52 protein-coding genes, 1 pseudogene and 1 riboswitch (2 of these 54 cut by a window edge) are annotated in these 56,788 nt (G+C 65.2%); of the genes and pseudogenes, 23 read left to right on the plus strand and 30 right to left on the minus strand.

The genetic code is table 11. From position 1 onward, the window contains the following. From AB4Y73_RS02800 to AB4Y73_RS02815, 4 genes are all read left to right on the plus strand, one after another. On the plus strand, window positions 1-1,972 hold the 3' portion of the coding sequence (locus AB4Y73_RS02800; RefSeq protein WP_441868143.1) for an HAD-IA family hydrolase. 1,193 nt of this gene lie to the left of the window's left edge; only the last 1,972 of its 3,165 coding nucleotides appear in the window; its start codon lies beyond the left edge, outside the window; it ends in the stop codon at window positions 1,970-1,972. Between the two features lie 16 nt (window positions 1,973-1,988). Then, window positions 1,989-4,583, plus strand: coding sequence for a cation-translocating P-type ATPase (locus tag AB4Y73_RS02805; RefSeq protein WP_441868145.1), 2,595 nt, complete (start codon window positions 1,989-1,991; stop codon window positions 4,581-4,583). Between the two features lie 76 nt (window positions 4,584-4,659). After that, window positions 4,660-7,062: a phosphoenolpyruvate synthase gene (ppsA, locus tag AB4Y73_RS02810; RefSeq protein WP_441868147.1), complete on the plus strand. Its 2,403-nt coding sequence runs from the start codon at window positions 4,660-4,662 to the stop codon at window positions 7,060-7,062. Continuing rightward, window positions 7,059-8,084 (plus strand): 6-phosphofructokinase, encoded by a 1,026-nt coding sequence (locus tag AB4Y73_RS02815; protein ID WP_441868149.1) that lies wholly within the window; start codon window positions 7,059-7,061, stop codon window positions 8,082-8,084. Before ppsA ends, AB4Y73_RS02815 begins: the two co-directional genes overlap by 4 nt. Before the next feature lie 25 nt (window positions 8,085-8,109). Here AB4Y73_RS02815 and AB4Y73_RS02820 read toward each other — a convergent pair whose 3' ends face one another. Beyond that, entirely contained in the window at window positions 8,110-8,532 is a 423-nt protein-coding gene (locus AB4Y73_RS02820; RefSeq protein ID WP_441868151.1) for an Hsp20/alpha crystallin family protein, read from the minus strand. Window positions 8,533-8,712: 180 nt separating this feature from the next. Between AB4Y73_RS02820 and AB4Y73_RS02825 the strand changes: the two genes are divergently transcribed. Beyond that, the gene (locus AB4Y73_RS02825; protein ID WP_441868153.1) at window positions 8,713-9,177 is read left to right on the plus strand and encodes a pyridoxamine 5'-phosphate oxidase family protein; all 465 of its coding nucleotides are present in this window, start codon (window positions 8,713-8,715) and stop codon (window positions 9,175-9,177) included. Window positions 9,178-9,238: 61 nt separating this feature from the next. On the opposite strand, the gene AB4Y73_RS02830 is transcribed toward AB4Y73_RS02825, so the two are convergent. From AB4Y73_RS02830 to AB4Y73_RS02865, 8 genes are all read right to left on the minus strand, one after another. After that, window positions 9,239-11,725 carry an HAD-IC family P-type ATPase gene (locus AB4Y73_RS02830; RefSeq protein WP_441868155.1) on the minus strand — a complete coding sequence of 829 codons (2,487 nt, stop codon included), beginning with the start codon at window positions 11,723-11,725 and terminating at the stop codon, window positions 9,239-9,241. Between the two features lie 8 nt (window positions 11,726-11,733). Next, window positions 11,734-12,186, minus strand: coding sequence for a flavodoxin family protein (locus AB4Y73_RS02835; protein WP_441868157.1), 453 nt, complete (start codon window positions 12,184-12,186; stop codon window positions 11,734-11,736). Beyond that, window positions 12,183-13,238: a zinc-dependent alcohol dehydrogenase family protein gene (locus AB4Y73_RS02840; protein WP_441868159.1), complete on the minus strand. Its 1,056-nt coding sequence runs from the start codon at window positions 13,236-13,238 to the stop codon at window positions 12,183-12,185. The genes AB4Y73_RS02835 and AB4Y73_RS02840 overlap by 4 nt, the downstream gene beginning before the upstream one ends. Window positions 13,239-13,401: 163 nt before the next feature. Beyond that, on the minus strand, window positions 13,402-14,241 hold the full coding sequence (locus AB4Y73_RS02845) for a universal stress protein (protein WP_441868161.1): 840 nt from the start codon (window positions 14,239-14,241) through the stop codon (window positions 13,402-13,404). Then, on the minus strand, window positions 14,228-14,743 hold the full coding sequence (locus AB4Y73_RS02850; protein WP_441868163.1) for a universal stress protein: 516 nt from the start codon (window positions 14,741-14,743) through the stop codon (window positions 14,228-14,230). Before AB4Y73_RS02850 ends, AB4Y73_RS02845 begins: the two co-directional genes overlap by 14 nt. Next, a complete protein-coding gene (locus AB4Y73_RS02855) occupies window positions 14,727-15,197 on the minus strand; it encodes a universal stress protein (protein WP_441868165.1) in 471 nt (156 codons plus the stop codon). The genes AB4Y73_RS02850 and AB4Y73_RS02855 overlap by 17 nt, the downstream gene beginning before the upstream one ends. A 78-nt stretch (window positions 15,198-15,275) precedes the next feature. After that, window positions 15,276-16,175, minus strand: a complete 900-nt coding sequence (locus AB4Y73_RS02860; RefSeq protein ID WP_441868167.1) for a zinc-dependent alcohol dehydrogenase family protein — start codon at window positions 16,173-16,175, stop codon at window positions 15,276-15,278. A 106-nt stretch (window positions 16,176-16,281) separates the two neighbouring features. After that, window positions 16,282-16,749, minus strand: coding sequence for a pyridoxamine 5'-phosphate oxidase family protein (locus AB4Y73_RS02865; protein ID WP_441868169.1), 468 nt, complete (start codon window positions 16,747-16,749; stop codon window positions 16,282-16,284). A gap of 161 nt (window positions 16,750-16,910) precedes the next feature. On the opposite strand from AB4Y73_RS02865, the gene AB4Y73_RS02870 reads away from it, so the two are divergent. Beyond that, entirely contained in the window at window positions 16,911-18,623 is a 1,713-nt protein-coding gene (locus tag AB4Y73_RS02870) for a GAF domain-containing protein (protein WP_441868171.1), read from the plus strand. A gap of 44 nt (window positions 18,624-18,667) precedes the next feature. Here AB4Y73_RS02870 and AB4Y73_RS02875 read toward each other — a convergent pair whose 3' ends face one another. Further along, complete coding sequence (locus AB4Y73_RS02875; RefSeq protein WP_441868173.1) at window positions 18,668-19,345, minus strand: response regulator; 678 nt, start codon at window positions 19,343-19,345, stop codon at window positions 18,668-18,670. Between the two features lie 252 nt (window positions 19,346-19,597). Here AB4Y73_RS02875 and AB4Y73_RS02880 point away from each other — a divergent pair, with 252 nt between their 5' ends. Continuing rightward, window positions 19,598-21,181 (plus strand): DUF4389 domain-containing protein, encoded by a 1,584-nt coding sequence (locus AB4Y73_RS02880; RefSeq protein ID WP_441868175.1) that lies wholly within the window; start codon window positions 19,598-19,600, stop codon window positions 21,179-21,181. Window positions 21,182-21,235: 54 nt separating this feature from the next. On the opposite strand, the gene AB4Y73_RS02885 is transcribed toward AB4Y73_RS02880, so the two are convergent. The 6 genes and pseudogenes from AB4Y73_RS02885 to AB4Y73_RS02910 all read right to left on the minus strand — a co-directional run bounded on the left by AB4Y73_RS02885 (window position 21,236) and on the right by AB4Y73_RS02910 (window position 26,733). Further along, window positions 21,236-21,694 (minus strand): pyridoxamine 5'-phosphate oxidase family protein, encoded by a 459-nt coding sequence (locus AB4Y73_RS02885; protein WP_441868177.1) that lies wholly within the window; start codon window positions 21,692-21,694, stop codon window positions 21,236-21,238. 24 nt (window positions 21,695-21,718) lie between these two features. Beyond that, complete coding sequence (locus tag AB4Y73_RS02890) at window positions 21,719-22,573, minus strand: universal stress protein (protein ID WP_441868179.1); 855 nt, start codon at window positions 22,571-22,573, stop codon at window positions 21,719-21,721. Beyond that, on the minus strand, window positions 22,570-23,034 hold the full coding sequence (locus AB4Y73_RS02895) for a universal stress protein (RefSeq protein ID WP_441868181.1): 465 nt from the start codon (window positions 23,032-23,034) through the stop codon (window positions 22,570-22,572). Before AB4Y73_RS02895 ends, AB4Y73_RS02890 begins: the two co-directional genes overlap by 4 nt. Window positions 23,035-23,112: 78 nt before the next feature. Then, window positions 23,113-24,558: pseudogene (locus AB4Y73_RS02900) on the minus strand (DUF5129 domain-containing protein). A gap of 31 nt (window positions 24,559-24,589) precedes the next feature. Continuing rightward, entirely contained in the window at window positions 24,590-26,284 is a 1,695-nt protein-coding gene (locus tag AB4Y73_RS02905) for a DUF5671 domain-containing protein (RefSeq protein ID WP_441868183.1), read from the minus strand. After that, the gene (locus AB4Y73_RS02910) at window positions 26,281-26,733 is read right to left on the minus strand and encodes a hypothetical protein (RefSeq protein WP_441868185.1); all 453 of its coding nucleotides are present in this window, start codon (window positions 26,731-26,733) and stop codon (window positions 26,281-26,283) included. Before AB4Y73_RS02910 ends, AB4Y73_RS02905 begins: the two co-directional genes overlap by 4 nt. A gap of 154 nt (window positions 26,734-26,887) precedes the next feature. Between AB4Y73_RS02910 and AB4Y73_RS02915 the strand changes: the two genes are divergently transcribed. After that, complete coding sequence (locus AB4Y73_RS02915; RefSeq protein WP_441868188.1) at window positions 26,888-29,227, plus strand: heavy metal translocating P-type ATPase; 2,340 nt, start codon at window positions 26,888-26,890, stop codon at window positions 29,225-29,227. Window positions 29,228-29,232: 5 nt separating this feature from the next. On the opposite strand, the gene AB4Y73_RS02920 is transcribed toward AB4Y73_RS02915, so the two are convergent. The 5 genes from AB4Y73_RS02920 to AB4Y73_RS02940 form a co-directional block, all read right to left on the minus strand. After that, entirely contained in the window at window positions 29,233-31,917 is a 2,685-nt protein-coding gene (locus AB4Y73_RS02920; RefSeq protein ID WP_441868190.1) for a PEP/pyruvate-binding domain-containing protein, read from the minus strand. A 157-nt stretch (window positions 31,918-32,074) separates the two neighbouring features. Then, entirely contained in the window at window positions 32,075-32,944 is an 870-nt protein-coding gene (locus AB4Y73_RS02925; RefSeq protein WP_441868193.1) for a class II glutamine amidotransferase, read from the minus strand. 27 nt (window positions 32,945-32,971) lie between these two features. After that, window positions 32,972-34,372: a glutamate decarboxylase gene (locus tag AB4Y73_RS02930; protein WP_441868196.1), complete on the minus strand. Its 1,401-nt coding sequence runs from the start codon at window positions 34,370-34,372 to the stop codon at window positions 32,972-32,974. Then, a complete protein-coding gene (locus AB4Y73_RS02935) occupies window positions 34,369-35,361 on the minus strand; it encodes an alpha/beta hydrolase family protein (protein WP_441868199.1) in 993 nt (330 codons plus the stop codon). The genes AB4Y73_RS02930 and AB4Y73_RS02935 overlap by 4 nt, the downstream gene beginning before the upstream one ends. 41 nt (window positions 35,362-35,402) lie before the next feature. Next, entirely contained in the window at window positions 35,403-35,930 is a 528-nt protein-coding gene (locus tag AB4Y73_RS02940) for a MarR family winged helix-turn-helix transcriptional regulator (RefSeq protein ID WP_441868202.1), read from the minus strand. A 129-nt stretch (window positions 35,931-36,059) separates the two neighbouring features. Here AB4Y73_RS02940 and ribA point away from each other — a divergent pair, with 129 nt between their 5' ends. Then, a complete protein-coding gene (gene ribA / locus AB4Y73_RS02945) occupies window positions 36,060-37,919 on the plus strand; it encodes a GTP cyclohydrolase II RibA (protein WP_441868205.1) in 1,860 nt (619 codons plus the stop codon). Window positions 37,920-37,937: 18 nt separating this feature from the next. Here the strand turns inward: ribA and AB4Y73_RS02950 are convergent, their stop codons facing one another. Further along, window positions 37,938-39,146, minus strand: coding sequence for a globin domain-containing protein (locus tag AB4Y73_RS02950; RefSeq protein ID WP_441868208.1), 1,209 nt, complete (start codon window positions 39,144-39,146; stop codon window positions 37,938-37,940). 328 nt (window positions 39,147-39,474) lie between these two features. Here AB4Y73_RS02950 and AB4Y73_RS02955 point away from each other — a divergent pair, with 328 nt between their 5' ends. Continuing rightward, window positions 39,475-39,606: a dienelactone hydrolase family protein gene (locus tag AB4Y73_RS02955; protein WP_441868211.1), complete on the plus strand. Its 132-nt coding sequence runs from the start codon at window positions 39,475-39,477 to the stop codon at window positions 39,604-39,606. A 66-nt stretch (window positions 39,607-39,672) separates the two neighbouring features. On the opposite strand, the gene AB4Y73_RS02960 is transcribed toward AB4Y73_RS02955, so the two are convergent. Then, complete coding sequence (locus AB4Y73_RS02960) at window positions 39,673-40,482, minus strand: LysM peptidoglycan-binding domain-containing protein (protein WP_441868214.1); 810 nt, start codon at window positions 40,480-40,482, stop codon at window positions 39,673-39,675. A 4-nt stretch (window positions 40,483-40,486) separates the two neighbouring features. Continuing rightward, a riboswitch (cyclic di-AMP (ydaO/yuaA leader) is annotated at window positions 40,487-40,656 on the minus strand. 370 nt (window positions 40,657-41,026) lie between these two features. On the opposite strand from AB4Y73_RS02960, the gene AB4Y73_RS02965 reads away from it, so the two are divergent. From AB4Y73_RS02965 to AB4Y73_RS02990, 6 genes are all read left to right on the plus strand, one after another. After that, complete coding sequence (locus tag AB4Y73_RS02965; RefSeq protein WP_441868217.1) at window positions 41,027-42,331, plus strand: coiled-coil domain-containing protein; 1,305 nt, start codon at window positions 41,027-41,029, stop codon at window positions 42,329-42,331. A gap of 79 nt (window positions 42,332-42,410) precedes the next feature. Continuing rightward, window positions 42,411-42,776 carry a TraR/DksA family transcriptional regulator gene (locus tag AB4Y73_RS02970; protein WP_441868220.1) on the plus strand — a complete coding sequence of 122 codons (366 nt, stop codon included), beginning with the start codon at window positions 42,411-42,413 and terminating at the stop codon, window positions 42,774-42,776. A gap of 5 nt (window positions 42,777-42,781) precedes the next feature. Continuing rightward, complete coding sequence (locus AB4Y73_RS02975; protein ID WP_441868223.1) at window positions 42,782-43,300, plus strand: DNA alkylation repair protein; 519 nt, start codon at window positions 42,782-42,784, stop codon at window positions 43,298-43,300. 27 nt (window positions 43,301-43,327) lie between these two features. Beyond that, a complete protein-coding gene (locus AB4Y73_RS02980; RefSeq protein ID WP_441868226.1) occupies window positions 43,328-43,768 on the plus strand; it encodes a DUF1810 domain-containing protein in 441 nt (146 codons plus the stop codon). Between the two features lie 103 nt (window positions 43,769-43,871). Then, window positions 43,872-44,066: a DUF1918 domain-containing protein gene (locus AB4Y73_RS02985; RefSeq protein ID WP_441868229.1), complete on the plus strand. Its 195-nt coding sequence runs from the start codon at window positions 43,872-43,874 to the stop codon at window positions 44,064-44,066. A gap of 60 nt (window positions 44,067-44,126) precedes the next feature. After that, window positions 44,127-44,660 carry an NUDIX domain-containing protein gene (locus AB4Y73_RS02990; protein ID WP_441868232.1) on the plus strand — a complete coding sequence of 178 codons (534 nt, stop codon included), beginning with the start codon at window positions 44,127-44,129 and terminating at the stop codon, window positions 44,658-44,660. A 6-nt stretch (window positions 44,661-44,666) separates the two neighbouring features. Here the strand turns inward: AB4Y73_RS02990 and AB4Y73_RS02995 are convergent, their stop codons facing one another. After that, window positions 44,667-45,344 carry an endonuclease/exonuclease/phosphatase family protein gene (locus tag AB4Y73_RS02995; RefSeq protein ID WP_441868235.1) on the minus strand — a complete coding sequence of 226 codons (678 nt, stop codon included), beginning with the start codon at window positions 45,342-45,344 and terminating at the stop codon, window positions 44,667-44,669. 163 nt (window positions 45,345-45,507) lie between these two features. Between AB4Y73_RS02995 and AB4Y73_RS03000 the strand changes: the two genes are divergently transcribed. Then, a complete protein-coding gene (locus tag AB4Y73_RS03000; protein WP_441868238.1) occupies window positions 45,508-46,311 on the plus strand; it encodes a thioesterase family protein in 804 nt (267 codons plus the stop codon). 47 nt (window positions 46,312-46,358) lie between these two features. Here AB4Y73_RS03000 and AB4Y73_RS03005 read toward each other — a convergent pair whose 3' ends face one another. The 3 genes from AB4Y73_RS03005 to AB4Y73_RS03015 form a co-directional block, all read right to left on the minus strand. Beyond that, entirely contained in the window at window positions 46,359-48,053 is a 1,695-nt protein-coding gene (locus AB4Y73_RS03005; RefSeq protein WP_441868241.1) for a SulP family inorganic anion transporter, read from the minus strand. A 21-nt stretch (window positions 48,054-48,074) separates the two neighbouring features. Further along, window positions 48,075-48,782, minus strand: coding sequence for an endonuclease/exonuclease/phosphatase family protein (locus tag AB4Y73_RS03010; protein WP_441868604.1), 708 nt, complete (start codon window positions 48,780-48,782; stop codon window positions 48,075-48,077). Window positions 48,783-48,899: 117 nt separating this feature from the next. After that, entirely contained in the window at window positions 48,900-49,289 is a 390-nt protein-coding gene (locus AB4Y73_RS03015) for a DUF2177 family protein (protein WP_441868244.1), read from the minus strand. On the opposite strand from AB4Y73_RS03015, the gene AB4Y73_RS03020 reads away from it, so the two are divergent. Further along, complete coding sequence (locus tag AB4Y73_RS03020; RefSeq protein ID WP_441868247.1) at window positions 49,282-50,061, plus strand: lipoate--protein ligase family protein; 780 nt, start codon at window positions 49,282-49,284, stop codon at window positions 50,059-50,061. The two genes, AB4Y73_RS03015 and AB4Y73_RS03020, sit on opposite strands and share 8 nt — an antisense overlap. A gap of 38 nt (window positions 50,062-50,099) precedes the next feature. On the opposite strand, the gene AB4Y73_RS03025 is transcribed toward AB4Y73_RS03020, so the two are convergent. Next, window positions 50,100-50,357 carry a mycoredoxin gene (locus AB4Y73_RS03025; RefSeq protein WP_131133128.1) on the minus strand — a complete coding sequence of 86 codons (258 nt, stop codon included), beginning with the start codon at window positions 50,355-50,357 and terminating at the stop codon, window positions 50,100-50,102. A 132-nt stretch (window positions 50,358-50,489) separates the two neighbouring features. On the opposite strand from AB4Y73_RS03025, the gene AB4Y73_RS03030 reads away from it, so the two are divergent. Further along, window positions 50,490-51,239, plus strand: coding sequence for an SOS response-associated peptidase (locus tag AB4Y73_RS03030; RefSeq protein WP_441868251.1), 750 nt, complete (start codon window positions 50,490-50,492; stop codon window positions 51,237-51,239). A gap of 49 nt (window positions 51,240-51,288) precedes the next feature. Here the strand turns inward: AB4Y73_RS03030 and AB4Y73_RS03035 are convergent, their stop codons facing one another. Further along, window positions 51,289-51,711, minus strand: coding sequence for a VOC family protein (locus AB4Y73_RS03035; RefSeq protein ID WP_441868254.1), 423 nt, complete (start codon window positions 51,709-51,711; stop codon window positions 51,289-51,291). Window positions 51,712-51,730: 19 nt separating this feature from the next. Between AB4Y73_RS03035 and AB4Y73_RS03040 the strand changes: the two genes are divergently transcribed. Next, entirely contained in the window at window positions 51,731-52,051 is a 321-nt protein-coding gene (locus AB4Y73_RS03040; RefSeq protein ID WP_441868257.1) for a chorismate mutase, read from the plus strand. A 2-nt stretch (window positions 52,052-52,053) separates the two neighbouring features. Here AB4Y73_RS03040 and AB4Y73_RS03045 read toward each other — a convergent pair whose 3' ends face one another. Beyond that, window positions 52,054-52,443 carry a hypothetical protein gene (locus AB4Y73_RS03045; RefSeq protein ID WP_441868260.1) on the minus strand — a complete coding sequence of 130 codons (390 nt, stop codon included), beginning with the start codon at window positions 52,441-52,443 and terminating at the stop codon, window positions 52,054-52,056. A gap of 152 nt (window positions 52,444-52,595) precedes the next feature. Here AB4Y73_RS03045 and AB4Y73_RS03050 point away from each other — a divergent pair, with 152 nt between their 5' ends. The 3 genes from AB4Y73_RS03050 to thrS all read left to right on the plus strand — a co-directional run. Next, complete coding sequence (locus tag AB4Y73_RS03050; protein WP_441868263.1) at window positions 52,596-52,916, plus strand: DUF6504 family protein; 321 nt, start codon at window positions 52,596-52,598, stop codon at window positions 52,914-52,916. Further along, complete coding sequence (locus AB4Y73_RS03055) at window positions 52,913-56,401, plus strand: DNA polymerase III subunit alpha (RefSeq protein ID WP_441868266.1); 3,489 nt, start codon at window positions 52,913-52,915, stop codon at window positions 56,399-56,401. Before AB4Y73_RS03050 ends, AB4Y73_RS03055 begins: the two co-directional genes overlap by 4 nt. Window positions 56,402-56,546: 145 nt before the next feature. Continuing rightward, window positions 56,547-56,788, plus strand: partial view of a threonine--tRNA ligase gene (gene thrS, locus AB4Y73_RS03060; RefSeq protein ID WP_441868269.1) — the beginning only. It continues 1,768 nt past the right edge of the window; 242 of the gene's 2,010 nt are visible here — the first part of the coding sequence; its start codon is at window positions 56,547-56,549; its stop codon lies off the right edge, out of view.

Consider the following 56,788-nt stretch of genomic DNA (forward strand, 5'->3'; position numbering starts at 1 on the left):
CAGCACATCCCTCACGGCCCTGGAGTGGAGCGGCCCGGTAGAGGTCCGCTGCGGAGTGGACTGTGCAGTCACCAACGAGAACGTCCCGGAAGACGCGCTGCTGGCCCACCACCACCTGGTCCGGCTGGGAGCAGCAGACCCGGCTGACCCGGTCCCGGTGGTGGAAGTGGAAACAAGCCAAAGCCATATCCGGATCGCCACCGCCTTGCGTACCGAGATCTCCGGAAGGAACGACGACGGCGTGTCCGGGGAGGAGGAAGGGGTTTACTTTCGCTCCTGGGATCTTCAGCTGACCGACGCAGTGGCCGTGGTGATTACTAAGACGGCGGCAGTGGTCACCTCCCGTGACCACGCAATCTCCTCGCCTGCCGTGGCCGCGAGGTCCGTGCTGAGGACCGCCAGCCCCGACTTTGAGCGGTTGCTCTCCGAACACGAGGACGCCTGGGGCAGGCTCCTGGGTCTGTTCGCCGTTGAAATAGACGGCAGCCCCGAGGTACAGCTCATCATGAACCTTCATGTTTTCCATTTGCTGCAGACGCTCAGCCCGCACACCGCTGAACAGGATGCCGGCGTACCCGCGCGCGGACTGCACGGTGAGGGCTACCGCGGCCACGTCTTCTGGGACGAACTGTTCGTCCTGCCCCTCCTCACGTCCAGGATGCCCTTCGTAGCGCGTTCGGTGATCAACTACCGCTGGCGCAGGCTCCCGGCGGCCCGGGCAGCCGCCGCCGCAGCAGGGCTGCGCGGAGCACTCTTCCCCTGGCAGAGCGGCAGCGACGGAACGGAGGAGACACCCCTCTGGCTCTATAACCGGCGCTCCGGCCGGTGGGTGCCGGACTACTCACACCTTCAGCGGCACGCAGGTCTCGCCGTCGCCTTCAACGCATGGCAGTACTATCTGGCCACGCAGGACAGGGAATGGCTCCTGCGGCACGGCGCCGAGCTGATTGTGGAGGTGGCACGGTTGGTGACCTCCATGGCCGAACACGACCGGCAGGAGGACCGGTTCCACCTTCGCGGAATCATGGGTCCGGACGAATATCACACCGGCCATCCGGACAAAGAGGGGGCAGGGCTGGACGACAATGCCTACACGAACGTCCTGGCCGCGTGGGTGTGCGCCCAGGCCTGCGGCGTCATGACGACGCTCCAGGGCCACGACCTCGAAGAGCTCCAGGCGCGCCTGGCCATCACTCCTTCGGAAGAGGCACGGTGGAGCCACCTCAGCAAAAGAATGTTCGTACCGTTCCACGACGGCATCATCAGCCAGTTCGCCGGGTACGACCAACTCCAGGAACTCGACTGGGATCACTACCGGACCGCCTACACAAACATCGAACGCCTGGACCTGATCCTGGAAGCCGAGGGGGACAGCACCAACAGGTACCGGCTGGCCAAACAGGCTGATGTGCTGATGCTGCTCTATGTCCTGGGCGAGAAGGAACTGACGCGGTTCCTGGCCGGGCTCGGCTATGACGTAACCGGCGCGCAGATTGCAGCGACGGTCGATTATTACCTCGCCCGCACGGCGCACGGCTCCACCCTCAGCCGGGTGGCCCATGCGTCGGTGCTCGCGGCCGAGGACCCGGAGCGGGCCTGGAGTACTTTCCGTGAGGCTCTGAGTGCCGACCTTGACGACACCCAGGGAGGCACCACCCGGACGGGTATCCATCTTGGCGCGATGGCAGGAACCATCGACGTGGTGCAGCGCAGCTTTGCGGGCCTCAGATTCACCGGTGACGGGCTCCTCTTCTCCCCGAAGATGCCTCACGGGATCAGGACGGTGTCCTTCCAGGTCCGTTACCGGGACCATCTGCTCGCAGTCAATCTGGGACACGGCCTGTTGACCCTGACGGCGGCGCCCGGAGATGCTCCCGCCATTTGGCTGCAGGTGGGCCCCGAACGTACCCTCCTCGGCGCAGGCGAGACCAGGCAATTCCCGCTTGCCCCCAGCCAGCGCTTAACCACGTGATGACGATGGAGTAGCAGTGGCGCCACGAGAAGGTCCGCGCCAAGCAGTGCCGGACGCGACCGGGCTGAGCTCCGAACGTGCGGCGGCACTGCTGAGGGATTCAGGGCCCAACGTTCTTCCGGAGGCCAAGCCTGTGCCTCAGTGGCGCAAGCTCCTGGGCGAGCTGACTCATTTCTTTGCCCTGATGCTGTGGTGCGCGGCGGTCTTGGCATTCGTCGGAGGGATGCCGCAGTTGGGTGTTGCCATCATCGTGGTGGTGGTAGTCAACGGGATCTTCGCCCACATCCAGCAGGAACGCGCACAGCACGCGGCCGCAAAACTGCGCGGGCTGCTGCCGGCTGAGGTGTCCGTCCGCCGGGACGGGCATCCCCGGCGAATTCCCGCCAGCGAACTGGTCCCCGGTGACACCGTCATCCTGACGGCGGGAGACAGGGTGCCGGCCGACGTCGTGCTGGGTCTTGGCTCAGGCTGTGCCGCGGACGAGTCCCTGCTGACAGGCGAAAGTGAAGCCGTACCGAAAATCAGCGGCGAGCCGGCTTGGGGCGGGACATTCCTCGTCAACGGCGCGGCAGAGGCCGAAGTGATCCACACAGGCGCGAACACCAGGCTGGCCGGAATCGCGAAGCTGACCAGCGGGACCGTATCGCCGCCAACACCCTTGGCCCGTGAGCTGCGCCGAATCGTCCGGCTCATAGCAGTCGTGGCGCTGGCCGTTGCTGTGGTCTTCTTCCTTCTGTCCCTGCTGGTGGGCATCCCCTGGAGCGCTGCCTTCCTCTTCGCTATCGGAGTCGCGGTGGCCCTGGTCCCGGAAGGGCTGCTGCCGACCGTCACGCTTTCCCTCGCCATGGGAGCCCAGCGGATGGCGGGGCGGAACGCCCTGGTCCGCAATCTGGAGGCGGTGGAAACTCTGGGGTCCACCACTTTCATCTGCACTGACAAGACAGGAACCCTGACACAGAACCGGATGAACGCCGTCGAAGTCTTCACCGCTGACGGCCGGGTGAAGGTGACGGGGGAGGGTTACCTGCCGGTTGCCGGTATCGAGGGAACCGCCGTGGCCGCAGCAACCCGCGCAGCGCTCGCCGCACGCGCAGCGTCCCTGGGCCGGGCCGTCCAGCACGGCGATGAGTGGCGCGCGGAGGGCGATCCAATGGAGGCAGCCCTTGACGTCCTGGCCCGCCGACTCTCAGGGTCTGCCCTTGAAAATGCGAGGCCTGACAAGAGGTTCGCGTTCGACCCCAGGCGTCGCCGGGAATCAGTCATTGCCGGCACCACACTCTTTGTTAAGGGTGCGCCCGAATCGGTCCTGCCGCTCTGCGGCGCGTCCATGGACGCTGCGTCGGAGGAAGTTGACGCCATGGCCTCGCGGGGGCTGCGGGTCATCGCGGTGGCCAGGCGTGAGCTGTCCGGCCGTGTGGAGGACTGGCTGGAATGCGAAGCGGAAGAGGCCGAAAGGGACCTTGTCCTGCTCGGGCTGGTGGCCCTTCATGACCCGCCCAGGCAGGGCGTGGACGAAGTGATCCGGACCGCCCGCGAAGCCGGCATCCGGATAGGCATGATCACCGGGGACCATCCCGCAACGGCCGCCGCCATCGCCCGGGAAATCGGACTGATGGGAGCACCGGAGCTGGTCCTGGAGGGATCACAGCTGCCGGAGGACGAACAGATCCTCGGCGCCATGCTCGACAGGGACGGCATTGTGGTCAGCCGGGTCTCCCCGGAACAGAAACTCCGCGTGGCCAAGGCCCTGCAGAGCCGGGGCCATATCGTGGCCATGACCGGCGACGGCGTCAACGACGGTCCCGCTCTCCAGGAAGCCGACATCGGGGTGGCCATGGGACTCAGCGGGACGGACGTAGCCCGGGAAGCTTCCGATCTGGTGCTTCTGGACGACCACTTCGGCACCATCGTGGCGGCAATCGAACAGGGCCGCGCCACCTATGCCAACATTCACCGGTTCCTGACTTATCACCTGACGGACAACGTCGCCGAACTGACGCCCTTCATTATCTGGGCACTCTCGGGCGGCCAGTTTCCCCTCGCGCTTGGCGTGCTTCAGATCCTCGCCCTGGACATCGGCACCGACTTGCTGCCCGCCCTCGCCCTCGGGGGTGAGCCGCCGGGGAAGGGAGTGCTGAAGCGGGCACCGGAGAGGCGTCACCTGATGGACCGGCGGCTGATGTTCCGGGTGTTCTGCGTGCTGGGCCCGGTGGAGGCGCTGGTGTCCATGACGGCGTTTTCGGTGGTGCTGTTCAGCGGCGGCTGGACACGCGGCGACCCGCAGGACGCCGGGTTGCTGATGACGGCGTCCGGGGCCGCGTTCACCGCCGTCGTGCTTGGCCAGTTGGCGAACGCGTTTGCATGCCGCAGCGCTACCCAGCCACCCTGGAACCAGGGGTGGTTCACGAACCGCCTGCTGCTTTGGGCGGTGCTGGCCGAACTCGGGGCCCTGGCTGTCTGCCTCTACGTCAGTCCCGTATCCGCGGCACTCGGGCAGCTCCCGCCGCCGGCCATCGGTTTCGCCGTTGCGGTACTGGCCGTTCCTGCGGTCCTGGCAGCGGACTGGGCACACAAGAAGCTACGGCGGTCTGCGGGCAGCCGGGCGGAATAACCCCCGCTTGTCCACGCCGGGGGCCACGGGACCAAAGACTCTGATGTGGGTGCGGTTGTCCCGGAAGGATCGGACCATGGCTGATACGATGGCGACTACTGGCGTTCACGTGATGTGGTTCGAAGATGTGGGGATGGGCGACGTGCCGGCCGTCGGCGGCAAAAACGCGTCGCTGGGTGAACTGACCCGCTCCCTGATGAGCTCCGGCGTCCGGGTGCCGGAGGGCTTCGCCACCACAGCCGCCGCATACCGTGCCTTTGTAGCCACCAACGGCCTCGAGGCGCCAATACGTACCTCGCTGGAGAACTACCGCGCGGGCCGGGCAACCTTGCGCGAGGCCGGGGAGGCAATCCGGGAGCTTATTCTCGAAGGCCAGTTCCCTCCCGACATCGCCGCCGCCATCCGGGAATCATACAGGGCATTGTCCGAACGCACGGGACATCCCAGAGCCTCGGTGGCGGTGCGCAGCAGCGCCACGGCCGAAGACCTCCCGGACGCGAGTTTCGCCGGCCAGCAGGAAACGTTCCTGAACATTTCCGGAGAACGGGAGCTCCTGGAAGCCTGCAGGAAGTGTTACGCCTCCCTGTTTACCGACCGGGCCATCTCCTACCGGGAAATTAAGGGGTTCGATCATCTGGAGGTGGCCCTGTCCATCGGCGTGCAGCGGATGGTGCGCTCAGACATTGGCGCGTCCGGGGTGATGTTTTCCATCGATACCGAGTCAGGGTTCCCGCGCAGCGTCCTGATCAGTGCTGCGTGGGGGCTGGGGGAGACCGTGGTTCAGGGAAGCATCAATCCCGATAAGTACCAGGTATTCAAGCCGTTACTGGCTGACGCGCACTTGATGCCGATCATCGAAAAGAGCATGGGCGCCAAAGAACGCAAGATGGTCTACAGCCGCGGCGGGCATGCCCGCACCAGGACAGTGGACACCCCTGACCAGGAACGCCGTTCCTTTGTCCTCACTGATGCCGAGACGGTGGAACTCGCCCGCTGGGCAGTAGCGGTAGAGGAACACTACGGCCGGCCGATGGACATGGAGTGGGCCAGGGACGGTTCCACCGGGGAACTTTTTATGGTGCAGGCACGGCCGGAAACTGTTCAGGCGAGGCGCAGCGGCTCCGTCTTCAGCGTTTATCACCTCCGCGAGTCAGGCCGGCTCCTGGCCGAAGGCGCCGCGATCGGCGAATCGATCGCGCACGGACTCGCCTGTGTGGTGCGGGACGCCAAAGACATCGAGGATTTCCGGGACGGCTCCATTCTGGTCACCCAAATGACGGATCCTGACTGGGTTCCCATCATGCAGCGGGCCGCCGGAATCGTGACTGACCACGGAGGTCCCACAAGCCATGCCGCCATTGTCAGCAGGGAACTGGGCGTCCCCGCTGTCGTAGGTACCGGCAACGGCACCTCGGTGCTCGAGAACGGCAAACCCATTACCCTTTCCTGCGCAGGGGGAGAGGACGGGCAGGTCTACGAAGGTACCCTGGCGTTCGACGTCGAGCAGGTTGACCTGGGGGCGCTGCCTGAGACGAGGACCGCCGTCATGGTCAACATCGCAAGTCCTTCAGCCGCCTTCCAGTGGTGGCGCCTGCCCGCGGCAGGAGTCGGCCTGGCCAGGATGGAATTCATCATCAGCAACCTCATCCGGATCCATCCCATGGCCCTGGTCCATCCGGAACGGGTGACCGATCCCGGCGAGGCTGAGCGCATCAGGGAGCTCACCCGCGGCTATCCGGACCTGAAGGAGTACTTCGTCGACGTGCTCGCTACGGGCATCGGAAAAATTGCGGCGCCCTATCACCCGAACCCGGTGATCGTCAGGCTCAGCGACTTCAAAAGCAACGAGTACGGCCACCTGATCGGAGGCGGCTCCTTCGAAGTTGCCGAGGAGAATCCCATGCTGGGCTTCCGCGGGGCCTCGCGCTACTACAACGACCGCTACCGGGAAGGGTTCGCCCTCGAATGCCGCGCGCTGAAACGGGTGCGCGAGGAACTGGGGTTTTCGAACGTCATCGTGATGGTGCCGTTTTGCCGCACACCCCACGAGGCAGACCTGGTGATCAAGGAGATGGCGGACAACGGCCTGGTCCGTGGCGAGCAGGGACTGCAGGTCTACATGATGTGCGAGATCCCCTCCAACGTCATTCTCGCCGCGGAGTTTGCCGGCCGCTTTGACGGGTTCTCCATAGGTTCCAACGACCTGACCCAGCTTGTCCTCGGGGTGGACCGTGACTCCGAACAGCTGGCGGGGCTGTTCGACGAGCGGGACGCGGCCGTCACCTCAATGATCGCGCAGGTCATTGGCAGCGCCCACGCGGCCGGGATCAAGGTAGGTATCTGCGGCCAGGGCCCGAGCAACCATGCAGATTTCGCGGAGTTCCTGGTGAAGGAGGGCATTGATTCCATCTCGCTCAACCCGGACACCTTCCTCAAGACCGTCCCGGTAATCGCCGCCGCCGAGAAGTCCGTTTCGTGACCCGTCTGGGCATACTGACCAGCGGCGGGGACTGTCCGGGAATTAACGCTGTGATCCGCGGTGCTGTCCTGCAGGGGATCATTACCTACGGCTACGAGTTCGTCGGTTTCCGCGACGGCTGGCGCGGGGTGCTTGACCGGGATTTGGTCCCGCTGCCGCGCCACTCCGTGCGGGGGCTCTCCCGCCTGGGTGGGACCGTTCTTGGCACATCGCGTACCAACCCGCTCCGGGACGGCGGGCCCGAGGCGGTCCGCAACAGCCTTCTTGAGCTGGGCGTGGATGGCCTGGTGGCCATCGGGGGAGAGGGCACGCTGGCGGCGGCACAGGACCTGTCAAACGCCGGGATCAAGGTTGTGGGGGTTCCGAAAACCATTGACAACGACCTTGATGCCACCGACGTCACGTTTGGGTTCGACACAGCCGTCCAGACGGCGACCGAGGCGATCGACAGGCTCCGCACCACGGGCGAGTCGCATCACCGGTGCATGATCGCTGAAGTCATGGGCCGGAACGCCGGCTGGATCGCCCTGCATGCGGGGATGGCGTCCGGCGCCCACGCCATCCTTATTCCCGAGCACCGGGTTCCGTTGGGGCAAGTCGCCCGGTGGGTGCAGTCCGCACACGACCGCGGACGGGCGCCACTGGTGGTCGTGGCCGAGGCATTTGTCCCGGAAGGCCTGGACGCGCCGTATTCGCCGCGCGGCCTGGACTCTTTCGGCAGGCCGCGGTTGGGCGGGATCGGCATGCTGCTGGAGCAGGAATTGCAGGAGCTGACCGGGATCGAGACCAGGGCCACCGTCCTGGGGCACATCCAGCGCGGCGGTGCCCCGACAGCCTCCGACAGGGTGCTGGCAACTCGGCTGGGCATGGCAGCTGTGGCCTCAGTTGCGGAGGGACGTTGGGGAACCATGGTCTCCCTGCGCGGCACCAGTATTGTGAATGTCGGTTTGGCGGCCGCGATTGGCCGGCTCAAGACCGTGCCTGAGGACCGCTACCGGGAGGCAGCGGTCCTCTTCGGTTGACCATTCGGTTGGGCAGGAGCACGCATCAGCCGCGGGTTACCTGGATCTTCCTTGCGGGAGGCTGCTGCGCCTTCACCGGCACCGGGCTCCGGACCTCCAGCACACCGTCCTTGTACGAGGCGGTGATGTCATCCTGCTGAACGCCGTCAGGCAGTGCCAGCCGGCGGACGAACGAACCGTACCGGAACTCCGAGCGGTAGCTGTCCTTCTCCTTTTGCTCGGACTGTTCCCTGCGCTCCGCCTTGATTTCGAGGGCGCCGTCAACGATCGAGACGCTGACATCCTTCTCCGGATCGATGCCCGGCAGTTCGGCGCGGACAACAAGCGTGTCGCCTTCAACAGATTCCTCGACACGGATGCCCGACGCCGCGGTGTCACCTTCAAAAAGCCTTTCGATCATTTCGACGGGGGAGCGCCGGGTGTCAAACCACTTCATCAAATCAGCCATTGTCTGCCTCCTTGCAATGATGGCCGGTGGGGATAAAAGGTTGGTGCCTCTTAAGACTCCTGCCCCGGACCGGACGGACCCAGAGGCTTTGGTCCCGCGAAGCGGCAGCAACCACGAAGCGCGCTGCGGCGCGCCCGTCACGCACACCGAAGGGGGCCCGTTGGGGGCTAGGATCAGTGCATGAGCAGCTCCCCCTCAGAGTCTCAAATCGAAGTCCTCGCCCCGGAAGACTGCTGGGAGTACCTGCAGTCCTCCTACATTGGGCGGCTGGCCGTGATCAACGGAGCCGTCCCGGAGATCTTCCCGGTGAACTTCATGGTCGTCGAAGAAACGGTGGTCTTCCGTACGGCGCCCGGCACGAAACTCCGCGCCCTCCTTGGAGGCACCGCCGTGGCCTTCGAGGTGGACGGCCTGAACCCCTACGGCACCGAAGTTTGGAGCGTTGTGATCAAGGGGGAGCCGGGGCCCTTCGACGGGGATCCGGCAAGCCTGCAGGAGGCCGGGCCTGACCGCGAACCGTGGCAGCCAGGGCTCAAGGAGCATCTGGTGCAGATCCGCCCGGCCGACATTTCCGGACGAAGGTTCGCCGTGACGCCGCGCTCACGCTGGTGGCCGCCGCAGGACTTTTCGGCGGACTGGCTCTAGCCAACTGGCTCTAGCCAACTGGCTGTACACACCCCGCCTCCGAACGTTGGTGCTGTCCGCGTCATTTACCTGCGGGCGTCAGTCCAGATTGATCGATCGGATACCGTCGCGCGTGGAGCCGGCCGGCTACCAGCACGGCCAGGATGGCGGCGGCCGCGGCAGCAAGGGAGGCCGCCAACAGTTCGGGCGGAGGCCATTCCAGCATAAAGAAATCCGTCAGGAGCGGCACGGTCATCAGCACAATTAGCCCGGCGCACATGGCAGCCACAACGGCCAGCCGGAGCCGGGTGACGGGGCGGCTGACGGCCGCCAGAACGGTGAGCGCCACCAGCGACAGAGTCAGAACCGAGGCTGTCCGGCTGGCGCCGGGGCTGAAACCCCCCACGGCCATGGAGTACGCCTGCACGGCAAGGACCGCCGTCGTCACAATAACTCCTGCCGGGATGGCGAGGGATAGCGAGCGCCGCAGGAATCCAGGCCGGTAGCGCCGCGTGTTGGCCATCAGCGCCAGGAAGAACGCAGGAATGCCGATAGTGAGGCCGTCCGTGGCGGAGAGTTGCCGGGGCAGAAACGGATAGCTCCACGTCAGGGCTCCGAAATCAACTGAGAGGCACACGGCGTAGGTTGTTTTGCTGAGGAACAGCACCGAGACCCGCTCGATGTTGGCGATCACCTGGCGGCCTTCGGCGAGCACCGCGGGAAGCCGGTCGAACCGCCCGTCCAGAAGCACCAAACGGGCCACAGCCTTCGTGGCCGGCGCCGCGGTGTCCATGGCTATGCCGATGTCCGCTTCCTTGAGGGCAAGGGCGTCATTGACACCGTCGCCCGTCATGGCGACGGTGTGGCCCGTTCCCTGCAATGACAGAACCATCTCCTTCTTTTGCGCGGGCGTGACACGGCCAAACACGGAAAAACTGTTCAGCGTTTCTTCCAGCAGAAGCGGATCTGACGGCAGGTGCCGTGCGTCGTAGCCGCTTCCGACGTCGAGCCCCACCTCACGTGCCACGGCCGTCACCGTCCTGTGGTCATCGCCGGAGAGGATTTTCACGTCGACACCTTGCTGCCGGAAGTACGCGAGGGTCTGCGCGGCGTCCGGACGCACCTTCTCCCGGAACGTCAGGAGGGTGGCAGCAGCCAGCCCCGCGGGCAGCTGCACGTCGTCGTCGGGGTCCGCGTCAGGGAGCACGTCAGGCGTGTACGCCAGAACCAGGGTGCGCAGGCCCTGTGACGCCAGCCGGCGGGACTGAACAAGGAGATCCTCTGTGGACGCGCCGCCTCCCCTCTGGTCGCCCCCTGCGAACACCATCTCCGGGGCACCCAGAACCCATGTTCCCGCGGCTGCATGCGGGCGTTCAAAACTGGCGGCGCTCCATTTCCGGGCGGACGAAAAGGGAACGACGGCGGCCGGGGCGGCGCTGCCGTCCGCCGCGAAAGTGGGTGCCAGACAGCGGGCGGTGGCATTGGCGTGGGGATCGGCTCCGAACCATCCCAGGGCCTCCCGCCATCCCGTGGGAAGCTCCTGTCCGGTGCCGTGAAGGCCGGTGTCGTGAACGTCATCGAAGACCACCCTGCCTTCGGTGAGGGTGCCGGTCTTGTCGATGCACAGGACATCAACCCGGGCCAGCCCCTCCACGGCGGCGAGTTCCTGCACCAGCACGTTGAGGCGGGCGAGCCGGGCACCGCCCACGGCGAACGCCACACTGGTCATGAGCACCAGGCCCAGCGGGATCATGGCGATGGCCGCGCCCACCGCACCGACGAGTGCCTCCTCCCAGGCGCCCGTCCTGATCGCGGCATCCCAGCCGCCCTTGGCCTGCATTTGCCCGTTGGTGAGGATGGCCACGACCGGGAAGAGGGCCCACGTGATCCATCGCAGGACCCGCTGGATGGCGTTGCGGATCTCCGAATTGACCAGGGAGAAGCGCTTGGCTTCGGCGGTGAGCCGGCTGGCGTACGAGCCGGCGCCGACGGCCACCACCCGCGCCCGTCCCTGGCCTGCCGTGACGGTGGAACCTGACAGAACGGACGAGCCTCTGTCTTTGCCCACGGGATCTGATTCCCCGGTGAGGACCGACTCGTCCATCTCGAGACCGTCGTCGTCGATGACGATGCCGTCAGCTACAACCTGGTCACCGGCCTGCAGCACGCAGACGTCGTCCATCACCACATCCGCAACGGCAACGTCCTGAACGCGGCCGTCACGGAGGACGCGGGCTCTGGGAGCATCCAGGACGGCCAGCTTGTCGAGTAGCCTTTTGGCCCGGTACTCCTGGACAACGCCGATAACGGCGTTGCTCAGCGCGGCAAAGCCGAACAGTGCGTCCTTCCACTGGCCCAGCAGGAGCAAGAGCAGGAAGCAACCGCCAACAATGCCGTTGAACAACGTCAGCACGTTCGACCGAAGGATCAGCCACAGGCTCCGGCTCGATTCCTCCGGTGCTCCGTTGGCCAGGCCTGCCAGCGTCCGTTCCCTGACCTCCGCGGCGGAGAGGCCGGACCCTGCGGGAGCGTCAGCCCCTGCCGGATAGGGAACCGCTGCCGCGCTCACCCAGCTCCTCAATGTGCCGGCGGGAGGGCTGCAGCCAGCGCTTTGGCCCAACTGGCTGCTCTCTCAAGTTCCCCGCTGCGGAGGGGCCCCTCTGTGCCCCGGACGTAGAACGGGGCCGGGTCGGAGATGATGGTGGCACCGGCTTCCTTGAGCAGCTTCGTCATTTTCCTGGCTGCATCGCCGTGGATGAAAAAGCGGACGCGGGTATCGAACGCCGCCGCGTGGACGCCCCGAAGCTGGCCGTTGACCAACCGGGCGAGCAGTTCGGTGATTTTGGGTGTGGGGCGCCAGCCATTGATGGGGGAGCCGAGGACCAGGAGGTCACCGGCGGACAGGATTGCCGGGTTGAAATCCGTCACGGCCACCGCTGCAGCGTTGAGGGGTTTGAGTCCCTGCACCACGGCGTCTGCAACGGCCTTCGTGTTCCCGTAGGCGGAGTCATACACGACGTGGGCTGTCATGCCGAGATGACCACCTTCAACGCGTTGGTTTCCGCAGCCCGGGCGAAGGTGTCGTAGGCCTCCAGAAACTGGTCGAAACTGAAGTGGTGCGTGGCAAATTTTTCTGCCGGCAGCTTCTTCTGGGCCACGAGCTTCAGCAGCATGGGTGTGGTGTTGGCGTTCACGAGCCCCATGCTGATGTTGATGTTCTGGATCCAGAGGCTCTCCACGTGGAGTTCCACGGACTTGCCATGGACCCCGACGTTGGCGACGTTCCCGCCTGGCCGGACGATCTCCGTGCACATGCTGAAGGTCGCGGGAATGCCCACTGCCTCGATGGCCACGTCCACACCCTGGCCGTCGGTCAGGGCCAGCACCTGTTCCTTCCAGTCGGCGTCGCCTGAAAGCACAACGTCAGTGGCCCCAAACTCGCGGGACTTCGCCAGCCGGTTCCGGTCCAGGTCCACCGCGATGATGCTCGCCGCTCCATAGAGCCCCGCTGTGGCGATGGCGGCCAGACCTACCGGGCCGGCTCCCACTACTGCCACCGTGTCGCCGGGCTTGACCCGGCCGTACTGCACGCCGATTTCGAAGCCCGTCGGCAGGATATCGGACAGCATGACGGCCTGCTCATCGCTGACCCCGGGCGGCAGGAGGTGCAGGGAGTTTTCCGCGTAGGGGACGCGGACGTATTCGGCTTGCGTCCCGTCGATCAGGTGGCCGAACACCCAGCCGATGCCCGGGGCTCCCTCGTCACCCATGCAGTGCGAATAGAGGCCCACCTTGCAGTTGGCGCAGTGGCCGCAGGACTTGATACACGAGATGATGACGCGGTCGCCCGGTTTGAGGGTTGTCACCGAGGAACCAACCTCCGTGATGGTGCCCACACCCTCGTGGCCCAGGATTCGGCCTTCCGTTACCGCCGGTACATCGCCCTTGAGAATGTGCAGATCGGTCCCGCAGATGGTGGTGGTGTCGACTTTGACAATGGCATCGGCGGGGTTGCGGATTGCCGGATCCGGCACGTCTGTCCAGGACTTCTTCCCCGGGCCGCCGTAAACGATAGCTTTCATGGCCGTTCCTCGCTGTTGTTGATCATGGGGTTCCACGGGGCGGGCGGAACGCTGCTCCACCTCAACCATGGCGTCCGTTTGCCGCGAGGGTAAGGGACAAAGGTCCCGGAAAGTCCGGCGGCGGTGCCTGGCCTCGGCGGCGTGGTCAGGTTGTTGGACGGGTTCAGGTGCGGGCGATGAGCACAGGGCCTGTCGCGTGGTGGAGGACAGCATGGGCATCAGATCCGATGGTTCCTCTCAGGAGGCCGTGGCCTTTGGTTCCGACCACCATGAGGGCGGCGCCACGGGAGGCATTGAGGAGCGCCCGGGGCACGGAGGCATCCCGGACAAGTTCCTGGCCGACCGCCACGTTCGGAGCAAGGGCCTTGGCGTCCTCAGCCACGCTGCGGAGGCGGCGCCGGGCCGCCTCGATGCCTCTTCCTGTTGCGTAGGTCAGGCCGTCGTGGGGCCGGCTGACGTGGATGATCATCAGTTCCGCTTCTGTGGCACTGGCCAGGTCACAGGCGAGCTGGAGCGCTCCCTCGGACCCGGACGAGTCAACCCCCACCACAACGCGTCCCTGGGGGTGGTTATCAAGGCGGATCACCGCTACTGGGCACGAGGCCGTGGCGGCCAGCTCCAGGCTGACGGATCCTACGAGAAGCCCGAGGAATCCCCCGATTCCGCGGCTGCCAAGCACCAGCATGCGGGCATCGCCGGCCATCCGCCGGAGATGGCCTGCGGGCAGGCCGTACAGGAGGCTGCCCTGGACCTTGACACGGGGCGCTACGGACCGTGCCTCAGCTTTCCCCTCCTCAAGGACGGCTTGGGCCTGATGTTGAAGTCCACTGCCTGCGATGCCTTTGACCGGTCCTAGGTCATTGGTCAGCAGCGGCCATAGCGAGCAATGAACCACGTGCAGTTCACAGCCAAAAAGAGCTGCGTGCCGGGCAGCCCAGCGCACAGCGACGGCCGCCTCAGCCGACCCGTCGTAGCCAACCACCATGCGGTCAGTCGGGGGCATGGCTGGACCCGGTCTGGCCACCCCAGTCTGCGGAAAGCTGCCCGGGAGCAACCGAGAACGCTGCCGGCACGTCAGAGCCATGCACCACCAGAACAGGGCATTTTGCGTGTTCCGCCACTGCCGCGCTCACCGCACCCAGCAGCAGGCCTTCAAAGCCGCCACGGCCCCGGCTGCCCACAATCACCATCTGCGCAGTTCGGCTTTCTTCCATCAGGACTTTGGCCGGTGCCCCTTGGGAGGCGACCATTTCGAGCCCGGCGGGAGGGGCGCCGTCGAACGCCTCGTCTACTGCAGCCGCGCAGACGCTTTGGGCTTCCTCCTCGGGGTTCCAGAGGAGGGGCGTGAACGTTCCTACTGCGATTTGGAACTGCCAGGACGTTACCGCCCGGATGTGGGCTTTGAGCAGCGGGGCCATCGCCTGGGCCCAGCGGAGGGCCGTGATGGACGGAGCGCTCCCGTCCACTCCCACCACTATGGCGTTCAGGTCACGGGTTTGTTCCATGGTCTTCCCCGGCCTCCTGGCTGACCACCACTACCGGGCAATGCGCGTGTGCCGTACAGGCAGCGCTTACCGAACCCATGAGCTGTCCCAGCAGGCCGCCGCGGCCCCTCCGGCCCACGACGAGCAGTTGGGCGTTGCGGCTTTCGTCGACCAGGACCTTGGCAGGCGAACCCACTTTGACAACTGCAGAGAGGTGTTCCGGGCGTTCCTGTCCGAAGGCCCTCTCGATGGCCTGCTCCATCAGGCGGCGCGCTATGGCCTCAAGTTCCGCCGGGGTATCGAGGTCCCCTCCGGGGGGCACCCGTTCCGGAAGGTAGAAGTCGGAGTAACCAAGGCACGTGACGACATTTAGCGGGGCGCCCAATGCGGAGGCCAGGCGGCCGGCGAGGCGCAGGGCCGCGGGGGAGTATTCCGAACCGTCAATTCCAACCAGGATGCTTTTGCTTTCGCTCATGGCAATACCTTTCCCCAGGATCCGGCCGTGCGCCTAGGGTCGAAGGGCACCAAAGGGGGCCGCGGTTCCGTCCGCATGTCAGGCCGATCGGAGGAGGACGGCAGCCCCTGTGAACCGGTCCCGGGAAAGGTCAAGCAGGGCCTGGTCCGCCTCTGTCCAGGGGTAGGCAACAGTGGTGGGGTTGAGGGGGATTTTCTCTGCCAGTGCCAGGAATTCCAGGCCGTCGGCTCTGGTGTTGGCCGTAACACTGCGGAGGCGGCGCTCCTGGAAGAGGTCCTTTTGATAGTCAAGGGCCGGAATGCCGCTCAAGTGTATTCCGGCGACCGCGAGGGTGCCTCCGCGGTCCAATGCCCTGAGCGCAACGGGCACCAGCTCGCCCACGGGCGCGAAAAGGATGGCAGCGTCCAGCAGTTCGGGCGGGGCGGCGTCAGCCGGTCCGGCGAACCGGGCCCCCAATTCCAGGGCAAGCTCCTGCGCAGCCGCTGACCGTGTCATGACATAGACGCTGGCGCCTTCGTAGATGGCCATCTGGGCCGTCAGGTGGGCTGATCCGCCGAAACCGTAGATGCCGAGCCTGCCGCCCTCGGGGAGGCCGGAGCACCGAAGCGCCCGGTAGCCGATGATCCCTGCGCAGAGCAGAGGCGCGGCTTTTTCATCGGAGAACACCTCGGGGAGAGGGTACACATAGTCCTGGTGGGCGACCATCAGCTCCGCGTAGCCGCCGTCGGTGTCCCACCCGTTGAACGTGGGGCTGAGGCAAAGATTCTCCGACCCGCGCCGGCAGAATCTGCACGCCCCGCACGTCCGGGCGAGCCAGGCTGCCCCCACACGATCGCCTAGGCGGAACCGGGAGGTGCCTGCTCCCAGCCCCACCACCTCGGCCACTACCTCATGGCCGGGAACCCTACGGGCGGCACGGGGACGGAGGTCTCCTTCGGCAAGGTGAAGGTCTGTGCGGCAGACGCCGCATGCTCGCACGGACAGCAGGACTTGACCCGGGCGATGGATCGGGACGTTCGCCCAGCCGCAAGGGGCCGGACGCGATGGGGCCGGGCTCCTCCACCCACCATGCCCTCATATGTGGTCATTCCAACCCGGCGCGGGTTGCCTCATCCAGGGAACCGCCCCAGGTAAGCGGCGCAGATATCCTGAAACGCCGTCCACTGACTTCCTCCGGCACAATCCGCAGGAAGTGATCCTTGCGGCCCGTCTCCCAGGGAAAGAGCAAATGCCCGATGGAGGCCACGAGCTCGGGCGTGTTGGGCAGCGCCGTTGCTGACCCTTTCACTACAACGCTCCAGGCGACGCCTGCATCCGTGTCAGCACCATCAGCCTCCAGCGCCACCATTTTGCCCAAGGCAGACGCCAGCTTGGTGCCGGCACCGGTCCGGAAGACCAGTGATTCCTGATGGACCCTGTAGTTGATCGGAAAGATTTCGGGGTGGTCCTGCACCCAAACGGCAAGACGGCCCACGGAAGCGCCCCGCAGCAGTCGCCAGCATTCTTCCGTCGGTAGTTGGGCGGTCTCCGGTATCGATGCATCTGTGGTCATGCCCACGAGCATAGGGTCGGTAAGGTTGGGGATGTAGGGCACAAAGACCCGTAATCCCGGCCTGCGGTGATGGAGGAAATGCTCAGTGAGGCGTATTCTGTGTGCAACTGCTGCAGCCGGTCCACTTACGTGTGCGTCAAATACCGCGGAAGGCGGTTTCGGTGAGTGAATCCAGCCGCCAAACCACTAACGGCCCGGAACACGTTGCCACCTCCCGCATGGACGAACTTCTTAGCGACTTTGTTGATCGTGCAGGCGAAATGGAGAGCGCCCAGCAGCGGATGCAGGGGCTGCTGAACGCAGTGGTTGCACTCGCTGAGGACCTCAGCCTGGAGGCCGTACTGCTGAGGGTGGTCAGTTCAGCCTGCCACCTGCTGGAAGCCGAGTACGGAGCCCTGGGAGTCATCGGGAGTGACCGTGGCCTGAGCCACTTCATCACGGTGGGAATAGATGATGAGCTCGCCCACAAAATCGGCCCGCTCCCCACCGGCCATGGCGTTCTGGGGCTACTGATCCGCGATCCGAAGCCGCTTCGGCTGCACGACCTTAGCCAGCATCCGGATGCCTACGGGTTCCCCGAGCATCACCCCCAGATGAAATCTTTCCTCGGCGTCCCGGTCCGTGTGCGGGATTCTGTGTTCGGCAACCTCTACCTCACGCAAAAGAAGGGTGGGGGCGACTTTACCGACGAGGACGAAGGGCTCGCCGAGGCGCTTGCTGCCGCCGCCGGCGTCGCCATAGAAAACGCGAGGCTTTACGATGAGGCCCGGCGCAGGACAGCCTGGCTGCAGGCGTGCATGGACGTGTCCGGCAAGGTGATGGGCGACGAGGCGGCTCCGGTCGGCCAGGTCGAGGGTCTGGACATGATCGCCGCCAGGGCACTTCAGGAGTCGGGTGCTTCCCTTGCCCTGATTCTGGTCCCCGAAGAGGATTCAAATCTTTTCCGCGTGGCTGGAGCCGCGGGAAGAACGGCCCCGGAATGGGCCGGAGGGCTTTGCCCGTTTGATTCCAAGGAGGTGGGAGCCGTCCTTGCGTCGGGTCAGGCGGCTGTGATTGACGATGCTGCGGCCCTCAGTGGGGGTCCGGTCCCGAACGAAGGCCGGCTTTTGGTAGTAGACCTCAGCGCCCGCGGCACCCATCACGGGCTGCTTGTCCTGGTGCGTGAAGGTGCAGCAGGAGCCTTCAGTAAGACGGATGTTGAGATGGGTGCCGTGTTTGGCTCCCATGTTGCCCTTGCCCTCGAACTGGCTCGTGCCCACCGGATGCGGGAGCAACTTGCGGTGTTCACTGACCGCGACAGGATCGCCCGCGACCTGCACGACCTCGTCATCCAGCGCCTCTTTGCAGCGGGCCTTAGCATCCAGAGCCTCCGGCGCCTGATTACCGGCGAATCGGCCGCCCGGACCCTCCAGACGGTGACCGCCGAGCTTGACGAGGTTATCAGGGAGCTTCGCAACACCATTTACTCCTTGAACGGTTCGCCCATGGAGCGGGAACTCCTCAGCAGCCGTGTGCTCAAGGCGGTCCGTGGCGCTGCGCGGTCGCTGCGGTTTGTTCCCCGGCTTACCCTGACGGGGCCGATCGACGCGATCGGGGACGAGGAAACCGCATCGAACATCCTGGCCGTAGTTACCGAAGGCCTGAGCAACGCCGTCCGGCACTCGGGGGCGGACTCCATCCGCGTGTCCGTTTCCGTGGACGACGGATTTGTGTACGTCCGGGTCCAGGACAACGGCGCTGGCTTCAGCGTCCGGACGCCCGGCAACGGCATGACCAACATGCAGCACAGGGCCAGCAAGCTCGGCGGCACTTTCGAGGTCACCAGTTCCCCCGACACCGGAACGGCACTGACCTGGAAGGCTCCTGTCTTCTAGGCTGGGCAGCGCAGCCAGGGCCGTCTTGCTACAGAACGCAAGAGCTACTGGTCGCGGTGCTGCGCCACATGGACGGCCGCCTGCGTCCGCCGTTCAAAACCCAACTTCGCAAGCAGGGACGAGACGTAGTTCTTGACAGTCTTTTCGGCAAGGAGCATGCGCTCGCCGATCTGGCGGTTGGTTAGGCCCTCACCGATATACTCCAACACTCTGCGTTCTTGGTTGGTCAGCATTGCAATCCTTGGGTCCACCTGCTCCGGCTCAGCGAGGCCCTGCACGATTCTGGCCTTCAGATCGGCATCGAACAGTGATTCTCCTTTGGCGGCGCGGCGGAGTGCTCCGATCAGATCGGAACCGGCGATCTCCTTAAGAACGTATCCCGCGGCCCCGGCGAGGACTGCGCCGCGGAGTGCCTGCTCGTCGTCGTAGCTTGTGAGGATGAGGCAATTGATGGTCTCATCGACCGAATGCACATCGCGGCAGACCTCGATCCCGGTGCCATCCGGCAGCCGTGCGTCAAGAATTGCCACATCAGGACGCAGCGCTGGAATCCGGCGCGCCGCTTCGGCGGCAGAACCGGACATGCCCACGACGACGAACCCTTCGCTTTCCAGGAGGTCCTCCAAGCCGCGGCGCACCAACTCGTGGTCGTCAAGGATGAACACTCGGATCCCGTCATTCGACAGTTCAACGCCGTGTCCGGATGCTGCTGAGGCGTCCATCGTGATCCCTTCTGTGCCACCACCCGGGGCCAACCCGGGAGGGGGTGCTGTGCCTGCGCCTGAATCATTCTTTAGGAACCGCGGGGCCGCCACAAGGGCCGAACGGCCCAGACGGGGGACCGCGGCGGTTGTTGGAGCTTCGGGCCGTGACCTTTGGCCCTACTGACCGGGGGACCGGAGCAGGACTCTGGAGGGGACTCATTGCACGGCAGGGGTGCGGAGCCACGTTGTTGCTGCGACGGAAGGACTCCCATGAAAGCCCGTTCAATCACCATGCTCATTGTCGGCATTCTGTTCTCAATGCTGGGTGTGGGGCTGCTCTTCGGCGGCATAGCAGCGTCGTGGGTCAATGCACTCCAGAACGACGGCGGATACCTCACCTCGCCGAGGGAACGTTTTGCCGTGGATTCCTCGGCCATAGTCTCCGCCCGGGCGGACGGAATCCGCGACGACACGTACCCCGGACCTTTGCCCTTTGACGTAGGCAGCATCCGGATAGCGGCGGAGTCCGCCAACCCAGGCAAGAACGTTTTTGTCGGCATCGGGCCCAGGCAGGATGTTGACCGCTACCTGTCCGGAGCCAACTACTCCGAATTGCGGGAAGTCTCGTTCCGGCCGTTCCGTACTGAGTACCGGGAGGTGCAGGGGACTACGCCGTTATCAGCTCCGGCGGCACAGACGTTCTGGGTCGCGTCCGCGGCCGGTAGCGGCCAACGAAACCTGGACTGGAAGATAGCTGCGGGAGACTGGTCCGTGGTGGTCATGAATGCAGATGCCAGTCCGGGAGTATCAACGGATCTGCAGGGAGGGTTCCGGTCCGAGCTTTTCGGTCCCATCGCTGCTGGACTGCTGGCAGCAGGAGCCATCATGCTGGTACTCGGTGTGCCGCTCCTGATCTTCGGTGCGCATGGACTGGGGCGTCACGGAGCGCAGCCGGCCGCTCCGGCGCCGGGGGCGTATTCCGGTCCGGCCCCCTATGGAGTCCCTCAAGGCAGGACAAACCAGGTCATGGGCGAACAATTCACAGGTAATCAGGCCACAGGGAACCAGCTCACTGACGTCCAGGCTGCTGCCGAGGCAAGGCCCTATCCGGCGAGGCTACGCGGCGAACTCGATCCCGTGCTGTCCAGAGGGATGTGGCTGGTGAAGTGGTTCCTGGCCATCCCCCACTTTGTTGTGCTGTTCTTTCTCTGGTTCGCCTTCGTTGTGGTCACCATCATTGCCTGGTTCGCCATCCTGTTTACCGCCCGCTTTCCACGGTTCCTGTTCAACTTCAACGTAGGGGTCCTGCGCTGGAGTTGGCGCGTGTCCTTCTATGCCTACTCCGCGCTGGGAACAGACAGGTATCCGCCGTTCACGCTGGCCAAGACGGACTACCCCGCTGATTTCGAGGTGGATTATCCGGAGCGGTTGTCCCGCGGACTCGTGCTGGTCAAGTCCTGGCTCCTCGCGCTGCCGCACCTGATCATTATTGGCGCGCTGACCGGCGCGAGCACTGTCCGTTGGAGCGATCCCCGGAACCCCGGAATCAGGTACGAGACGGCTACAGGCGTCTCCCTGTTCGGTTTCCTGGTTCTTGTGGCGGCTGTGATCCTCTTGTTCAGCGGCCGTTACCAGCGCCCGCTGTTCAACCTGCTCATGGGCTTCAACCGCTGGATCTACCGGGTCATCACATATGTGGCCCTCATGCGTGACGAATACCCGCCGTTCCGCCTCGACCAGGGTCCCCTGGACATCGGCGAGCTCGCGCCCGTGCCCCCGGAAAGCCCGGTCCCCCCGGAAAGCCCCGCGACCCCGGAAAGCCCCCTGCCGCCGTCGGACCCTACAACGCCGTGAGGTGAGCGGCGGCGTCACACGCCCGACCGTCCCTGCACGTCAGTGCAGGTTGTCTCAGTGCCGCCCGGCGTCCAGCGGCGGCCACCAGTGCGCCGGGGAATTGATCACGAAACGCCGGCCGCTGACATCTGAGGGCGTGACGCGCACCAGATGGTCCTTGCTTCCGGTTTCCCACGGTGACAGTCCGGCGTCCGCTGCCTCCTGGAAGTCCTCCGGCGAGTCCACAACCGCAGCCGTGCCCTTGACGATGACGCTCCAGGCAATGGTGCCATAGGTGTTCAGTCCGTCGGCTTCCAACGCGATGGACCCGCCGCCCAGCACGGCATCCAGCTTGGTTCCTGATCCGGTGCGGAATATCACCGTGCCGTTATCCGGGACGTAGTTGACCGGAAAGATTTCCGGCTCACCAGCACGGACCAGGGCAACCCGGCCAACCGAGGCTGACCGCAGGTATTTCCAGCAGTCGTGGACGTTGAGAACTTCCGTCTGGGGTCCCGAAGTGTCGCTTTGCATGCTCGCAGGCTACTACGTTCGGCGCTATTTGCGGTGGATTGGGGTGATGACCGTGGGGCATGGAAGTTGCGTGAGGACAGCGTGTGCGGTGGAACCGAGGAGGAGCCGCTTGAATCCGCCCCGGCCCCGGCTTCCAACCACCAGCAGTTTGGCACCTGCTGCTGCTTTGACCAGCGCCTCAGCCGGTTCCCGTTTGGTGTCCAGGATTCTGTGCACCACCAAGTCCGGGTAGTCCTCACGCAGGCCGGAGACCGTCTCGGACAGCACCATCTGTTCCTCGTCCTCGATCCGCTGGGTCAGCGACTGGGTGAGCGCTCCGCTGTCCACCCATTTGTCCGGCTCCCAGATGGCATAAACCACCGTCAGTTCCTGGCCTTCGCGGTCTGCCTCGGCGGCGGCGAACGCAACGGCCTGCGTGGATTCTTCGGATCCGTCCACACCCACCACTACGCCCTGCCCGCCGTCGGCCTCCATGACTCCAATGACGGCAACCGGACACTTCGCAGCAGCGGCGACCTGCAGGGCCCGGTCCGTCAGCGAACCACCCAAATGCGGGGCGCCGGAGCCGACTACCAGCATTGACGCCTGGGTGGAGTACTTTCGCAGCGAGCCGGAAACGCCTCCCTCCAGTACTTTGGTGGTGATCTCAGCCGGAACCTTGCCCTTCACGCGCCCGGCAGCGGTTTCTACCAGCGTTTCACCCCTCTTCACCAGCTCACCGGTCCACGGGACTGGCTCCGCCACCCACCGGTCGTCAACAACGTTGAGAATGACCAGCGGCAAGTCCGCGCTGGCGGCCCGGCGGGCGGCCCACTCCACGGCGGCCCGGCTTTGCGGAGAGTCGTTTGTGGCAACGGCGATGGGTTTAGACGTTCTCACGGCTGGTTTTCCTTTGGTTTCGTGTCGGGGCTATGAACAACCAGGACAGGGCAGTGGGCATGGGCAACACAGGCTGAGCTGACAGAGCCCAGGAGCAGGCCGCCGAATCCGCCATGGCCGCGCCGGCCAACAACGATCATGTCCGCGTGCCGGCTGGCATCGATCAGGGAATCCCTGGGGTGGCCCCTCACTACGCGCGGGATGACGTTGGGTGGAATGTCGTCGCCGAAGGCCTGTTCAAGGGCGTCATTGAGGACGATCATGACGCGTTCCTCGAAACGGTCGATGCCCATTGCCACATACCCGGCATAGACCTGCGGATCATCCCAGTAGGCGGTGGCAAGTATTTTGGCTCCTACGGGGGCGGCCAACCGCTGGGCCTGCCGCAGCGCCTCCACGGATGCCTCCGATCCGTCTACCCCCACCACAAACATGGCACCCTCTGAGGCCGGCTCCGCCATCACGTATTCCCTTCAGTGGACTCGTACTGCTCTCCAGACTGCGGGCCGTGGCAACGGACGTGTAGGGCCTAAAGTCACCTAGAAACCGGAGGAACTGCCTGAGCCTGAGAAGCTTCCCCCGCTGCTCCCGTAGCCGGTGGTTCCGCCGCCGCCCCTGGCAGAGCTGACACTCCCGACGCCGGTGTTCAGGCCGGAGTTGAAGGCGGGGACGGAGAAGAAATAGTAAGAAGGGTAGACGGTGCCCAGAATGCTGGGTTCGTAGCTCCGCCGGCGGTGGCCGTCTGTGCCTTCCTGTGCGTTCTCCATCCCCCTGCGCATGAGTTTGGCTTCCCGTTCGGTCTTGGCAAAGCCAGCGATCACGGTTTCAGTGTGCTGCTTCAGCAGGTCCGACAGACGGCTGCGGGCATCCCGAAGGCGGTCCAGCGCATCTTCCGGCGTGAGTGTCCCGTCCGTGAGCTGGGCGGTCCAGCGTTCGATTTCCTCCAGGCTCTGGTCGCGGAAGAACCGCAGGGACGCGGCGGTGGCGGAGTCGCCTTGCCCGTGACGCTTAGTCAGGAGCTGCTCAAGCCCGGCGAGGTCGCTGCGGAAGGGCGCCAGCTGACGGTCCCAAGCCGTCGGCCAGGTGTTCAGCCGGTTCAACAGCGCGTTGCTGTCGGCAATGACGTCGTCCAGGGCATCCAGTTCGGCGGCCGCGTCCGCGTACTCACGGACCAGCCTGAGGTTTGGCCTGCGGCTCAAGGCCCTCGGTGTGAGCGCGTGCACCCGGTTCGAAAGTCCCGTGGCGGTGTTGTAGCGGTTCAGGAAGGTGCGGTGCTTCTCCAGCACACTGCTGCCGTAGGAAGACGACTCCGGGATGGTGCTCGCATTAAGCTCGGTGACGTCCAGGTCAGTGCTGACGTTGGCGTAGCTTCGGTCTCCCCGTGCCAACTCCTTGCGGCTGTCGGCCCTGGTTACGGCCCGCACTATCAGCAACGCAGCAGCCCCCGCCGCGGCCAGCGCACCCGTCACCTAGGCTGTGATCACGAAGGCGGCCGACTGGTACCACGGCTGGTTGATGAGTTCGGCGCCGCGCCGGACTCCCGCGATGGTGCCGTCTGTCCACTGGGCGTCGCGTAGAAGATCCTTTGCGGCGTTCTGGATGTCATCGCGCTGGTCTAGGGAGACCTTGCGGTCCTCGCCCATGTAGGTGCCCACATGCCGGCCCACGGGATCGAGGGCAAAGATGAAGAGACCGTCGGCCCATTTCTGTCCGTCGGGGCTGATCCAGTCCGGGTGTTCCGCGCGGGCGAACCGGAGAACCTCTTCGTTCAGGTTTTCCGCGGCACTCCCGTTGTAGGTATAGACGGCTACCTTGGTGGGCTCATGGAATTCGATTCCGGAGATGGCCGGGATGAGGGTGTTTCGGTCGAGCACCCCGGCCCTGTCCTCAATCACGACGCCGGTCGGCGTGACGGCGAATGCTGTAGCGCCGCCGCCCAGCAGCAAGGCAAACAACAGCAGCAGCAGCGTGGCGCTCTTGCGCATCTTTGGACCCACTTTTCTGTAGCAACGGCCGCTAGAACAGTCTTGGTGCTTCCAACGGTATGACGTCGATCTGCGCTGACCGGCCGTTCGAAGAACCAATCACCAGCAGTATGTGCGCGGCGGTGACACCGGCCAGAGCACTGACCACCCGCTCGGTCAGGCCGTCCTCCGATAGCGGTCCGGCCGGCAACGTCCCGCCTGCGTCGGCCCTTTTCCACACCGTGACTCTGGCTCCGGTCGCGGCAGCGATGGCCTCGGACAGCGGCTTCGCATTGGAAGCCGTCACCAAGATGACCTGCTCTACGGTGCGGGTGCTCGCCGCCGAGGCGGCAGCCAGAAGAGTACGTTCGCGACGCCACTGGGCGAAGTGATACCCGGCGACCAGACCAGCTGACACGAGGAGGCCCAGTGGCGCGCGGATCCGCTCCAGGAGGCTGGCCCCGGTTGTCTCTCCCAAAAGGAACTCGAAGAGCCGGAATCCAATCACGAGGAGTGCCACCAGGGCCACCACTGCGCTGATGCCGAAGAACACTATGAGGTAGACGCGCCTGCCGGGCGGAATTTCGTCCGCGGTTTGTGGCTGCCTCGTCGGGCTCCATGCCCGCCACCAGACGGGACCGCCCACCACAAGGGAACTTATCCCGCCGAGAAGCAGGGTTCGGGTGCCGCCGCCGGCGAGGGGTGAAACCGCCATGGCAAGCGCGGCATTGATGACCACCCCGATGCCGGTTGCGGCAGCGGCCAAGGCAACCCCGGAGGTTACGAGCCGGCCCGCACGCCGGGTGCCTACGGAGCGCTGAGTTCCGCTGACGCGGTGAAACCGCCAGATCAGGAGGCCGATCGCGGCAGCGGCGAGGGCTGGGCCAAGCGGGGCCAGCAACTCGCTCACTGGGGCAGACCGGTCGAATGCTGTCCGCAGGAGCACAAAAACCACGACGCCGGCGCCGCCGAGTGCCGTGATGCCGGCGGCGAAGATCCCGACCCCAACGATTGCCACGTCCACCAAGTCGGTGCGCATCTTTCGTCCGCCGCCCCTGAACCAGTGCCACCACCACACAGCGATTCCGCCAACCGTCCAAACCACGGCCCTCAGAATGGGCTGCCACCAACCCTCCACCTCCGGGGTCAGGCTCACCTGCCCGCGGACCGCCACATCAAGCAGGGTGCCCAAGGCATTGATGGCGGCGACCCCGCCCACCAGCAGCCCGAAGACCCACCCGATGACGGCAGGGACATCCTCCAGGGCGACCGGTTGTTTGAGGGGGTGCCGCCACATCCAGCGGTGCCAGATCCAGATGCCTGCCCAGACAATCCCATTCGACAACGGCGAATACCACGGAGTTACCTGGCTACCGATGAAGGAGGCCGCCGTTCCCAAAAAGCCGGTCACGGCTGAGATCAGGGAAACTGCGTAGACGGCAGACAGGTAGAAGCCCCAACCCACCGAGCCGCGCTCCGCTGGGTCGTCGAGCCTCCTCCAAACAAGCCACCATAGGAGGGCGGCGAGCGGCCCTCCGATCAGGGTGAAGGCCAGGGAACGGGCTACTCCGGCCACATCAGCGGATGCCACCACCGCTCCCGTGCTGAACAGGCGTTCCAACAGTCCGCTCAGCCCTACAGCCGTGATGACCACCAGCGCGAACAACAGAACGTAGAGGATCAGGCGGCGGAGCGTGGTTTGGGCTGAACCCGCCGCCGAACGTGGGGTTGAGGTTGCGGTGTTCACGGCTTGGACAATCCGGTGCATGACACGAGCTGATATGGTGCCTGTTCGATCAGCCAGTTGCCACCGGTCTTGACCAGGGCGAAACGGTCCTCCATCTCGTACTCCGAGGGTCCGAACGGGCCGCCCCCGCCGGAACTGACCAGCGAAACCCGCACGAGTGCCGAGCCGTCCCGCTCGGTCGCGGAGATCAGTACCACCCGGACGGGACGTGGCCCGCTTTCGTAGTAGCCGCGGCACACGGATTTGGCGTTTTCGGTGAGGTAGGAGTTGGCTGTGGGCGTATCGCCGTCGATGACGGCAGTGCTGTAACGCTGGACTACCCCCTGGGGCGTGGACACATCCAGGGCCTCCGGCCCGCCGCGGGTAAAAACGACCGCCAACGCCACAACGACCAGCAGTGCGATCGCCGAGAGTATGGCGATGAGAATCCGGTCGGGCTTCCCCGCCATACCCATGGTTCCTCCTAGGAGACGACACCGAACGTGGCCTCAGTTTTCAGCAGGACCACGCCGGCGCGGTAGGGGCGAACGTCCCGCACGCAACAACCGCACCATGGGCCTTTCGACGCTACGTTGACGCCCTCCCGCATGTGAGTATGGGCTCATGACGTACGTGCGCGCCCGCCTTGAGTTGCTGTTCTTCGTTTCCTCCGCCTTTCTGTTGGCGGGAGGCGGCGCGGCCTGGCTGCTTGGCTGGCACCCGGCGGCGGCGCTGGTCTGGACGGTAGGGACCATCCTCGGTCTGGTATTCGCCATTGCGTGGGTGGCGGGCGCCCTCCGGCGCAGGCAGGCGAGCGTGGACATCATCGCGGTGCTGGCTTTGGGGGGCGCCCTGTGGGTCAACGAGCCCTTCGCCGGGGCAATGATCACCGTAATGCTCGCGACAGGCAGGCTTCTGGAGGCAAAGGCGCAGGCCCGGGCCCGGCGGGAGCTGAGCCTGCTCGTTGAGCGTGCGCCTCGCACGGCGCGTAGGCGGGTACAGAGCGGCGTGGAATCGGTTCCCGTGGAGGCGCTCGCGGCCGGTGACCTGATTGTGGTTGGCACCGGCGAAGTCCTCGCCGTCGACGGACGGCTCCTGTCGGCCGGCATCCTCGATGAGTCCGCACTGACTGGCGAATCGCTGCCTGTGGAAAGGGTCGTCGGCGAGGACCTCCGCAGCGGCGTGGTGAACGCCGGTGCGCCCATCGACGTGATGGCGACTGCAGCCGCGGCGGACTCGACGTATGCGGGCGTGGTGCGCCTGGTGGAGCAGGCACAGGCGGCCTCAGCTCCCTTCGTACGCACTGCGGACCGGTTCGCTGCCTTCTTTGTCCCGCTGACCCTGGTTTTGGCGGGGGCGGCCTGGGCGCTCAGTGCAGACCCGGTACGGGCCGTGGCGGTCCTCGTCGTCGCGACACCGTGCCCACTTCTGCTGGCAGCCCCGATAGCGATCATGTCCGGACTATCGCGCGCCGCGAGCATAGGCGTGGTGATCAAAGGCGGCGGCGCCCTGGAACGGCTGGCCGCAGGCAGGGCGGCCCTCTTCGACAAAACGGGAACCCTGACCCGGGGGCAGCCCACCCTCGCTGACACGGTCACGGCCGGAGACACGGTTGACGCCGACGAACTCCTGCGGCTGGCCGCCTCCCTCGACCAGGTCTCACCCCATGTTTTGGCCAGCGCGATCGTCACCGCTGCCACCCGCAGGGACCTTGGGCTTGAAATGCCCGAAGACGTCCGCGAGGAACACGGCTACGGACTCCGGGGAACGGTCGGAGACCACGACGTCAGGCTCGGCAAGGCCGCCTGGATCGCTCCCGGTTCCGAACCGGGCTGGGTGCGCCAGGTGCGCCGGCGTGCCGACCTCGATGGATCACTGACAGTATTCATCGCGGTCGACGGCGAACCCTGCGGAGCGTTCCTGCTCGAGGACCCGGTCAGGCCCGACGCCCCGCGCATGATCCGGGCCCTGCGCGGCGCCGGCATCAGCAGGATTGTCCTGGTGACGGGTGACCGGGAGGACATTGCGCATACAGTGGGCCGGGTGGTTGGAGTTGATTCCGTCCGGGCCGACTGTGACCCCGGCGAGAAGCTTCGGGTGATCACGGCTGAATCCGCCGGCGCCGCGACCATCATGGTCGGGGACGGCGTGAACGACGCCCCGGCCCTTGCAGCAGCGGGGGTGGGAGTGGCCTTGGCAGCACGGGGCGCCACCGCCTCGTCGGAGGCTGCCGACGTGGTGCTGACCGTGGACCGCATCGACGCGCTCGCCGACGCCATCCTCATCGCGCGCCGCTCCATGGGCATCGGCAGGCAGGCCGTAGTTGTGGGCATGGGCCTGTCGCTCGCCGCCATGGTGGCTGCAGCCTTCGGGTTCCTCGCACCGGCAGCCGGAGCCGTGCTGCAGGAGTTCATTGACGTCCTGGCGATAGGCATCGCCCTGCGTGCCGTGATCCCCGGCAAAACCCACACCATCAACATGGCACCGGCCGACATCGCCACCGCACGCCGGCTGAAAACCCAGCATGACGCCGTGGGCGCCGTCGTCGAGCAAATACGCGCGGTCGCAGACACCCTCACTACCCGGGCCCCCGACCTGGCCCCGGCACGTGTCCTGCTCGGCCGCCTCGAGACCGAACTGCTCCCGCACGAACGCGCCGACGAGGAACTCCTGGTGCCGCTTGTTGCCCGCGCTCTCGGCGGGTCGAATGCTACCGCCGACATGAGCCGCACCCACGCCGAAATCGAACATCTCATCAGCCGGCTCCACCGGTTGTTGAACGGCCTCGAAAAAGACGCCCGCCCCGAAGACATCATCGAGCTCCGCCGGCTGCTCTACGGCCTCTACGCCATCCTCAGACTGCACAACGCCCTCGAAGAGGAAGGCGCCTTCAGCCTGGTGCCCGATGACCGGCCCGCGGCTAAGACCCCGACACCAAGCTCTCCACGGAAAGCGGGCGGTTAGCCGTTTTACGGGCTCCGGGGCAGTTCGCCCGTCGCGTCCGGGTGGGGCTCGATAGTGACGGTGACGGTGCCGGCGTCGCCGTCCACGCTGATCTGCTGGCCGCTGGTGATCCGCTCGGTGGCCACTCCGGTACCGAGGACGGCAGGGATACCGTACTCCCGGGCCACGATGGAGCTGTGGCTCAACGGGCCGCCGACATCGGTAACGACGGCGGAAGCCATCGCGAACAGCGACGTCCATGCGGGAGTAGTGATGCGGGCGACCAGGACGTCGCCGGGCCCCATCAGTGCGAAGTCTTCAGGGCCGTGCAGGACCCGTGCGGGGGCTCTTACTTTGCCGGCGCTGGCGCCGACGCCCTTGATGACCCCGCCTGGCTGGTGTTGGCGCGCCGGCATCATTGACCCGAACGCCCGCTCCATCCAACGGCTCTCCGGGAGCAGCTGCGGGGCAGCGGCCTTGGCCTGACCGCGCCACAGCATCCTGCGCTCCTCGATGACGCCGGCGCGGACCGGGCGGTCTGCGCCCGTAATGGCCACGGCAGGCTGCGGTCCCGGCGCGGCGAGACCGAATTCGACGGCGCTGCGCAGCTCCTGGAAGCGCAGCCAGAACACGTCGGCCGGTTCGCCAATTACCGAGGATTCCACCAGCCGCCGTCCCAATTCAAACAGCATCCGCCGCAGCAGCGGCCAGGCAAGCCCGACGTCGGCCAGGGCGTCCTCGCGGATCGGTGCGGTGCTTTGGGCCCACCGGAGCAGTCGAAGGAATGCCGCGCGGCGGCGCGGCCCGAGCCGCGCGGTCATCTGGGCCGTCAGGCTCTCGCGGCGTTCAGCTGAGCGAAGCTGCCGTTCGTGCGGGTCGGTGCCGTGTCCCTGCAGGTAGAACTTCAAGGTCTCGATCAGGGTGGACGGGTCATCAGCCGGGACGGGGCTGGCGAAGTCCAGGTTGTAGACAGCGTGGCCGAACCGGTCCAGATGTTCCTGGAAACGCGGCCGCCATTGCTGCCACAGCTCAGCGTTCACCCCCGCAGGCGGTGACCCGGTGCGCTGGGACTCGGCGAGCGCCGCCGTCGGGGTTTCACGGATTGCGGCCGTCAGCCCGGGGACGCCACGGACCCAGGTAGCCAGCCCGTACAGGGATTTTTCCGCGCGGATTGGTTCGCTGTCATAGCCGAGGAGGAAGGTCTGGGCGGGCGGATCGTTGTGGCGCTTGACCAGTTTGTCGTAGAACGCCCGGAAGGATATCTCGCTGGTGGCGGCGAGCGGAATGATTGATTGCACCGCGGTGTAGTACACGGTGCCGGCGTCCAGCAGTGCCTGCACGCCGTCGAGCAGTTCCTCGCCGGCGAGTTCGAGGACGGGCTTCGCGGACCAGTCGTTGATCACCCGTTCGTAGCGGGGATGCGAATAATCCCGCCACCCGGCCACACCCATGTGCGCTTCGCCGCGGAACAGTGCGCGGAAGGCCGCGGGCGACTTCGCCATCATCCGCCACATGCCGGAGTTGCGGTAGTAGTAATAGGCGTAGCCGTTGACGGTTGGCAGCCGGACGTCGCCGTCGCGGACGGCGCCTTTGCCAATGGCGTCGCCGAGGAGTGCCTGCAGGGACCGGGACACCGAGCCGTCAATGAGGTCGGCAAAGAGCGGCGAGAGCGGATCCGGCAGTTGCTCCACGATGCTCGCCCGGAAATACGTCCCCTTCGGGTACGGGACAGGCCACGCCTGCGGGGCATCGGCCGCCGGTTCCGGCAGCGCAGTGATGGCCCGGGACTGGAGTATGAAGAATTTCCCGCCGACCCTCGCCCACTCGATGTCCTGCGGCATCCCGAAGTGGCTGGCGATCCGCATTCCGAGCCCCGCCAGCTCTGCTGCTGCGGCGTCATCAAGGACGGGTTCACGGCGCCGTGCGGGCGGTACCGGCTGCTGACGGGTGCCGTGCTCCGCGTAGACGGTCATGGTCTCTTTGTCCGCCGTCCGGTGCGACAGCACGTTGCCTGTTCCGGCATCGACCACGATGTCATCGGTGGTGACCGTTCCGCTGACCACGGACTCGCCCAGGCCCCACGCGGCACTGATCACCATCTGGTCGCGGCGCCCGTTCGCAGGGTTCGCCGTGAACATCACGCCCGCAGCTTCGGCCTCCACCATCCGCTGGACCACCACCGCGAGGCGGACCGAGTCAGGGGTGATGCCTTCGCGTGCCCGGTAGGCCATGGCACGCGCGGACCACAGGGAAGCCCAGCAGTCGATCACGGCCGCCTGCAACGCCGCAGCCCCCACGACATTCAGGTAGGTTTCCTGTTGCCCGGCGAAGCTGGCTGAGGCAAGATCCTCTGCCGTGGCGGAGGACCGCACCGCCACGGCCGCGTTCCCGTCGCCGAGGCGGCCGTAGGCAGCGTCCAGTTCGGCTGCAATGGCGGACGGCACGGTGCCGTGAGTGAACAGCGCACGGATTCGCGCGGAGGCGTCCTGGTAGTCCTGCGGCGCGGCCTGTGGTGACAGCGTGGCCAGTGCAAGGATGTCGGCTTCAAGGTGATTTGTGGCCACGAAATCCGCATAGCCCGCGGTGTTCAGGACAAAACCCGGGGGAACCGGCAGGCCTGCCGTAATCAGCCCGCCCAACCCCACAGCTTTGCCTCCGGCGAGGGCGACGTCGTCCAGTCCCACATCACCTAAGTTGTTGACGTACGTCATGTCGGCGCATCCTTGCTGCCCGGATCCGGGGGCGTTCAGTGAGGCTGGTTCTCCACATAGTGGCACTGCCGCAAGCAGGCGTCCACCGGTCGCGGCGACCCTAAGCGAGGGGCAGAGCCCAAGTGCATGAACCTCAGGTCCGCCAGAGGGACGGTGGTTAGGACGCCTGGGAGGCCGCGGCGGACGGTTCAAGGTCAGACAGGGTGAGCAGGTTCGCCGGGCTCTCCGGGAAAGGAAAAGTCGTTGTGACCACGCGATCCGGGCCGACGTGCACCAGCCCGCCGGAGGCTATGGGGTGCCAGTCCGGGTTGTGATCCATCGGTTCGGTGGCGACGACGACGTGGGGAGAACGGGCGAGGTCTTCACTGCGGGCGTGGATGCGGTGGCTCCGTGCCTCCAGGGGAGCAGCTGGTCCGTGGACGCTGGCAGGGTCTCTTTGCAGGATGTACAGCTCGTGCGTGGCGGGGAACCTGACCGCCCAAAGGTCTGTCGCCGTCGTCAGAATGAGATTCAGGCTGAAGACGGGCAATCGCTCAGCGATCCACGTGACGGCTCGAGTTATACCCTGTGTGACGTCCCCGTCAGCCCGGCGGCTCTCCGCGGTAATCAGGGCGAACAGGCGTTCGCTGTCGGTCTGGCCGTGAACGAGGTCCGTAACCCCCAGCCTGGCCAGGTGCTGATCGAGCCCTCCGAGGCCACCGAAGGCGCCGTTGTGGGCGAATAGCCGCCCGTCCTGCTCAAACGGATGCGTATTGACCATCGTGTGCGCGCCGGTGCTCGCATAGCGGACGTGGGCCAGGAACGTGGTGCTCCTCAAGGTCCGGGCCTCGCGCGCAAAGGCGTGGTCCTCCCAGGCGGCGAGCGGCTGCTTGGCTACATGGGCTTTGCCTTCCGCGTCGAAGGTGCCGATGCCGGTTCCGTCGGGCTCCCGGCGGCTCTGGCTGGAGAGGCTGTCCGGGGCGTCCAAGAGCCAAAACGTGGCACGGACGGGTTGGGGGCCTGCGTGCAGGCCAAACAGTCGGCACACGATGGCTCCTTTGTCGGCGTCCGCCAGCTAGTGGTGGAAGGCTTGGGTTGTCCCGCTGGAGGGCATCGGAGCGGTCAGCCCGTCCAGGTAGGCGACTTCCTTTTTGAGATCGATCAGGAAGCTGGATGCGAGGTCGCGGGTGAAGCCGTTGCGGACAACGATCCTTTGCACCGTGATCTCGCCCAGCCCCTCCGGCATGGGGTAGGCCGGGACGAGCCAGCCATTCATTCGGAGGCGCTCGGACAGGTGGTGAAGGTTCCAGTTTTTCGTGTGCCCGTCAGCGAGCTGCCAGGCAAAGACCGGGATATCGGATCCGTCGCTCCACAGGGTGAAGGCCTCCATCGCCCCGATTTCACCGGACAGGTAGAGCGCTACGTCCCGGGATGTGGCTTGGACCGATTCGTATCCGGCAAATCCCAGCCGGAGGAAGAGATAGTACTGCAGCAGTACCTGGGCGCCGGGCCGTGAAAAATTCAATGCGAAGGTCGGCATGTCGCCGCCAAGGTAGCTGACATGGAAGATGAGGTCACCCGGAAGCGCGTGTTCGTCCCGCCAAATGATCCAGCCGAGGCCCGGATAAACGAGGCCGTACTTGTGGCCGGAAGTGTTGATCGAGGCGACCCGGGGGAGGCGGAAATCCCAAACGATGTCCGGCTGGAGGAAAGGAGCGACCATGCCCCCTGAAGCCGCATCGACATGGATGGGAATATCCAGCCCGCGGCGTGCCTGAATTTCGTCCAGGGCAGCCGAAATGTCCTCGACCGGTTCATACACGCCGGTGTACGTCACGCCCATAATGGCGACGACGCCGATGGTGTTTTCGTCAACATACCGGTCCAGGTCGTGGCCATCGAGCATCTGGTGTTCCTTTGACACCGGAACAAAGCGGGCTTCAACCTCCCAGTAGTTGCAAAATTTCTCCCAGCACACCTGCACGGCGGAGCTGAGGACAAGGTTGGATTTGTCCGTCGGCAGGCCGGCCGCCCGCCGGGCGTGCTGCCAGCGGCGCTTCAAGGCCAGGCCACCGAGCATGCACGCCTCGGAGGAGCCGATCGTGGAGGTGCCGATGGCCTTGGCCGGCTCGGGCGCATTCCAAAGGTCCGCGAGCATCCGCCAGCAACGGGTCTCGATCAGCGCCGTCTGTGGGTATTCGTCCTTGTCGATCATGTTCTTGTCGAACGTCTCGGCATACGGTCGCGCCGCTTCCGGTTCCATCCACGTTCCGACAAACGTGGCCAGATTAAGCCGCGAGTTCCCATCCAGCATCGCCTCATCGTGAACAACCTGATAGGCGGTGGAGGGCAGGGACTCCCCGGCCGGGACGGTGAAGCGCGGAAAGACGGTGGATTCCCCAGGCCGGCTGAACAGGGGGTTGAGCTCCACGACCGTGTCAGGTTCAGGCGCGGGCGTCCTGCGTGACCTGCTCACGCAGATACCCTCCAACGCATCGTCTCTCCCAGCCAGGCGAGGATCGTCGCGAGGCTTTCAGGATCGAGATGGGTGCCGGGCCCGTTGTAGCCGTTCCCGGGTGAGGCCGCGACTTCGGCCGGCTCACGGGTGTCCTCTTTGAACACGTGATTGGCGTTGGCCGGAAAGGCGAAGGTCACATTCGTCATTCCAGCGGCGGCTTCCTGGAGCGGGCCCCCGTCGGCACGTACGTCAATTTGTACATCTCGTCCACCGATCAGCACCAGCGTGGGGACCTGCACTTTCCCCAGTGAGTCGCAGGTGGACTCGACCCACAGTTCCCGGGCGAACGGGAGGTTCACGGGAGCTTCGAAGCTTGCGAGAACCATCTTCACGGTGTCGGGCAGGCCGGGATCAGGGTTCATGGGCTGTCCGGCTGCGTAGCGTGCGGCAGCTTCCTCGACCTTCGGCATGAGCGCGGCGCCACCAGGGACCTGCGCGGACTGAAGAGCCAACTGAGAAAGCAGCACAGACTGTATCGGGCGCCCGGGTGGTGCAGCGAGGACAATGCCGGCGAAGGGCACGTGCTGGGGAGTTGTGGCGTAGTGGAGCACATGCAGAGCGCCTTCGCTGTTACCGAGCCCGACAATGCGTGCGGAATCGATGAAGTCCAGTTCGGAGAGCACCCGAACCGCCTCGACCAGTTCGTCGAGATGAGACTGCATGCTCATTGTTCCGATGAGCTTCGTGACGTTCTCTCTCGCGTGCGGCCCGGAGGCCCGCTTGTCATAGCGGAGGGATGCGATCCCGGCACGGGCAAAAGCCTCCGCGAAGAGCCGCCCGCTGCCGTTGCTGCCAGGAAGCAGCGGTGAACACCAATCCCTGTCAGTCGGGCCGCTGCCCGCAACAAGAACCACCGACGGGAAGGGCCCATCGCCGGCGGGCCGGACGACGGTCCCCGCCATGGTGATGCCATCCAGCTGCCACGACACTTCAACAGAACTCGCCATGCCCACAGTCTCACAGTGCCCTGCGAACAAGACAACCGTCCTCACGCATTCCCGATTGGCGCACCCCTGCGCTCCCCGACGTCGGCGCTCCGCAGACCGTAGTCGTCCGGGTCCAGCACACTGAGGATGCGTTTGCCGATGCTGCCGAGCTGGCGCGACTGCGCCTTCGTCAGGGGATCAAACACCAGGGAGCGGACGGCCTCCACGTGACCCGGGGCGGTGCTGACGATTTTTGCCAGGCCCTCATCGGTGAGCGCGGCCAAGGTGATGCGTCCGTCGGTGGGGTCAGGGGAGCGACGGACCCAGCCGCGCTTTTCGAGCCGGCTCACCACTTGGGACAGGCGGGGGAGGCCCGACTCGGTGAAGCCAGCAAGATCGCTCATCCGGCGCGTGCGGCCCGGCGCCTCGGACAGGCCCGCCAGGACCATGTATTCAAAGTGGCTCAAGCCCGCGTCACGCTGCAACTGGGCATCCAAAGCAGCCGGCAGTTTCATCATGACGCCCACCAGGGTCAGCCAGGCTTCGCGTTCGTCGCTGCTTAGCCAGCGGGGCTCGTCGGCTTCTTCCATAGGTGAAGTCTACGCGATTTACTTCACGTATGAAGTTTGTTGACCCCCAGATCACTTGCGTCGTGAACTAATCGACAGTACTGTTTACTTCAACATTCAAGTACTTTCGTTCCGACCCGAGGAGCACAGATGACCGTCCTGACCGAGACCGTCGCGCGGCCATGTGAACAACCTGCTGCCGTGCGCAGCCAGGTGACTGTCCCCCTGCGCTTCCCCGATGGCTTCATTGCCACGGCCGAGGTGATGACCTTCCACGGCCTGGCCGACGGCAAGGAACACCTCCTGCTTGGACTCGGCCAGTGGGAGCAGAGGCTCCTGGACCAGGGACCGGACGGTACCGCCCCGCTCGTCCGGCTGCACAGCGAATGCCTCACCGGCGACGTCTTCGGCAGCGAGCGCTGCGACTGTGGTCCCCAGTTGCGCGAGGCTGTCGAGGAGATTGCCGCCGTCGGAGGTTTCCTGCTGTACCTCCGCCAGGAGGGGCGCGGGATCGGACTGTACTCCAAGCTGGACGCGTACGCCCTGCAGGACGCCGGGCTGGACACCTACGAAGCGAATGTGGCGCTGGGGCGTGGCGAAGATGAACGGGATTACACCGCCGCTGCCCAGATGCTCGGTGCCCTCGGCGCAGGCCGGATCCGCCTCCTCACCAACAACCCGGACAAGGTGGGCCAGCTGACGGCCCTTGGCGTTGATGTGGCGGAGCAGGTCCCCACGGGCGTGCACCTGTCCGACGCCAACCGGCTTTACCTGGCAGCCAAGCGGAACCACACCGCGCATACGATCAACCTCCCGGACGTCGACCCCCCGGTGCCTTCCGCCCCCATCCCGACGCATGACGAGGTTCTGGCGCGGGTGGACGCCCTGGTTCCCCGGCTGAGGGAGCGGGCGGAGGAAACCGAAGAGCTCCGCCGCATCCCCGCCGCTACCATTGCCGAACTGAAGGAAGCAGGCGTGTTCCAGATGCTCGCGCCCAAGGCAGTCGGCGGGTACGGGATGGGGCTGGAAACCTACGTGCAGGTGGTTCGCCGGCTCGCGCAGGGTGACGTCTCAACCGCCTGGAGCGTAGGCCACCTTGTGGAGCACGTGTGGATGCTGGCCCGGTGGCCGAAGCAAGCACAGGACGAAGTATTCGCCGCCGGCCCCGCACCCTTGGCAGCGGCAACCGGAGCCCCTCCCGGATCAGCTGAGAAGGTCCCCGGCGGGTTCGCCATTTCCGGCCGGTGGAGCTTTGCCTCCGGCGTGATGCATTCTGACTGGGCGCTCCTGGCAGTCCAGCACGGCGGCGTGCGGCTTCAGTGCCTGGTTCCGATGGCGGATCTTGAGTTGCTGGACGTGTGGCACACGGCCGGCCTGCGGGGGACAGGCAGCAACGATCTCAGGGCCGAGGGCCTCTTTGTCCCGGCGTACCGTGCCCTCGAGTGGAGCCTGCTGGCGGCGGCCGACAACCCGGGAAGCTTCATCCATCCGGACCCCAGCATCCACATCCCCATGGCCACGTTCCTGAACATGGTTGCCCCGGCGGCGGCCCTCGGCGCCGCGGAGCATGCGTTGAAAGAGTTCCGTAACCTGATGATGGTACGGAAGGTCAAGCAGACGGTGGAGAAGCGCCAGGCAGATTCGCCGCTCGCCCAAGCCCGGTTCACGCAGGCGTACGGCCAGGTAGCCACCGCACGCCTGCACTGGGAGGAAGCTGTCCGGGTGGTGTCCGCGTCCTTCGGGCGCCGGCCAGTTGCCTTCACTGATGAGGAGCGCGCCCAGTACCGGCTCTCCCTCGGCCTCAGCGGACAGGCCTCGGCCGAGGCAGTCCGGCTCATCCTGACCGGCTCAGGCGGCAGCGTCCACCGCCTGACTCACCCGCTCCAGCGGATCCAGCGCGACGTCAACGTGCTGCTCAACCACGCTTCGCTGACCATGGACCCGATCCTGGAACAGGCCGGCCGCGGACTCCTGGATCTCGGGTTTAGCATTCCGGCAGAGCAGTTCTAGCCCGGCCCGGTCCGGGGTTTACTGGAAGTCAGCCAGCCACAGGTCCGGTCCGAACACCTCGTACTGGATGTCCTTGGCCGGAACGCCCTTGGCGACCAGGGCACTGCGGACCGCCTGCAGGAACGGCAACGGCCCGCAGAGGTAGTATTCGGCGTCCAGCGGCAGCTCCACGGCATTGACGTCCATGAAACCCTGGAAAGTATTGCCGGCCGGCCCCTGATCCTCTGCCGGATTCACAAACCAACTGTGGAGGGACCCCTCAGGCAGCCGCTCGATGTCCTCGGTGACCTGATGGCGGAGCGGAAACGAGTCCGGACTGTCATCAGCGTGCAGCAGCATCACCCGGCGCTGTGAGCCGGCCTTCACCAGGTGCGAGAGCATTCCGGCCATGGGGGTGATGCCGATGCCGGCACTGGCCAGCACCACCGGCCGGTCGGTGTACTCCAGTACCACGTCGCCGAACGGGGCTGACAGCACCACTTCATCGCCGACATTGATGTCCTGGTGCAGGAGGTTGGACATCTCGCCGTCAGGGGTGGCGAGCCCGTGGACCCTCTTCACGGCGAAATGCCGGTGCTGCCCGTCGTCGGCGCGGGTCAGGCTGTACTGGCGGGGCTGATGGACGCCGTCCTTCATGGGCATCTTGATGGTCACGTACTGCCCGGGCAGGGAGGGTTTTACCTCCCGTTCGTCGGTGCGCTCCACCACGAAAGTAACGACGTCTGGTGTCTCCTGGATGCGCTGGGCCACACGCCAGGTGCGCCAGATGGTGTCGGGGGAAAGGTGCACCGCGCCGTACAGCCCGCGTTCCTTGTTGATCAGCATGTTTCCCATCAGCCAGTACACCTCGTCCCAGGCCGCTGCGACCTCGGGAGTAACAGCATCGCCGAGCACGTCCACGATGGCCCAGAACAGGTGGTCGTGGACGATCTGGTACTGGTCCGGGCTCAGGCCGAGCGAGACGTGCTTGTGGGCGACGCGGGAGAGCAGGTGGTCAGGAAGTTGGTCAGGCTTCTCCACGAGGTAGGTGGCGAAGGCCGCGATTGAACCGGCCAGCGCCTGTTGCTGGCGGCCGTCAGCCTGGTTTCCACGGTTGAACAGGCCGTCGAGCAGGTCCGGCCTCGCGTCGAACATGTGCTTGTAGAACCGCTTCGCAATTTCTTCGATATTTTCACCCACTACAGGCAGCGTTGCCTGAATGACGGGGCGGGAAGTGTCAGAGAGCATAATGCGTCCTTCCGTGTTGACCGGCTGAACCCAGCCGTGATCAGCCTTGGCCGTGCCAATGTAGCAGCCCGGCCGGGCGCGGAGAAGGGACTTATGGTAGTAGCCAGCCTGCAGCGGGACACTCGGTTCGGACGGCGTGATCCATCCGCTCCACCAGCATTAACCGGCATCGGGGGACCAGGTGGTCCGTGCCCTGGTGTCCGGGACCGGAGGAACTGGCAGACCGGGTGGATTTGCGGGGCAGCGCTCGGGACTCGACGGTCATCGCAGCCAACGACCTATACCGGATGGCCTTCCCGTAACGGCGGCGGCAGCCTTAACCACCAAGGTGATGCATCAGCTCACCGTCTGTCCGGGCGTGGACCACGCCTTCCACAATGACACTCGGGAACAGTATCACCAGACCCAGGCGGCCGCCGCCTGGAATGACATATTGTCCTGGTTTGGGCAGCACGCCTGAGTACGCAGCAGCGGCCGACGACGGCGGGCGGCTGGGCACCGCGCGCCGCCGTCCAGCCGGCGGGGGTCACGCTACGTGGACGAAGGAGGCGCCCGGGAGCCAGCTGATGGAGTGGACCTCGGTCTTGAAACCGTCCACGCCGCCGCTGACAACCTGGCCGTTGCCGGCGAAGACGCCGACGTGGCCGGCGGTGATCACCAGGTCACCCGGGGCGGGTGTGCCAACAACGCTTCCGTACTGGAAGAACTGGCCCGGGGCCAGGTCTCCAACACTCTTGCCTACTGAGCGCAGTGCCTTCTCCACCATGGCGGTGCAGTCCTGCTGTACCCCGAGTTGGGAGTAGGCGGAGGCCAGGATTGCCGAGCCGGCTGCGCCGGTGGGCGCGGGGGCCGGCGTTGACGCCAGCTTGATGCCGGTGTTGGCGGGCGCAGCCGGTGCGGGGGCTGCTTTCGCTGCCGGGGCCGGAGCCGGTGCTGCCACGGCCGGTGCTGCTGCGCCCTGTCCGGCGCCGGGAATCTGAATCTGGTTGCCCGGGTAGATGATCGACGTCAGGGACAAGCCATTGGCTGCCAGGACGTCGTTGAGTGCTACGCCGTTGGCCGCGGAGATCTGGCCAAGGGTGTCGCCGGAGACGACGGTGTGGACGTTGGCTGCGGGGGCCGGAGCCGCGGCGGCTGCCGGTGCGCTTACCTGGCCCTGGGCATTGGCTGTTCCGGTATTGTCAGGTCCGTGGACGCCGGCGTGGGCCGGGGCGCTGAAGCCGAAAAACAGTCCGGATGCGGCGGCCACTACAAGGGCCGGCCGTCCGATCATCATGGCGCGGGACGTGGTGGTGGTGACTGCACGATGGCGTGCGGAAGTGAACTTCTTGGACATGGTGTGATTGCCTCTCCCATGCCTGCGGGGTGAGCTGTCGGGTTCGGGTTGGAGAGACCCGGCCGGGAATGCCGCCATGAAGGACAGGACGAATGCCGACTTAACCCCAAGGCCTGTGTAGGCCGCGGAAATGTGGTTCCCCCGTCCCTGCCAGTTGCATAGCGTCTGGGGTCCCGGGTCAGTGGCAGGGCTCGGCATACTGACGGGAATGTCCCGGTTTGAACCAGGGCACTAAACGACCATAACCGCTTCTTTTCCCGAATGTCACATTCCGATAACGGAATGTAGGGCAAAAATTCACCCTAGCTCCCTTGTTGGATCTTCTGGCCTCGGCTATGAAGGTGCAGGTCACCGCACGGGACGCGTATATGCCCGGTCGGGTCATCCATCTGATCGGTTTGCCTCAAAAAAAGACGCCTGAGTGGGCTTTAGGTTGCCTCGTGGGCAGAGCGTGCACCCTACCGGATGGCTCGGATCGGCTACCAAGCCACTTGGGAGACAATGTTCGCCGCAATCTAGGACTTGCCCGGTAAGCTCACGAACTATGTCCCCGTTTGCGCAAAAATCGTGGCTGTCCGGTCTCACGGCAGTGGTTGTACTGGCCACGGCCGCCTCGTTTGCCATGCTGCCTGCGCACGCCGCGGACGAGGCTCCGCCCGGCGGGTATCCTTCCTGGCAGGACGTGGAGAAGGCCCGGCAAAGCGAGGCCGGCACGGCCGCTGAAGTCACTAGAATCGGAGATCTGCTCGGTGGCCTGCAAACTCAGGCGGAGGCGCTGGGCAACGCCGCAGTAACTGCTGCTGCGGAATACGCTGTGGCCCAGACCGATCTCCAGTCTGCCAGTTCCAGGGTGGATGCCTTGGCCGCGCAGGTGGCCCGTGCACAGGAGGAATCGGGCCGGCACAAAAGGGACATCGGGGCCCTCGCCGCACAGTCCTACAAGACCGGCGGCACAAACATGGGCTTCTTCGTGGCGCTCGACGCCATCCAGTCGAACAGCATCCACGGCCTGGACATCGTCCGGATCGTCAGTGACAAGACAGCCTTGCTGGTCCACAAATCAGCTGAGTCGGAACGAATCTCGGCAGCACTGGCCGAGCAGGAGCGCGCCGCCAAGGCTGAGCGGGAACGCCTCGCCGGCGTTGCCGAGGCCAAGCTGTCCTCAGCCCAGGCAGCCCAGCAGGCCGTGTCGGAGCAGGTCGCGGAACAACAGCGGCACAGCCAGGAACTCACCGCCCAACTCGCCTCACTCAAGGGAACCACCGCAGCGGTGGAAGGAGAATTCAGGCAGGGCCAAGCGGCGCTGGCTGCCTACGAAGTGTCCCAGGCAGCCAAGCGCGCGGCAGCGGAGGAGCAAGCACGCCGGCAGGCTGAAGCCGCCGCCCGGGCTGCCGCCCAGACCCCGGCGAACCCGGCACCCCGGAACCCCGCACCGCAGAACCCCGCACCGCAGAACCCTGCTCCAGCACCTCCGGCTGAAAGTCCGACGCCGACGCCGCCGCCCGTCGTCGTCGTACCTTCTGTTCCGGGCGGCGCGGTAAACGACCCCGCCGGCGCCAGGAACTACGCTGCAGGGCGGCTGTCCGCGTACGGCTGGGGCCAGGACCAGTTCCCATGCCTGGCGCAGCTGTGGATGAAAGAATCCAACTGGCTCACCACGGCCACCAATCCGTATTCAGGGGCGTATGGCATCGCGCAGGCGCTACCCGCCAGCAAGTATGCGAGCGCAGGCAGCGACTGGCTCACAAGTTACCGCACCCAGGTTGACTGGGGCCTGGCCTACATCGCGAACCGCTACGGGTCTCCGTGTGACGCCTGGAACCACTCCGTGATCGAGAACTGGTACTGACAGGCTCCGCTACCGCCTGTTGCCCCGGGTTTGGCGAATTCCGCAGTCTTGGTGAACTCCGCGGCGCTAGGCTTTTCCCATGGCTGACTTTGAACGGTTCCGGATCCTGCTGGAGGAAGAGCGGGACCGGAAGCTGGCACTGCTTCCGGCGCTCCGGGCAGACATCTCATCAGCCAATGCTGCCCGCCAGGACTCCAATGTGGATGACGAACATGACCCGGAGGGTGCCACCATTGCCTTCGAGCTGTCCCAGGCGTCGGCGTTGCTGAACCAGAGCAGCGCCGGCCTGGCCGAGGTTGAAGCCGCGCTGCACAGAATCTCGGACGGCACGTACGGGGTGTGCGCCGTGTGCGGAGCCCCGATCGCCGAGGGCCGCCTGGAGGCAAGGCCCTGGACCCCTTACTGCATCGAGCATGCCGGCGCCTCCCGCCAGGGCGCGAGGTGACGCCGGTGAATCAACGAGTGCAGGACGCTGCCGGCTTCATCGATAACACCCTGCAGAATGAAGGCACCTGGTACCGGGCAGAGGAGGTGGAATCGCGCGTGGGCGGGGTGCTCCGTTCCTACGGGGCATCGGTGGGTGCCGCGCGGGGCACTATCCGGGACGCCGGCACCAAGTTCAAGGGCCTTGGCCATGACGACGTGACAGCACTGGCCTCGCAGCTCTGGGGCCAGCCCGGACCGGGCAGGCGGCCAGTCTACGAGCGCCGCCTTGCCGCCGTCGTCCTCCTGCAATCCAAGGTGGCCCTCCTGCGGCACTCGGACCTGACCCGGCTGGAAGGCTTCATCCGGTCAGCGCAGACAGCCGAGTTGGTGGACCCCCTGATCGCTGATGTCGTGGTTCCCCTGCTCGCGGCACTGGGCGGCTTGGACCGGCAACGTGCCGGCGTGGTGATGGCACGCTGGAGCCAGGACCCTGACCGGTGGGTCCGCCATGCCGCGGCCCTTGCTGCGGAAATCACCGCCTGACATCATGCCCCACAGAAGGAGACATCCATGACCACCACCCACGACCTGGAACGCTTTGTTCAAGCGCAGGACAGCGGCGGCACCTACAGGCAGGCCCTGGCCGAGCTGCAGCTGGGCAGCAAGAAGGGCCACTGGATGTGGTTCATTTTCCCGCAGATCGCCGGCCTCGGCAGCAGTCCCACGTCCGTGAAATACGCCATCACCTCGCTGGCGGAGGCGCAGGCCTACCTCAAGCACGACGTCCTGGGCCCACGGCTGCTCGAGTGCAGCGTGGCGGTGTCCACCCACACCGGCCGTTCCGCCGCCGACATTATGGGCGGCATTGATGCGAAAAAACTGCGCTCCTCCATGACGCTGTTCCTGCGCGCCGCGCCCGGCGAGACTGTCTTCAAGACGGTGCTGGCACAGTTTTTCGACGGCGAACCTGACCCCGCCACCGACGAACTGCTCGCCGCCGGCCGGGACTGACCCGGCGCGCAGACGGGAGGCGTAGCGGCCTATCTGAATCGTGCCACGCACCCCTGTTACTGCCCGCTGCCGGGCCGTACTCTGGGCCTTGGAGGTGATTGCCATGGAGGCAACTCAAGGCGACAGGATCATCGTCAGGGGCCGGACCGTCGGGTCGTCCGACCGGCACGGAGTGATCATGGAAGTGCGGGGTCAGGAAGGGCATCCGCCGTACCTTGTCCGCTTCGATGACGGACACGAAACCGTCATGTATCCCGGCGGTGATTTCGCCGTCGAACGCGTGCACGAGGGCCAGTAAGACTGGCCGGGCACTGCAGGTGCCCCGGCAGAGTCGCTGTGCACCTGTCAGACTGGAACCATGGATCACTCCCTGGCTTCCACATTCCCTGATGCCAACCGCCAGTTTCCGCCTGCACGCACGGGCCCGCGGGACCCGGGTGATGCGTGGGTGGAGGGTGACCGGGGGAAGTTCTGGGGCAGGTTCGGTGCGGCCGGCGTATTGGCCTACGACCCCTCCAAGGGGGTCCTGCTCCAGCACCGTGCACTGTGGAGCCACAACGGCGGAACCTGGGGACTGCCTGGCGGAGCGCTCCACCAGCACGAAGACCCGGTTACCGGTGCCCTTCGCGAGGCCTACGAGGAAGCAGCCGTGCCGGCGGACGGTGTTGATGTGCTTTTCACCTCCGTGCTTGACGTCGGCTACTGGACATACACCACCGTTGTAGTTCTGGTGATCTCACCCTTTGACCCCGTGATCAGCGATCCGGAAAGCCTCGAGCTCCAGTGGGTACCAGTGGAGGAGCTGGACCGCAAGGAACTGCACCCCGGCTTCGCGCAATCCTGGCCGCACCTGCAGCCCCGACTCCTGCACCACACACGGCGGAGTCAGTAAGCGAACTCAGTAGCCTTTGCCGTACTCCGCATTGACCAGGATAGGCAAATGGTCCGACTTGCCGCGCGGGAGGGTTTCAACGCTTGCGATATCCAGGCCCAGCGAGGTGGCGAAGTCAAAATGGCCCCTGAACACCTTGTAGCGTGTGTAGGTCCGACGGTTGCTCAAAGACAAGGCGTAACCCGAGTCCTTCATGTGGGCGTGCAGGTTCTTGGTGAAGAACGGATAGTTGAAGTCCCCCACCATCAGCGTCATCAGGCCCGTGCCCATGCTGAGCAGCTCCGCATGGGCGGCATGGATCTGCTTTCTCCGCAGTGAATTAGATGCAGTGAGCGGAGCCGCGTGGAACGAGCCGATGACCAGTTCGTGCTGGGTTTCGTTGTCCACCACGCGGGTTCCAATCAGCCGCTCGTGGGCCGGCGCCAGCACCCTGTCATGGACTGATTTCTTCAACGCAAAGGATTGTGTGTCCACGGCGGTGAACCGGCTGGTGCGGTAATAGATGGCCAGTCCCAGGCGGTTGCCCTTGGTGGTGTCCGCGAGGTTTAGCGGACCCAGCGTGTCTGGCAGGTCGGCCGAGTCCACTTCCTGCAGGCACAACGCGTCGATGGCGAAATTCCGCGCTAGGGCGAGCAATTCACCGCTCGCTTTGTGCTTCCGAAGGTTGTAGCTGATGACGCGCATTCGTGGAACACCTCACTTCGAGGGTCGCTGACAGGGCCAATTTCTGAGTTTAGTCCGAATGGGCTCTGCGGGCGCCGGAACTCTGCGGGTTCACCACCCCCGGGTCCCGGGGGACCGGCTAGAGTTAACGATCATTCACCCAGAAACGTCAGAGGGGCCAACGTTGACCAAGGAACTGCCTGAACTTGCCCAGGGGACCTTCTACTATCAGTCGCTGGGCGGTGGGCGCTTCCGCTCAACGATCCACGCCCAGGGCGCCTGGAACGAGCATGAGCAGCACATGGCGCCGGCCGCAGGCCTGATGGCTGACAGCCTGGAGCGGCACGAGCCCCGAGCGGATATGCGGATGGCGAGGCTGAGCTACGAGATCCTCGGCCTGATTCCCGGCGGCGAATTCCACATAGAAACCACCACGCTTCGTCCGGGCAAGACCATCGAGTTGCTGCAGGCCGAACTGGTTGCCCACGGCCGCGTAGCCATCAGGGCCACTGCCTGGCGGATGATCACCAGTGACACAGCGGAGGTGGCCGCCGTCGAGGACGCCGCCATCCCTGCGCCGGATGACTGTAAACCGTTGGACGGCGCCTCCATCTGGCCCGGCGGGTACATCCGGTCACTGGAGATGCGCGTGGCTGAGGGGCACCGGGACGGGGCAGGAACAGTCTGGCTCCGCACCCAGCACCCCCTGACGGACAAAGCGGACAGCAGCGACTTCACCCGCCTGATGGGCCTGGTGGACACTGCCAACGGGATCGCAGCCCGGGTCCCCCCGGGCAAAGGCAGCTATGCCTTTCCCAACCTGGACCTCCAGATCCACATGTACCGCAGGCCCGAGGGCGAATGGCTTGGCCTGGACAACGCCGTTTCCTTCGGTGCTGACGGAATCGGCCTCACCTCCACCGTCCTCCATGACATCCAGGGACCGTTCGGCCGTGCGGAGCAGATCCTGACCCTGCGCCGGACCTGACGGGCCGGCGGGCCAATTAACGGCTCTGCCGCGAAGGCGGCCGCAGGCTACTCCTTTCCGGCCCACTCCCGGTAGGCGCGTACGGCATTGTGGACGGTGGGGTAGAAGTGGTCTGTGCTGAACCTTGAACTGGCACCAAAACGGACCAGGCGGTCCTTGATCGGTCCCTTCATTTCTGCGAAAACCAGGCTGACGCCGCCCAGCGCCAGTTCATCGTCGAGCTGCACCAGCTCCTCCAGCGCAGTTGTGTCCAGGCCGGTGATCGGCTCGGCGGCCACAATCACCCACTTCACCGGCCAGGGCGCGCCGTCCACCAGGCTGCGGATGTGGTCCGCGAATACTTCGCCATTGGCAAAAAACAGTGGTGCGTCAAAGCGTGCGATGACCAGACCCTCGATCCGCCTGCCCTCAGGGTGCCGGTCGAGATCGTGAAAGCCGGGCACACCGTCCACACTCGCGAGTTCGGTACGGTACGGGTCCCAGGCGCGGCGGACGAACGCCACCAGGGACAGTCCGATGGCCACCACGATTCCCTCCAGGACTCCCACAAAGGCGACCCCCAGGAAGGTGACAACGAGGAGGAGGGTCTCCAGCTTGCTCATCCTGATCAGGCGCAGGAGCGTCTTCACGTCAACAAGTGACGCCGCCGCGACGATCACCACGGCAGCGAGCGTCGCCGTCGGAAGGAAAGCCGTGACGCCCGGTACGAGGAGCATGAACAGCACCACAAGCAAGGCCGCCACTACTCCGCTCAGCGGCGACCTCCCGCCCGCGTCGAGCACAATGGGCGTGCGCGAGGAACTTCCGCTCACAGGAAATCCGCCGAGCATGCCGGTGGCGATGTTGGCGATCCCCAGTGCGCCCATTTCCTCGTTGCCGTTAACCCTCTCCCCGCGGCGCCCCGCGAGGCTTTTGGACAAGGTGGACGTGTCCGCGAAGGCGATCAGGGCGATGCCTGCTGCGGGGCCGATGAGCGCCGTGACTTCGTCCCAGCCAATCCCTCCCAGCGCGGGGGAGGGCAGTCCCCGCGGGAGGGCTCCGACAACCGGCAGCTGCCCTGCGAGGTCCAGCGCGGCCACCACGGCGATGGCCCCCGCCACGGCAACCATGACGCCGGGCACTTTCCAAGGCAGGAAGCGCCCCGCCACGATCACTGCCAGGCTTCCTGCCCCCACGCCCAGGGCGATTGGGTTGATCCCGCCGCCGAGGACAGCGTCGGACAGGTAGCCCAGGCGTTCAACGAGGGTTTTACCGGAGCTGTCGATGCCCAGCAGCCGCGGAAGCTGGCTGACCGTGACCGCGAGCGCAATGCCGTTCAGGTAGCCGACGCGGATTGGTTTGGACAGCAGGCCGGTAACAAATCCCAGTTTGAAGATCCGGCCGGCGAACAGGAAGGCACCAATCAGGATCGCGAGGACTCCTGCCATGGGCACAGCCTGTTCCGGGTTGCGTCCGGCCAAGGGAAGAATTGCGGCCGCGATCATGGGCGCCAGGGAGGAGTCCGGTCCCACAATGACAACCCGCGACGGCCCGAACAAGGCGTAGAAGATCATGGGCACCACGGAGGCGTACAGCCCGTTCACGGCAGGGAGTCCGCTGGCCTCGGCGTATGCCATTCCTGCCGGCACCAGGGCGGCGCTCAGCGCTGCGCCGGCCACCAGGTCAGGCTTCAGCCACGCCTTTTGGTAATCCCGCGCGACGCGAACGCCGGGTATCGCCTTGCTGATCCAGTCGTCCCGCACGCACGCCTCCCATAAGTGCAGTCAGGCGGCCGGGGGCTCCTGCGCCGCCGGCCTGGAATCCTGGCCGTATTCGGCGGTCACCAGAATGGGCAAATGGTCGGACGCGCCGCGTGGCAGCGTCTCAACGTTCTCGATGTTCAGTCCCAGTGACGTGGCAAAGTCGAAGTGGCCCTTGAACACTTTGTACCGTGTGTAGGTCCGGCGGTTGCTGAGCGAGAGCTCGTACCCGGAATTCTTCATGTGTTCCGTGAGGTTCTTCGTGAAGAACGGGTAGTTGAAGTCACCCGCCATCAGAGTCATCAGACCGGTCCCCATGCCCAGCAGTTCCTTGTGGGCTGCGTGGATTTGGTTGCGCCGCAGCGAGTTGGTGGCTGTCAGCGGCGCCGCATGGAAGGAAGCAATGACGAGTTCGTGGTTGGTCTCGTTGTCCCGCACCCGGGTGCCGATGAGCCGTTCATGCGCCGGTGCCAGGACCATGTCGTGCAGCGACTTCTTCAGCGCGAAGGTATTTGTGCCGTGCGCCGTGAACCGGTCCGGCCGGTAGTAGATGGCCAGCCCCAACCGGTTTCCTTTGGTCGAATCGGCGAGTTGGAGATCCCCCAGTGTGTCCGGCAGGTCAGTGGTGTCACACTCCTGCAGGCACAGGGCATCAACGCCGAAATCCTGGGCCAGGGCCACCAGTTCCCCGCTGGCCTTGTGCTTACGAAGGTTGTAGCTAATGACTCGTATCAGTGGATTGCCTCTCCTGGGGGAGTGTGGGGTGCCGCGGTTTCTGAGTTTAGCCACCCGGCGGGATGCGGGACGTCACAGTCCGTGCGTGTCAGGTAGCTTTTGCCCGAAACCGGGTCAGGATGAGCGGAACACCAGCCAGCCGGCGAGGGTGGACAGCCCGGTGAGCGCGGCGCCCCAGATAATGTCCACCACTATGAGCTGCAGCGGCCACGTTTTGAGGGTGGCGGCGTTGGTGAGGTCATACGTCGCGTAGGCAAAGGCGCCCAGCGCGGCACCGTAGCCGACGGCGGTCAGCCAGCTGCCGCCGTCGAGCGCCGGACGCAGGGCGAAGAAGAGGATCCCCGCTATGTACATGACATAGAAGGCCACGGCGTAACCTAAGTGAGGCTTGTCAGCGAGCAGGTCGCCGATGTGGCTGCGGTAGAAGGGGTTCATCAGCTTGAGCCAGATGGCGTCGATGACCGCGAACGCGGCGGCAACAACAAGGAATTGCAATATGACCATAAGGGAGCTTAGCAACATGCAGGACGTCGAGGGTGACCGGACGCTCACCGTGGTGCGGCAGGACCTTACTCTTGGCGCTGCGCGGGATCTGGAATTCGGCCTGGAACTGCTGACCCTGGCCAAGACCGGCCAGATCGGTCCCACGCTCCGGCTGTACCGGCCTGCCCCGACTGTTGCTTTCGGCCAGCGGGACACCCGGCTGCCGGGCTTCGAGGCCGCTGCGCAAGCCTGCCGGGACCAGGGCTTTGAGCCCCTGGTGCGTAAGGCGGGCGGGCGCGCCGCCGCCTATCATGAGGGCACTTTGGTGGTTGACCACGTCATGCCGGAGGCTGATGCGATTGCCGGCTCCAAAGGCCGGTTCAGTTTCTTTGGTGAGCTCCTGGCGCAGGTGCTTCGGGACGTCGGCGTGCAGGCCGCCGTCGGCGAGATCCCCGGCGAGTACTGTCCCGGCGAGTTCAGCGTCCACGGCACCCACCCAGCGGATCCCAGCCACCGGATCAAGCTGGTGGGCACTGCGCAGCGTGTGGTGAGCGGCGGCTGGTTGTTCAGTTCGGTGATCGTGGTGGAAGACTCCGCGCCCATCCGCGCCGTCCTTACGGACAGTTATGCGGCCCTGGGCCTGGACTGGGACCCGGCCACCGCCGGGGCTGCCGATGACCTGGTGCCCGGAGTGACGGTCCAGGCCGTTGAGGATGCGGTAGTTGCCGCGTACGCGGGCCACGCTTCCCTGCAGCATGCCGACTTCGGCAGCGTGTACGGCAGGGAGGCGTAGCCCGCCCGTTGGCTAGGCTGCCGCAAGAGCTGCCGGACTTAAGCCGCCAGGCGGCTCTTTACCTCGGCCACGGAGGGGTTGGTGGCGGCGGTGCCGTCCGGGAAGAGCACAGTGGGGACAGTCTGGTTGCCGCCGTTGAGCTGCTCCACGAGTTCGGCGGTTCCCTCCACCTCTTCGATGTTGATTTCCGTGTAGCCGATGCCCTGTGCGTCCAGCTGCTTCTTCAGCCGGTTGCAGTAGCCGCACCAGGTGGTGGAAAACATGGTGATGGTGCCGTTCTCGGGGGTAAAGTCCACGGAGCTCTCCTGAATTCGTTGTGGGGGGTTTCCTTCTCCTCAACGGTAACCCGCGGCGGGCTATTCCCAGGGGCGGAGGCGGCGGATGACGGCCCGGCTGACAAGGCATACCGGTGATGGCATGCTGGAGCCATGTGTGGACGCTATGTGATGGCCCGGGCCGTGGGGGACCTGCTGGCCGAATTTGATGCCCAGCTCGAGGAGGATGTGCAGCTTCCCCCGTCGTGGAACGTGGCGCCAACGGATGATGTGCCGATAGTCCTGGAACGGCTTATCGACGATAAAGCGGTGCGGCAGCTGCACGTGGCCCGCTGGGGCCTGGTGCCCTCGTGGGCGAAGGATCCAAGCGTTGGCGCGAAGATGATCAATGCCCGGAGCGAGAGCGTGCTGGAGAAGCCTGCCTTCCGAAAGGCCGTGAAGTCACGCCGCTGCGCTGTCCCGGCTGACGGGTACTACGAATGGAAGCAGGGGACCGGCAAGGTCAAGCAGCCCTACTACGTGCATCCGGGCTCTGAGCGCGGACTGGTGTTCGCCGGCCTGTATGAGTGGTGGAAGGACCCGTCCAAGGCCGACGGCGATCCCGCCCGCTGGATGCTCTCCACCTCCATCCTCACCGCGGACACTCCGCCCCCCGGTGCCGAGTCCACAGTGTTCGGCAAGCTCACGGGGTTGCATGACCGGGTGCCGCTGCCCATGGACCGGGCAACCATGGCATCGTGGCTTGACCCGCAGATCGACGACGCCGCCTTCCTCGTGGACCTGGTCCGCGCCCATGTTAAGGACGTGGCCGCCGACTGGCACGTGGATTCAGTGGGCCGGGAGGTGGGAAACGTGCGCAACAATTCCCCGGAGCTCATCCGGCCCGTGGAGGCCCTGTTCTAGACAGTGCGGGTTTTCCAGGCGGTGACCCGCCATGGAGGTGACTGCACCCCTAGACGGTGACCTTGCCGTCGTCGTCAACTGCCCAACCGGGGTTGTACGCAACCTCCCAGCGGAAACCGTCCGGATCGGCAAAATAGCCGCTGTACCCGCCCCAGGGCTGGGTCACAGGCTCGGCCACGATCTCAGCGCCGGCGGCCCGGGCTTCGGCCATCACCCGGTCCACGTCCTCCGTGCTGGGAAGATTGTGGCTGAGGGTGATGTAGGGAACCGGTCCGGGGAGACCTACGCCCGCTTCGGCGTGCATCTGCCCGGCGTCCCACAGGGAAAGGATCAGTCCGTGGTTAACCTGGATGAACACCACGTCGCCGGCGTGTTCACCGCGGACCGGCCAGCCGAGGCCCTCCACATAGAAGCGGCGGGAGGCGTCAACGCTGCGAACGCCTAGCGAGATGAAGTCGACTCTGGGCTGCATGCTTCGATACTGTCAGAAGATGGCAACAATTCAAGGAAACGATCGGGATGCATTGGCCGACAAGGAACAGCTCGCTGCCGTTCGGATTGCGGTCGATGAAGTTGACGATCAGATCGTCACGCTGATTGCGCGACGTGAACGCCTGATCAGGATCGCCGGCACCCTGAAGGGCGATGACGCCGAAGTCCGGGCGCCCGGCCGGGTGGAGCGGGTGATTAAACACGTGCGGGAAGCCGCGGAAAAGAAGGACATCGACCCGGACATTGTGGAATCAACTTACCGGGCCATGATCTCGGGGTTTATCGAACTTGAAATGAAAGTCCACAAAGAAAACAGCTGAAGCTAGAGGGCTTCTTCGACGGCGACACCCCCCTGGAAATCGCGGCCGTCGGCCTCGCTGAACGCCGTCATGTAGTGCCCTTTGCCCAAGCCTTGAATTGCTGCCATGGGAAAGTTTCCGGTGATGGTGTTGCCTGAATGGCTCACTCCGGAAAGATCATAATTTTCCTCGGCGGTCTGGTCATGGCAGAACGAGTAGAAGGCAATGGCCTCCCCGTTCAGGAATTCAATGCCCAGCCGTCTTTGGGAAGAATGGTCAGGGCTCGACGCCACCAGTCCCACCACGTACGCACCCGCCCCCGGTATGTTGCCGTCGATATCAAAGTTGGCCACGAGCGTGTTGTCCTGGGCTTTGATGCTTACGTGCTTGAGGAGTGCGTCATGGGAGCTCATGCCACAATCCTGCCCCCAGCCGTCCCGTCCGTCCACCCCTGTCTAGGTTTTGCCGGGGCACCGTCGTAGACTGGATTTATTCGAACATGTATTCGAATACCCTGCTCTTGCGGCAGTAGCTCGCATCAGCCAATTCAGTTCAGGAGGCGCCCATGGGTATGTTCAGCGAGTCCGTGGACGTCGACTGCACCACTTCCGGCCAGCCGCTGAAACTCCGGTGGGCCGGGCGGCAATACACGGTGTGTGCAGAGCCTGTGCGGTGGTACGAGCGCCGGCAATGGTGGGCTGAGGAGCGCCGAGCACCTCTGGGCAGCGGTCCGGGTCTGGTGGACCACGAGATCTGGCGCGTCCAGGTCCGCTTGGACCCGCACGATACCGGGGAACCGCTCACCCTTGACCTTTCCCGGCATCTCGGCAGCGGGCGCTGGCGGCTGCTGCGGATTCACGACGCACTCCAGCCACGAACAGCATGAGCTTCACCCACCTCCACGTTTCCACCGCCTTCAGCGCGCACTACGGGGTTTCCTGGCCTGAGGAGCTCGCCCAGGTTGCAGCAGCGGACGGCGCATCCGCGCTCGCGTGCACGGACCGGGACGGCCTGTACGGCACCATCAAACACCTCAAAGCCTGCATGGCTGCAGGCATCGATCCCATTGTGGGAGTGGACCTCGCCGTCTTCGACGACGACGGTGATCACCGCACGCAGCTCGCGGGCCGGGTGGTGGTACTTGCCCGAGGACACAACAACGGCGCGGGCTACCGTGCACTGTGCCGGCTGGTATCGGATGCCCATGCCCGCACCTCGGGCAAAGCCGGGGGAGCCGTGCCCGTGGCTGTCACCCGCGCCGAACTGGCCTCCCGGACCCTTGACCCCCGGACGCTCAAGCCGGTCCTGACCGTCCTGATCGGCCCGGATTCCGACGTCGGCCGGGCCATGAGCGGCCGGCGCTACCTTCGCCCACGCACCCTCTTCAAACGCTGGCTGGAAGCAATGCCCGCCGGGAGCCTGGTGGCGGAAGTCGTATCCCAGCTCACCACCCCCGGAGCGCCCGTGAGCACAGCCCACGCTGTGCGCATGCTTAAGCTCGCCGAGGAACACCATGTTCCGGCCGTCCTGACCAATGCTGTCCGCTACTGCGCTGAGGACGGCGCCGCCACGGCGGACGTGCTCGACTCAGCCCGGACGCTGAAGTCCCTGCCGGAACTGGCTGCCGAACCTTTGCTCCAACCCAACGGCCAGGCTTGGCTCAAATCTGCAGGGCAGATGATTCAGCTGGGCAAGGAAATCATTCGCGCCGCAGGGTATGGCACAGCTGACCTCAAACAACTGATGGCACAAACTGAGGCGCTCGCCGACTACTGCCGGATAGACCCGGTGAGTGACATGGGATGGAAACAGCCGGTGGTTCCTGAGGCATCGGTCATCGGCATCAGCCAGGACCCGCACCTCGAACTGGTACAGCGCTGTGAAGCAGGGGTAGGCCGGCGGTTCCCAGGCATCTCCGGACCGGCACACAAGGAAATGCGCTCGCGGCTGGAGCACGAGCTGGGCATCATCCGGAACCTCGGGTTTTCCTCCTATTTCCTGACAGTGGCGGAAGTCTCCCGCATGATCCTGGACATGGGAGTACGGGCAGCCGCCCGCGGTTCCGGGGCATCCAGCCTGGTCAACTACCTGATCGACGTCAGCCAAGTGGACCCGCTGCAGCATGACCTGATCTTCGAACGATTCCTGTCCCAGGACAGGGCCACGTTGCCGGATATCGACATCGACGTCGAAAGCGCCGAACGGCACAACGTCTACCGGAAAATCTTCGACCGCTTTGGTGCTGAACGGGTCACTCTGATGAGCATGCAAAACGGGTACCGGGCGCGCGGCGCGGTCAGGGACGCTGGTATGGCGTTGGGCATGGACGATGACGACGTCGGTGAGATCGCAAAACAGCTATGGCGTTTTTCGGCCCGGAAATTCCGTGAAGCCCTGGTTGAAAAACCTGAACTCCGGGAATTCGCCGGACGGGTGGAACAGCGCGGCTTCGCCGAAAACCAGCAACTTGATCTGCTGGTGGACCTCACCGAGCGCCTCGACAGGCTGCCCCGCCATATTTCCATGCACCCCTGTGGTGTGATTCTTGGCGATGCCACGCTGCTTGACCGGACGCCTGTCCAGCCCAGTGGGCTTGGCCTGCCGATGAGCCAGTTCGACAAACACGACATGGATCCCATGGGCATGCTCAAACTTGATGTGCTGGGGGTCAGGATGCAGAGCGCCATGGCTTTCGCCATCAGGGAAGTCATCCGGATTCACCCCTCCAAATCGGAAGTGATGGCGGCAGGTGCCCACCCTGCAGGTCCTGATGGCTCCGGGCCTGATTACATCGCAGAGAACGGCCATATCGACCTCAACGCTGTCCCCCTCGATGATGAGCCCACCTTCGAGTTGATCCGCAGCACCCACACCCTGGGCTGCTTCCAAATAGAGTCGCCAGGCCAGCGTGAGTTGATCGGCAAGATGGCCCCGCGCGAGTTCAACGACCTCATCATCGACATTTCGCTGTTCCGGCCGGGACCCATGAAATCGGACATGGTGCGGCCCTTTCTGGAACACAGGCACGGTTTCGCGCCGGAAGTCTATCCACACCCTGACCTGAAACCTGTACTGCAGGAAACACACGGCGTCACCGTCTTCCACGAACAAATCCTCAAAACCTTTGATGTCATGACCGGCTGCGGGCTGGCGCGTGCGGATGAGTTCCGCCGTGCCCTTGGCAATGAGGTCCTGGAGCTGAAAGTGGAGGAGTTCTTCCGCAGGGAGGCCCGCCTCAAGGGGTATTCGCCGGAAGTGGTGGACAAAGTCTGGGGGACCCTGAAAGCGTTTGGTAGCTTCGGTTTCTGCAAGGCGCACGGCGCGGCCTTTGCCGTTCCCACCTATCAGTCTGCCTGGCTGAAAGCGCACCACCCCGAGGCGTTCCTGGCAGGGCTATGGGAGCACGACCCCGGGATGTATCCCAAACGGCTGCTGGTGGCAGAGGCGCGGCGGCTCGGTATCCCCATCCTGCCGCTGGACATCAACCGCAGCCAGGCCGAATACCGGGTGGAACGGGTGGCGGACGGGGCGGATGCCGGCAAGCTGGGGATCAGGCTCAGCCTCAACGGCATCTACGGCCTCTCAGGGGCCGAGCTTAAGCGGATTGTTGCCGGCCAGCCCTACGACTCCCTTGCCGATCTCAGGGCCCGGTCCAGGCTGAGCAAACCCAGCATCAAAAGGCTCGCGCAGCTGGGAGCGTTTGATTCCCTGCACCGGGAGTCGGGCGGTGCTGCTAACCGCGCAGACCTCGTCCAGCATCTGCAGAAACTCCAAACGGCAGGCGGCACCCGGAAGGGGGCGGACATCATGGAAGGGCAGCTGGCCTTGCCCCTGGGTGATGTGGAGCTGCGGAACGTTAAACCAGGCCTTCCTGCCCCAACCCTGGTGGACAATGTCCGGGCAGAACTTGACCTGATGGCCATTGATGTCAGCGGGCACCTGATGGACAGCCATCGGCCGATGCTGGACAGGCTGGGAGTCACCACTGCCGACAAACTGCTGGGCCTGCGCAACGGGACAGAGGTTCTGGTGGCCGGAGTGCGCATCGCCACCCAGACCCCGCCGATGCGCGGCGGGCGGCGTGTGGTGTTCATCAGCATCGATGACGGCACCGGCTGCATCGACTCCGTGTTCTTCCACGAAGCCCAGGAACAGGCAGGACTGCTGCTGTTCGGCACCAGGTTGCTGCTCATCCGCGGCACCACGCGGCGGACAGGTCCCCGGGGAATCAGCCTGAGCGCCAGCATGGCCTGGGACCTGAGCCGCGTGGAAACACTGCCGTTTCCTGAAAACCAGAAGGAAGGTACCGATGTGCCGCATCCTCTGGACGGGATCAGCCGAAGCCTTGCCATCACCGGAATGGGCGGTTGAGCCCCATCCGGTGACCGGACGGGGCGCCTGCGCCTGCGGGTCCCGTTGGTCGGCCTCTGGCGAAACCGATAGCATTGACGGTGGCTGGCTGTGGTCCCCGTATGCCGCAAGCTATGAAGCCTAAAACTTTGAATAGGAGACACCCGTGTCAGATGCCCAGCAGATCACCCTCATCGTCGATGGCGAAGAGACCAAGGTGACTACCGGGACAACCGGTGCGGAACTCTTCTTTGAGCGCCGCGACGTTGTTGTTGCCCGCGTCAACGGCGAGCTGAAGGACCTGGATCAGGAGCTGACCGACGGTGCCCGGATCGAGGGCGTCACCATCGATTCCCCGGACGGCCTGAACGTGCTCCGCCACTCCACCGCCCACGTGATGGCCCAGGC

Origin of the sequence: Pseudarthrobacter sp. TAF60_1 (assembly GCF_052113505.1) — a bacterium.
Lineage (GTDB): Bacteria > Actinomycetota > Actinomycetes > Actinomycetales > Micrococcaceae > Arthrobacter.

Bases quoted from the DNA above. Each gene is read 5' to 3' on its own strand.
- AB4Y73_RS03050 (WP_441868263.1), top strand. From the start codon at position 52,596: ATGGGTATGTTCAGCGAGTCCGTGGACGTCGACTGCACCACTTCCGGC.
- AB4Y73_RS02845 (WP_441868161.1), bottom strand. From the start codon at position 14,241: ATGCCCCCGACTGACCGCATGGTGGTTGGCTACGACGGGTCGGCTGAG.
- AB4Y73_RS02980 (WP_441868226.1), top strand. From the start codon at position 43,328: ATGACCACCACCCACGACCTGGAACGCTTTGTTCAAGCGCAGGACAGC.
- AB4Y73_RS02885 (WP_441868177.1), bottom strand. From the start codon at position 21,694: ATGCAAAGCGACACTTCGGGACCCCAGACGGAAGTTCTCAACGTCCAC.
- AB4Y73_RS03030 (WP_441868251.1), top strand. From the start codon at position 50,490: ATGTGTGGACGCTATGTGATGGCCCGGGCCGTGGGGGACCTGCTGGCC.
- AB4Y73_RS02920 (WP_441868190.1), bottom strand. From the start codon at position 31,917: ATGACGTACGTCAACAACTTAGGTGATGTGGGACTGGACGACGTCGCC.
- AB4Y73_RS02825 (WP_441868153.1), top strand. From the start codon at position 8,713: ATGAGCAGCTCCCCCTCAGAGTCTCAAATCGAAGTCCTCGCCCCGGAA.
- AB4Y73_RS02940 (WP_441868202.1), bottom strand. From the start codon at position 35,930: ATGGAAGAAGCCGACGAGCCCCGCTGGCTAAGCAGCGACGAACGCGAA.
- AB4Y73_RS02835 (WP_441868157.1), bottom strand. From the start codon at position 12,186: ATGACAGCCCACGTCGTGTATGACTCCGCCTACGGGAACACGAAGGCC.
- AB4Y73_RS03020 (WP_441868247.1), top strand. From the start codon at position 49,282: ATGACCATAAGGGAGCTTAGCAACATGCAGGACGTCGAGGGTGACCGG.
- AB4Y73_RS02970 (WP_441868220.1), top strand. From the start codon at position 42,411: ATGGCTGACTTTGAACGGTTCCGGATCCTGCTGGAGGAAGAGCGGGAC.
- AB4Y73_RS02985 (WP_441868229.1), top strand. From the start codon at position 43,872: ATGGAGGCAACTCAAGGCGACAGGATCATCGTCAGGGGCCGGACCGTC.
- AB4Y73_RS02960 (WP_441868214.1), bottom strand. From the start codon at position 40,482: ATGTCCAAGAAGTTCACTTCCGCACGCCATCGTGCAGTCACCACCACC.
- ppsA (WP_441868147.1), top strand. From the start codon at position 4,660: ATGGCTGATACGATGGCGACTACTGGCGTTCACGTGATGTGGTTCGAA.
- AB4Y73_RS03055 (WP_441868266.1), top strand. From the start codon at position 52,913: ATGAGCTTCACCCACCTCCACGTTTCCACCGCCTTCAGCGCGCACTAC.
- AB4Y73_RS02995 (WP_441868235.1), bottom strand. From the start codon at position 45,344: ATGCGCGTCATCAGCTACAACCTTCGGAAGCACAAAGCGAGCGGTGAA.
- AB4Y73_RS02875 (WP_441868173.1), bottom strand. From the start codon at position 19,345: ATGGACGCCTCAGCAGCATCCGGACACGGCGTTGAACTGTCGAATGAC.
- AB4Y73_RS02895 (WP_441868181.1), bottom strand. From the start codon at position 23,034: ATGGCGGAGCCGGCCTCAGAGGGTGCCATGTTTGTGGTGGGGGTAGAC.
- AB4Y73_RS02865 (WP_441868169.1), bottom strand. From the start codon at position 16,749: ATGACCACAGATGCATCGATACCGGAGACCGCCCAACTACCGACGGAA.
- AB4Y73_RS02950 (WP_441868208.1), bottom strand. From the start codon at position 39,146: ATGCTCTCTGACACTTCCCGCCCCGTCATTCAGGCAACGCTGCCTGTA.
- AB4Y73_RS02910 (WP_441868185.1), bottom strand. From the start codon at position 26,733: ATGGCGGGGAAGCCCGACCGGATTCTCATCGCCATACTCTCGGCGATC.
- AB4Y73_RS02965 (WP_441868217.1), top strand. From the start codon at position 41,027: ATGTCCCCGTTTGCGCAAAAATCGTGGCTGTCCGGTCTCACGGCAGTG.
- AB4Y73_RS02855 (WP_441868165.1), bottom strand. From the start codon at position 15,197: ATGAGCGAAAGCAAAAGCATCCTGGTTGGAATTGACGGTTCGGAATAC.
- AB4Y73_RS03040 (WP_441868257.1), top strand. From the start codon at position 51,731: ATGGCAACAATTCAAGGAAACGATCGGGATGCATTGGCCGACAAGGAA.
- ribA (WP_441868205.1), top strand. From the start codon at position 36,060: ATGACCGTCCTGACCGAGACCGTCGCGCGGCCATGTGAACAACCTGCT.
- AB4Y73_RS02840 (WP_441868159.1), bottom strand. From the start codon at position 13,238: ATGAAAGCTATCGTTTACGGCGGCCCGGGGAAGAAGTCCTGGACAGAC.
- AB4Y73_RS02880 (WP_441868175.1), top strand. From the start codon at position 19,598: ATGAAAGCCCGTTCAATCACCATGCTCATTGTCGGCATTCTGTTCTCA.
- AB4Y73_RS03035 (WP_441868254.1), bottom strand. From the start codon at position 51,711: ATGCAGCCCAGAGTCGACTTCATCTCGCTAGGCGTTCGCAGCGTTGAC.
- AB4Y73_RS03015 (WP_441868244.1), bottom strand. From the start codon at position 49,289: ATGGTCATATTGCAATTCCTTGTTGTTGCCGCCGCGTTCGCGGTCATC.
- AB4Y73_RS02850 (WP_441868163.1), bottom strand. From the start codon at position 14,743: ATGGAACAAACCCGTGACCTGAACGCCATAGTGGTGGGAGTGGACGGG.
- AB4Y73_RS02990 (WP_441868232.1), top strand. From the start codon at position 44,127: ATGGATCACTCCCTGGCTTCCACATTCCCTGATGCCAACCGCCAGTTT.
- AB4Y73_RS02935 (WP_441868199.1), bottom strand. From the start codon at position 35,361: ATGGCGAGTTCTGTTGAAGTGTCGTGGCAGCTGGATGGCATCACCATG.
- AB4Y73_RS03045 (WP_441868260.1), bottom strand. From the start codon at position 52,443: ATGAGCTCCCATGACGCACTCCTCAAGCACGTAAGCATCAAAGCCCAG.
- AB4Y73_RS02820 (WP_441868151.1), bottom strand. From the start codon at position 8,532: ATGGCTGATTTGATGAAGTGGTTTGACACCCGGCGCTCCCCCGTCGAA.
- AB4Y73_RS02915 (WP_441868188.1), top strand. From the start codon at position 26,888: ATGACGTACGTGCGCGCCCGCCTTGAGTTGCTGTTCTTCGTTTCCTCC.